Origin of the sequence: Acinetobacter sp. AOR43_HL, from assembly GCF_027854635.1 — a bacterium.
Classification (GTDB): domain Bacteria; phylum Pseudomonadota; class Gammaproteobacteria; order Pseudomonadales; family Moraxellaceae; genus Acinetobacter; species Acinetobacter pittii.
In genome coordinates this window covers 1-57,671 of sequence record NZ_JAKTHX010000033.1, presented here as the reverse complement: position 1 = coordinate 57,671, position 57,671 = coordinate 1, and the positions used below count along the sequence as shown (strand labels likewise).

The following is a 57,671-nucleotide window of genomic DNA, read 5'->3' as shown; positions in this document are numbered from 1 at the left end:
AAGGCGTTCATTTCTTGCAAATTTGGGTTGTTCCAAATGAAGTGAATACAGAGCCGGGCTATCAACAAGTTCATATTGATGAAGCAGACAAACGCGGTAAATTGCATTTGATCATCTCACCAAAAGGTGGCGAGAAAACTTTATCGATCAAACAAGACATTAATATTTACTCAGGTCTTTTTGATGGTGAAGAAACTGCTGACTTTGTGATTCCTGATGGTCGATATGTGTACCTACACGTTGCTAAAGGTCGTGTTGATGTAAATGGTAAAACTTTTAATACTGGCGACGCAGCACGTATTCGTGACGGTGGAAGCTTATCGTTTACCAATGGTGATCATGCCGAAATTTTGATTTTCGATATGCGTCCTGAAGAAGTTCCAACCATGCCATAAAATCAATTAAGCCCTCACATAAAATTTTATGTGAGGGCTTTTTATCGTTACTTGGACTTATATAAATTCTAACGCTGCTCAATGCTCTTCTGAACGTGCCATCTCTGTATTGATATAGCTCATAATCATCGTGGTTAGTCCCTGCACCATTTCATCAAAACTAATATAAGGGTTTGGCAAAATAAGATGCCGTGCGACATTAAAAATTCCACTATTGATACAAATATAGGTAATTACAGGCAAATTATTGATTTTTAGGTATTTTGGATTATGCATCATATATTTCATGATCACTTCCATTAAAGCCTGTTCAATTTTGGGAATGTATTTGTCGTACTGCAATTCTCCTGCATAACGTAAAACAGTCAAATAGCGGTCATTATTTTTCTTTAATAAATCACTAAAAGTATAAAAAATCATTTCGATGACAGGCTCTAACTCCAGCTGTAAAATTGTCGGTGTAAGCTCTGTAATCATGTCCAGAATTTCCCGAACAAAAAAGTGATTCATCGCATCATAAATTTCTTCTTTATTTTTAAAATATTCGTATAAAGACCCGACACTCACCCCTGCAATTTCTGCAATATGACGTGTAGTGGTTCCACTCGGTCCATGAAGTGCCACTGCAATAAAACCTGCTTCAATAATCGTGTCGACAGTGACTTTGGCTCGAGTTTGACGTGGTTTACGCGTAGTCATACGATCTAATCAATAATCCGAACATAAAGTCAGATTAGCATGTAATCTGAGTAGGTAGAAACAAAAAAACAAAATCCGAATAGTTGTCAAACTTAAGTGAAAAAACTGAGAAAAATAGATCTCAATTTATCAATCAATTGATGTTTTAATTTATTATTTCCAGAGATTAGAAATAGATTTAATTTATTATTTTTCAAAAAGATAAATCCAATTTATTTAAAATTATTATTACAAAGAATGTCTATAAAATACTTTTATATATTTAAAAATTTACCCGAATTGAATCCGAACATAATGTCAGATTAATATGAAAAAATTAAAGAAGACTCATTCAGCAGCTCTTGTCTGCCTCAGTTCTTCTTCCGTTATTCAGCCAAATAATCAAACAAATAACGGAGCAACAACACCGTAGTCAATGCAGAGAATCATCTGTTTTTGAAAATGGAATTTTACAGTGCTTTGTTGATCATTGAGTTTATTGATTTTCATCAAAATGCACCACTACTTTGCCTCAGGGTGTCGCCATGATCTCGACCGCAGTTAAAAAATCATTCAACAAACTTAAATTTCAGCGTGAAATTAAGCTACCAGATTTTGCTAGCAAAAGCTCAATTCCAATCAGACATTTAAATATTGGTTTTGATGGAAAAGAAATTGATGTCAGATTCTATATGGACAATCAATTTGCTACTTTGTTTTTTGCCACACTTTCGGTATTTTTAACTTACGGTGAAGATCTGGTGATTGAAACCGCTCGCCATCACCGTGAATTTATCAAAGATCCAATATTAAAGCAGCGAGTAACGTCGTTGATTGGCCAAGAAGCAATTCATTCAAAATTGCACAATGAATATAACGATGCCCTTCAAGATGCTGAATATCCTGTCGCTCTATATCGTTTTCTTGGCTCAAACTTCTTTAAATATGTTTTCTTAAAGTTTCCACAGCCACTCAAATTATCAATGATGGCGGGTATTGAGCATTTTACTGCGGTACTTGCTGAATACATGATGAAGCATGAAAAGAACTTCTATTATTCAAATGACGAAAAAAGCCGCGCACTCTGGATGTGGCATATGCTTGAAGAGTCTGAGCATAAAGATATTGCCTACGATGTCTATCAACTTTTAAATGGTAGTTATGCACTACGTGCGTCTGGTTTCTTCCTCGCGCTATTTACCATTTTAGGTTTAATCCCTGCGACTACATTATTTGTCCCTGTTTTAAGAAAGCCACAAGAGATGCTGACCTTGAAATTCTGGAAGGACGCTCGTCGTGGTGTAGGCTTAATCTTTGGTCCAAAAGACGGAGTTTTCGGCAGTACGATTGGCCAAATTCTTGACTACTTACGCCCAGACTTTCATCCAAATGATCATGATACAACTGAATATCTTGAGTATTACAAAAAGAAATTGCTGACCGAAGGCGGCGCAATTGCTCCTTACTTTGTTAAAGAATTTACCCCACCAGTACGCATGTCTTAATCGTCCTGTATTTCCAGCTATCAAAGAGGTAGCTGGTATCTCTTCAAGCTATTTATGGATGAATCATGATTTTATTTGGCAAAAAGAAAGTTAAACCAAGCCAAAAAGCTTATGCCGTAGTGACGGGTGCAGGCAGTGGGATTGGTAGAAGTTTTGCAATTGAACTTGCGAAACGTGGTGGCAGCGTAGTGTGTGCAGATATTAATCTCGAAGCTGCTGAAGAAACAGTAAAACTTCTTGAACAAGAAGGCGCAAAAGCTTTTGCTATACGTTGTGATGTGGGTAATGCTGAACAAGTTAACCATCTCGCTGAAACTGCTGAAATTTTGCTTGGGCACCCTGTAACTCTTGTCATTAATAATGCTGGTGTAGGTTTGGGTGGCAAGTTTGACGAGCTAACCCTAGAAGACTGGAACTGGGTCATGAATATTAACCTTTGGGGTGTTATTCACGGTTGCCATGCATTTGTTCCCAAGTTTAAAAAGTTAGGTTACGGCGCGATTATTAATGTGGCATCTGCGGCATCTTACACGGCTGCACCAGAAATGACTGCTTATAACGTGACTAAAGCGGGTGTGCGTGCGCTTTCAGAAACGCTTTCTGCCGAACTGCGTAAGTTTAACATTAAGGTGAACGTGCTCTGCCCGACGCTGGTACCCACCAATATCATTAAAAATGGTCGAATTCCCGGACGCTATTCAAAGCTGGCGGACCATGCACTGATGAACTATGCGCTGACCACAAGTGACGATGTCGCAAGATTAACCCTTAATCGCCTTGATCAGGATGAGATGTATACCATTCCTCAAATTGATGCGAAGTTATTCTGGCTTATGAAACGTGCATCCCCAAGCTTGTATACCAAGTTCCTTGGTACATCGTACAAATTATTTAAATAAGAAATTTATAGGTAGTACACATATGACTGCGCAAATGAAAACAAATGCATCAGCAAAAAAAGCTGTCAAATCACCAAGCCATATTTTCGATACTTTTATTGTGGGTGCGGGCATTTCAGGGATCGCTGCTGCCATTCGCCTAGATCAAGTTGGTTATACCAATTATAAAATTATTGAAAAAGCTAGCCGCGTGGGTGGAACATGGCGTGAGAACACCTATCCGGGTTGTGGGTGTGATGTACCTTCTGCTCTTTATTCTTACTCATTTGCACCAAGTGCAAAATGGAGCCATTTATTTGCGCGCCAACCAGAAATCTTAAGTTATCTGGAAGATGTGAGTAACGAGTTTAATGTTACCTCTAAAATTGAGTTTAACAACGAGTTGCTTAACGCAGCGTGGGATGACTCACGTCATGTGTGGGTACTTGACACCACTACTGGTCAATATTTATCTAAAACCGTTATTTTTGCCACAGGTCCAATTACCGAAGCTCAAATTCCACGTCTTGAAGGCTTAGAAACATTTAAAGGCGAAATGTTCCATTCAGCGAAATGGAACCATGATTATGATTTGACAGGTAAACGCATTGCCGTGATTGGTACTGGCGCATCTGCCATTCAGTTTGTGCCACAAATTCAACCAAAAGCGAAAGAACTGTTTGTGTTCCAACGTACAGCACCTTGGGTATTACCAAAACCAGATACAGACTTGGGCGAGTTTAGTAAATCAGTCATTGCTAAATATCCGGCTATTCAGGCGAGCTGGCGTAAAAGTGTAGCGTTAACACTGAATGCAATTAACTTTGGTTTACGTAACCCTCTTGCGCTCAAACCAGTAAATGTATTGGGTAAGCAATTACTTAAATTGCAAATTAATGACCCAGTGCTACGTAAAAACGTAACGCCGAACTTTGACATTGGTTGTAAACGTATTTTATTCGCTAACAACTACTACCCTGCACTACAAGCACCGAACACCAAACTCATTCCTCATGGTTTAGTGAAAGTTGAAGGCAACACAGTGGTTGCTGCCAATGGTGAACGCCACGAAGTTGATGTGATTATTTGGGGTACAGGCTTTGAAGTATCTCATCCACCAATTGGTAAACGTGTCCATAATGAAAAAGGTCAATGTTTACAAGATATATGGAAAGATAGTTCACCAGAGGCTTACTTAGGAACCAACATTGAAAATGTACCAAATGCATTTTTAATTTTAGGACCTAACGTACTGGTTTATGATTCTTTCATTGGTTTAGCAGAGGCACAGCTCGACTATATCGTAGATGGCTTATTGAAAATTAAAAACAAAGGAATTAGCAAGTTAAATGTTAAATCTGATGTGATTAAAAAGCATAATGATTTAGTACAAAAGCACTTACAAACAACGGTATTTAATAGCGGCGGATGTAAGAGTTATTACCTTGATGCCAACGGTCGTAACTTTGCTGCATGGCCTTGGTCATTGAAAAAACTTAAACAACGTTTGAAAAAAGTAGATTTGAAAGATTATGAAGTGACGTATCAAACGACAAAAACTCACTAATTTGTATTTTCGATCAAATCAGTTGTAAGAAATAGGCAGTGTATTTTAGTTTTGCATGAAATACACTGCCTTCTTCGTTGAATATCTTCAAGAAATAAAAAAACAGGATAAAAATGAAAGAAGGACAATCAAGCCGTACTGCTGAGGCCGCTGCTGCATTACGGGCCAATCATTTTCAAAATACACAGAACCCTGTATTTTCAGATCCTTATGCTTTTGAGCTGACCAGTAAAGGCTGGAAAAAACTTCTCTCTAATTCACTGATTGTTAAAGTGATGAATTCTGCGGTTTTAAACCGTACTTTAGGTCTACTTACTGGACAAGTGGTCGGTCGCTCTCGTTATGCCGAAGATTTACTTGCTCAGGCAGTTCAACAAAATACTCAACAATATGTATTAGTGGGTGCTGGCCTAGACTCTTTTGCACTACGTGAATCACACTATTATCCTACTTTGAAAATTTTTGAAGTTGATCATCCTGATACTCAAGCGGCCAAACAAGCCAAGCTAAAAAAGTTAGGAAATATTCCTACTACCGTTGAGTTTGTCGCGATTAACTTTGAAAAAGAGTCTATTTCAGAAGCTCTGACCAGAAGTATCTATGATTCATCTGCTCCTGCATTTTTTTCATGGTTAGGCACAACGCACTATTTAAACCCACAAACGACCTTGCAAACTTTAAAAAGTATTGCTGAATTTGCTGCAAACGGTAGCGAAGTGGTACTCGACTATTCGACCGATTTTCAGGAATTAAACGGTATTGAGCGACTTGGAAGTATGGGCGTTGCACAATTTACCTATTTGCTGAAAGAGCCTTTATTGGGCCAATTTAAACCAAGAGATTTACATCAGGCCGTGGAGCAGATGGGATTTGAAGTGGTCGAAGATCTTTCCGGTGAAGCCATCACTGAACGATATTTTAATGCACGTATCGATGAAATTCGCCACACCTCAGCAACACGGTTATTGCATTTGTGTTTAAATAGAAAATAATATTGAAAGCCAACTTAGACTTTAAGTTGGCTTTTTTATAATCAAGATTAATAGCACCATTACCAGCTTGAACGCGGCTCTGGCCCATCGACATGCTTATTTAAAAATTGGCGTAAATGATCTAAAAAGTGCGCGACTTTAGGTGACAGATTCAGTCTCTCTAAATACACCGCATAGACATCTGCTGGTGGTGTTTCATAGTCCGCTAGCACTTGAACTAATCTACCACTTCTTAAATATTTTGCTACGTCCCACTCTGCTCGCATCAAAATACCATAGCCTTCTAAGGCCCAATTTAATGCAACTGCCCCATCATTGGTACTTAGTTGCCCATGAACTTTAACAGTTTCAACTTGTTTGCCATGACTTAACCGCCAATTCCCATAAGCTGAATCATTTTGCCGAATCACAATACACTGATGCTGTGTTAAATCATGAGGAGTGAGTGGTTGCCCTGCCGTTTTTAAATAGCTAGGTGATGCACATAATAAACGGCGGTTGGCTGCCAATTTTTTTGCAATTAGACGTGAATCAGGTATTTCGCCAAAGCGGATTGAGACATCAATGGCTTCATCTGGCAGATTAATCGGGCGGTCTGTTAAATGCAGTTGGACATCGACATCAGGATAGATTTTGGTAAATGTAGAAATCGCTGGCGCAATATAAGAACGGCCAAAGCCTAAAGGAGCATTCACACGCAATACCCCTTTGGGTGCTGCCCGACTACTTGAAACCAAACGCTCCATTTCATCAATCTCTTTTAAAATACGAACCGCATTTTCAAAGTAGACCTCACCTTCACTGGTTAAACTAATTCGGCGTGTTGTTCTATTTAAAAGCCTTACACCTAAACGCTCTTCAAGTTGATTTAAACGTCTGGAAACCGCAGGTGGAGTCAAGTTTAACTCTCGTGCCGTCGCGACAAGACTTCCTTGTTTAACCAATAAACAAAAGAAAGCTAATTCCGTATCTGCATTCATGATTATTAAGTTTTTTGCAATAGTGATTTAACTTTATATCGATTCATCAGTTTTTTAAAGGGTTTAACATCCATTTCAATGTTTCCCGACATAAGCCATCTCTTATTTAAGAGCATAAAAATATCCGCAGAAGGAATGCTGTGGATGAACGGGAAAAGCCATCTAGCCGAATCAATAGCGGTAAAGAAAGCGAAAACTACCAATCAGGATTGGTAGTCATGAATATGGAGTCATGACATGGAAATGGATATTGAAAAGCGAACGTTGCGTCAAATTACTTGGAGAATCGTACCGTTTATTATGTTGTTATACCTTATAGCCTATATCGACCGCGTCAATATTGGTTTTGCCGCACTCACCATGAAAGAAGACTTAGGCTTTACCGCCTCAGTTCTCGGGTTTGGTGCCGGAATTTTCTTTTTGGGCTATTTCTTATTTGAAGTCCCATCCAACATTATTTTGCATAAAGTCGGCGCCCGTATCTGGATTGCTCGAGTCATGGTGACTTGGGGTCTGATTGCAGCGGGCATGGCGTTTGTAGAAAGCTCAACCAGCTTTTACGTTATGCGATTTTTACTCGGTGTTGCCGAAGCGGGTTTCTTTCCCGGCATTATTCTGTACTTAACTTACTGGTTTCCTGCACGACATCGTGCTGGGGTGATTGCTTTATTTATGGCAGCCGCCCCAATTGCCACAGCAGTTGGTTCACCAATCTCTGCCGCATTACTTGAAATGCATGGAATTTGGGGTCTCGCTGGCTGGCAATGGATGTTCATTATTGAAGCAATACCCGCACTCATCTTAGGCGTTGTGGTTTTTAAATATATGACTGACCGCCCTGAACAAGCTACTTGGTTAAAACAGGATGAACGCGAATGGCTCGTAAAAACCATGAAGGAAGAGGATGTAGGGAAAAATGCACCTGAGCATCACAGCATTCTTCGCGGTCTTGCCAACCCACGGGTACTTGCCCTTGCATTGATTTATTTCGGAACATCGGCTGGCCTTTATACCCTCGGCATCTGGGCACCACAAATTATTAAACAGCTTGGCGTAACGTCTATGACTGTGGGGCTTTTAAATGCCATTCCACCAATCGTTTCTGTCATTGCCATGGTTTTATGGTCTCGACACTCTGACCGCACCAATGAACGTACATGGCATGTTGCTCTCGCATGTTTAACCGCAGCAGTTGGTCTCGCAATTGCAGCAGGCACACATAACATAATTGGATTAATTGCAGCACTTACCATTGTGAATGTCGGTATTAGTTGTGCCAAGCCACCGCTATGGAGCATGCCAACCATGTTCTTGTCAGGATCAGCCGCAGCAGCAGGCATCGCCACGATTAACTCAATTGGGAATTTAGGCGGGTTTGCAGGACCTGCCATGATCGGCTGGATTAAAGATCAAACTGGAGATTTCACAGGTGGGCTCTATTTTGTTGCCGGACTACTCATTATCTCGACCTTACTGACACTAGTGCTGAGCTTCTCCCAAAAAGTGAAAGTAAACACTGCCAAAGCCACCCACTAACCCTATTTACATCAATTAGATCTGAACAAGTTTCTTCAAGGAGCACAACATGGACAAAGATATTGCAGTCCAGTCCCTTACGGACACCATGGCCAAATTTACGGCTTATATTGGAAAACGCTTACCCAAAGATGTGAAAAGCAAGTTAATTGAACTGCGTACTTTAGAAACCAATCCATTGGCTAAATCAGTTTATGACTCGATGGAAGAAAATCAGCAAGCTGCGGATAAACTCAACCGTCCAAGCTGCCAAGACACGGGTGTGATTCAATATTTTGTTGAAGCAGGTGCCAACTTCCCTTTGCTTGGTGAACTTCAAGATATTTTGAGCGAAGCAACTGCTGAGGCAACTCGCATAGGTCCTTTACGTCACAACGCTGTGGAAACCTTCGATGAAAAAAATACGGGCACAAATACAGGTACTCAAATTCCATGGTTAGATTGGCGTATTGTACCTGAACTCGACACTTGTACCATTGATGTCTATATGGCTGGTGGCGGTTGTACCTTACCGGGTGCGGCAAAAGTTTTAATGCCAGGTCAAGGCTACGAAGGCGTTGCTGAATTTGTGATGGATGTTATTACCGAACGCGGTGTTAATGCCTGCCCACCTTTACTGGTTGGTGTTGGCGTATCGACTTCAGTTGAAACAGCGGCTCGCCTTTCTAAGCTCGCGATTATGCGTCCGGTTGACTCAACAAGTGATAACCCACGCGCTGCCTTGATGGAGCAACTGTTAGAACAAGGTCTTAATGAAATTGGTATTGGTCCTCAGGGACTCACAGGGAATAACAGCGTAATGGGAGTCAATATTGAATCTTCTGCGCGCCACCCATCAACCATTGGGGTTGCCGTAAATACAGGTTGCTGGGCACATCGCCGTGGCAAAATTAAGATTAACCCAGATATGTCGTATGAAATCTTGTCTCATGAAGGAGTTGTACTATGAAAAAAATTCTGACAACGCCAATCAAAGATGAAGATCTTTTAGACCTTAAAGTCGGTGATGTGGTTTATTTGACTGGCCGTTTAGTGACTTGTCGCGATGTTGCCCATCGCAGACTGATCGAACAAGGTCGAGAACTACCAGTTAACCTTGAAGGCGGAGCGATTTTTCACGCTGGCCCTATTGTGCGTAAGAAAGGTGAAAACGACTTCGAAATGGTTTCGATTGGTCCAACAACCAGTATGAGAATGGAAAAATTCGAACGGGAATTTATCAAGCAAACTGGCGTAAAGCTTATTGTGGGTAAAGGTGGCATGGGACCAGAAACAGCTGCTGGATGTCAGGAAAATATTGCCGTTCATGCGATTTTCCCAGGTGGATGCGCAGTACTTGCAGCAACTTTGGTTGAAGAGATTGAAGGCGCTGAATGGCAAGACCTAGGTATGCCAGAAACCCTTTGGATTAACCGTGTGAGAGAATTTGGTCCGCTCATTATTTCTATCGATACCAAAGGCAACAACCTGATTCAACAAAACAAAGTTGAATTTCAAGCCAAGAAAACACCGATTTTAGAAAAAATCGGCAAGCAACTGAGCTTTATTAAATAAACCGCTCTTTAATGAAGGGAAAGCAAAAGCGCCCTTCATTTTTTATTTTTGTACTAAACGCATGGCATGAGGTGTTTTCCCATGCCATCTTTTATAAGCATGAATAAAACTGGCAGGTTCTGCATAACCTAACCACTCGGCAATCTGCTCAACTGAAGCTTTTGGTAATGCCAAATATTGCTCAGCTAGAACTTGCCTTACTTCTTCACGTATCTGAATAAAAGTCATTCCCTCTAATGCCAAATGACGTCGTAAAGTACGAACATTTAAATGCAAACGTTCAGCCACGATTTCCATAGAAGGCATTTCCCCTCGCACATTCATAAGTTGCTGTTGCACTAAGGTTGTAAATTTATTTTGTGATTGGCGTTTTTCTAATATTTGACGGCACTGTTCTTCAGCTGTATGTAAAACCAAATCATTTGCCATAAGTAGCTTTTGATCTACTTTTTGCGGGTCAAGAATTACAAAGCTTTTCGCAGCACCAAATTCAGGCATCACACCAAATAAGTTCTGATAAGGCTCGGCATCACCTTTGGGTTGGAAAGAAAAAGCCAAATATTGGCAAAAATTGTCCTGCACCAAATCTCGCTGTACCGTAATGAGTGCAGCGGCATCTCGTTCAATAATGAATTGACGCACTGAAGATGGGATATCTTGCTCATCAATTTCGATACGGATTCCTTGCGGTGTATCTGACACATCAAAGCGAGTAAAAGCAAAAGTTAAAGTGAAATAGGTTAAAGCCAAATCTAGTGCTTCGCGAATGCTGGCGCTACTCATCAGAGCCATACCTAATGGCCCAAATGTGGTGAAATGATAGCGCGTACCTACCTCTAAACCTAATGTTGATCTGTATCCCAGTTGCTCAACCAAGTTATGAATCAGCTGTAATTCCTGATGGCCTGTCACCACCATATTAGGGTCGAGTAATTGTTGTTGGCTAAGCCCTGTCCCTTGCAAAATCGTCTGATAAGAAATGCCCGATTCCACCGCAAAATCAGCCATTAACCGAACACTATGTACACTGCGTTCAAAAGCCCATGCATACTTCACTGTATTGCTCAGAATGTCCTCGAATCACAATATTTTGTCCTCATCCATCCTCTAAATCAAGCAAATAAACGTCTATCCTGCATACAGGAAATTGCGATTTTTTCGCTCACTGTTTTTAAGGATTTAGAGCAGCCCATGTTTAATTCGTCGTCTAATTCAAATAAAAATGTACGCATCGCCATTATTGGCACTGGTTTTGGTGGTCTAGGACTTGCCATTCGTCTCAAACAAGCAGGTTTTGGACAATTTACCCTCTTTGAAAAAGCTGCTGATGTTGGCGGTGTCTGGCGTGACAATACTTATCCGGGCGCTGCCTGTGATGTGCCTTCTCATCTGTATTCCTTTTCTTTTGAGCAAGAACTAGGCTGGAAAAATCGCTACGGAACATCTCAAGAGATTTATCAATATTTACGCCACTGTGCGGATAAATATGATATTCGTCCACATGTTCAATTTAATACTGAAATAGCCAGTGCCGAATTTGATGTCCTACAAGGTGTATGGCACATTCAAAGCACGACTGGCGAACAATTTGAAGCTGAATTTTTAGTGGGCGCGGTAGGCCAACTTAACCGCCCTGCCTATCCAAAACTTAAAGGTATTGAAAACTTTAAAGGTAAGGCATTTCACTCAGCGCGTTGGGATCATGATTATGAGTTAACTGGCAAACGTGTCGCTGTGATTGGTACAGGTGCAAGCGCAATTCAGTTCGTACCTGAAATTGCTAAACAGGTTGCTCATCTCGATGTTTATCAACGCTCGGCGCCGTATGTTATTCCAAAACCGGATCGTGTTTATCAACCTTTAGAGAAAAAAGCTTTCCGCAAACTGCCAATTTTGCAAAGTCTAGACCGCGCCTTGCAATATGGACACCATGAAATTCGCCTACTTGCTTTTACAACTTCTTTAAATGAAATGCCTTTGGTGGAATATTTATTCCAACGTCACATCCGTAAAGTCGTTAAAGACGGGAAGTTACGCCACCGCTTAATGCCGGATTACCCAATTGGTTGTAAACGTATTTTAATCTCTAACCACTGGTATGAAACACTGACCCAGCCTCATGTCGATGTGATTAATACGGGCATTCAAGAAATTACTGAAAATGGAATTTTAGATACGGACGGAAATCTAAGAGAGGTTGATACCATTATTTATGGTACAGGCTTTGCCGCAACGGAATTTATGGCGCCCATGCAGATTACAGGTCTTGATGGTCGCACCTTAAAAGACACATGGAAAGATGGTGCAGAAGCTTATCTCGGCTTAACTGTGAGCGGCTTTCCAAACTTCTTTATGCTTTATGGTCCAAACACCAATCTTGGGCACAACTCAATTGTGTATATGATTGAAAGCCAAGTTAATTATATTTTAGATGCCATTCAAACAACCCTACAAAACAAACTTCTGTTCACCAATGTTCGTGCAGAAGTTCAACATGAGTTTAATCAAAGTATTCAAGAAAAAATGAAAAAAACCGTATGGGCTCAAGGCTGTACCAGTTGGTATCAGACTGCGGATGGAAAAAATACCAATAACTGGCCAGGTTTTACCCTTGAATATCGACAACGTACTCGTCGCTTCGATGTTGAAAACTACACTCAGGTTGCGGCTATTTCTTAAACAAGCTTCACCATAGGAAATGAGAAAAATAAACGGAGAATTTTATGAAGTCTTTTAAAAATAAAGTCGCAGCTGTGACAGGCGCGGGTTCTGGTATTGGACAAGCAATTGCTATAGCACTCGCAAAACAAGGTTGCCATCTGGCACTTTCCGATATTAGTGAAGCGGGATTAGCTAAAACAGTCGAGCTGTTAACGCCTTATTCAGTCAAAGTAACCACACAAAAAGTCGATGTGGCTAAACGTGATGAAGTTGCAACTTGGGCAAAGGCAGTTGTAGACGAACATGGCCAAGTTAACCTGATTTTTAATAATGCTGGTGTCGCAATAGGTAGTACGGCTGAAGGTGTGAGCTATGAAGATCTTGAATGGCTCATTGGGATTAATTTTTGGGGCGTGGTTTATGGCACCAAAGAATTTTTGCCTTACTTAAAGCAAAGTGGTGATGGGCATATTATTAATATTTCTAGTATGTTTGGCTTAACAGCTCAACCAACTCAAAGTGCTTATAACGCCAGTAAATTTGCCGTTCGTGGCTTTACTGAATCATTGCGCCAAGAACTCGATCTACAAAATGCTGGAGTGAGTGCGACCTGTGTGCATCCGGGTGGTATTCGTACCAATATTGCCAAAGCTGCCCGCATGAATAATAGCGTCCAGTCTTTAGGAATGGATCCTCTAAAAAGTCAGGATGCTTTCGATAAATTACTTCGCACCCCTGCTGATGATGCAGCTCAACAAATTTTAGAAGCTGTTCGTAAGGACCGCCGCCGTTTACTTATTGGAGCCGATGCGAAAGCCGTTGATGTGATTCAACGTATTCTGCCACAAGGCTACCAAAAGATTTTTGCAACTGCCACTGCCTTGCAAACCCGTCTACTCAACAAATCAGCAAAATAAAAACAGTGGTCAGCATACTCTTCATTTTAAGAGATGCTGACTGATATTAAATGCTTAGTATGAGTCCTTATTATGAAGCAGCTTCTTGCATGGACTATTCGTACCACACTACGTCCAGCTTTATCCCCTAAAACACCACTAAAGCTACAACGTTTTTGTAGCGATGCAGCCAGTGCAATTGTGCTTGGGCCACGTGGTTATAAAACAAAAAAGCAAACCATTGCGCAAGTACCGACAGTCCATATTCAGCCCAAAACGACTCAATCAGGACGCGGCATTTTGTATTTACATGGCGGAGGCTATGTGGTGGGTAGCTCAAAAAGTCACACTAAGCTTGCTGCTCAAATCGGACATGCAGCTCAAGCACAAGTCTGGTTACCTGAATATCGCCTAGCCCCAGAGCACACAAGCCCTGCTGCTATTGAAGATGTAATTGCAGTTTATAAAGCTTTACTTGCTCAAGGACAAGACCCGAAAAAACTCGTGATCGCTGGCGATTCTGCTGGCGGTGGACTGAGTTTAAGTGCTGCAATTGCGATACGAAATGCAGGGTTACCGTTACCAACAGCATTAGTTTTACTTTCACCTTGGGTTGACTTAAGCCTCTCTGGAAGCACGATTAAAACTCATGCTGCTCAAGATGCGATGCTGTCAGAAGACTGGTTAGCTTGGTGTGCAAAAAACTATTGCGGCCAAAAATCGGCAACCGATGCTACCTGTTCCCCACTCTATGCCGACTTAACGGGATTACCATCTGTTTTAATTCATGTCGGTACCGAAGAAGTTTTATTAGACGATGCAAAACGTCTCGCTGGACAAACAGAAAAGTATGGTATTCCGACGAACTTAAGGGTTTATGACCGAGTCGGACATGTTTTTCAGTTCCACGCGGGTATACTAAACGAATCTAATGACTCGATTGAGTGCATTGGGCAATTCATTGATAAACATACACAGTCAATATAAAAATATCGCCAGAGAGGAGTCCTCGGCATGACAACAAACAATTATGACTATGATTACCTCATTATTGGTTCAGGCTTTGGTGGTAGTGTTTCTGCTTGCCGTCTAACCGAAAAAGGCTACTCTGTTGCTGTAATGGAAATGGGGCGACGCTGGGAAGCTAAAGATTTTGCTAAAAATAACTGGAATACCCGTCGCTGGATTTGGCGCCCGGGCATGAAACTTTTTGGTTATTTCAACATGCGTTTTTTTCGCCATGTCACCATTATTTGCGGTAATGCTGTAGGCGGCGGCTCAATCACCTATGCCAATACCTTACTGGTTCCACCTGAACATATTTGGGATGAAGGCACGTGGGCAGATGCCGCGGACTGGAAAAATGAAATGCCGCAGCACTATGCTGAAGCAGAACGCATGCTTGGTGTGACGGATAATAAAATTTTCGGCCCTGCCGATCATATGCTAAAAAAAATGGGTGAAGCAGTCGGTGTTGGTCATACATTTAAACCCACTCGTGTTGCAACGTTCTTTCCCCCCGAAGGTGAACAAGGTGGCAAGACCTATCCTGACCCGTACTTTAACGGCGATGGTCCAGACCGCGGAACCTGTACGGCATGTGGCGGTTGTATGACAGGTTGTAAACACAACGCAAAAAATACCTTAGATAAAAACTATTTGTACTTTGCCGAAAAAAATGGCGCCAAGGTTTACGAAGAAACCAAAGTCGTTGACGTTAAACCACTCAATGGTAAAGCCGATGGCAGCGATGGCTATGAAGTTACGACTGAATGTTCAAGCTCATGGTTTAACAAACAACGCCGTACATGGCGTGTTCGTAATGTGATTTTCTCAGCATCTTCTTTAGGTACGCAAGAAATGCTGTTCCGTTTAAAACAGTCTGGTTCTCTGCCAAATATTTCTGATGATTTGGGTAATCGAGTACGTACCAATGCCGAGTCGATTTTAGGCGTTCGCTTTTTTGGTAAAGATGTCGACATGAGTAAAGGGGTTGCGATTGGTTCAAGTATTTACCTTGACCATGACACTCACATTGAAGCGACTCGTTACCAAACTGGCTCAGATGCCATGGGCCTTATGTGTACTTACATGGCTAAAGGTAAACCAGGTTGGACGCGTATCTTCTTTTGGTTATGGGCACTCATTTGCCATCCATTTATTTTTCTTCGCATGAGTAACCCTGTCAGTTTTGCACGCCAGACTTTAATTTTCTTGGTGATGCAAACAGCTGATGCCTCCATTAATATGCGCTTGAAACGTAATTGGTTCTGGCCTTTTGGCAAAGTATTATCGAGCGAAGGTAAAAAGCTACCTGTGTATATTCCACAGGCCAATGCATTTACCGAAAAAGTTGCCAAAATGTTTAATGGTCATCCAATGACGACTATTACCGAAATTTTGTTTAATGTACCTTTTACAGCCCATTGTATGGGTGGTTGCGCAATTGCTTCAAGCCCAGAGCGCGGCGTGGTAGATGGACAAAACCGTGTCTTTAACTATAAAAACTTATACGTTGTAGATGGTTCAATGTTAGGTGCCAATTTGGGCGTTAACCCAAGTCTTACCATTACAGCTCTTGCGGAACGTGCAATGTCTTATATTCCCGCTAAACATACTTTGGATGAACATCAGGATGATACAGCAGAGGCAGAAACCATAGAGATCACCAAAGCTTCTGCTTAAACTAGCAAGTTGTTTTATAAAAAAAGCCTATTTAAAAATAGGCTTTTTTTATTTCGCTTTTTAAATTACATCGCTACGGCTTTAGCGCGAGCTGCATGCAATTTTTTATAGCTCTCGATCAGACGTAAATGGCGATCAAGTCCTTCTAATTTCATACTTGTTGGTGTTAAGCCATAGAAACGAACACTACCATCGACAGAACCTAATACCGCATCCATTCGTGTATCACCAAACATACGGCGGAAATTAGTCAGGTAGTCTTCAAGCTCTAGTTCTTCATCTAACATCACTTCAAGCACCACGTTCATGCACTGATAGAACAAGCCACGCTCAACGGTGTTGGTGTTATATTGCAAGTAAGTTTCGACAAGCTCTTTTGCTTCTTCAAACTGTTGTAAAGCAACATAAATCAGCAATTTCAGTTCTAAAATGGTGAGCTGTCCCCACACTGTATTGTCATCAAACTCGATGCCAATAAGCGTAGTGATTTCAGTGTAATCGTCTAGCTCGCATTCTTCTAAACGCTCAACCAATGCTTCAAGCTGTTCATCATCCAAACGATGCAGATTTAGAATATCTTCACGGAATGAAAGTGCCTTATTGGTGTTGTCCCAAATCAAATCTTCAACGAGATAAATTTCCGAATAATCTGGTACTAAAATACGGCAAGCGGTCGCACCTAAATGCTCATAGACTGCCATATATACTTCTTTGCCCATCTCTTCGAGAATGCCGAACAATGTTGCAGCTTCTTCTGCGTTCGACTCTTCGCCTTCGCCAGAAAAATCCCATTCAACAAAGTCATAGTCAGATTTAGAACTAAAGAAGCGCCAAGATACCAAACCGCTTGAGTCAATAAAGTGCTCAACAAAGTTGTTCGGCTCAGTGACCGCATTACTTTGGAAAGTCGGTTGAGGTAAATCATTTAAGCCTTCAAAACTACGACCTTGAAGTAATTCAGTCAGACTGCGTTCCAACGCAACTTCAAAACTTGGATGCGCACCGAAAGATGCAAACACTCCACCCGTACGCGGGTTCATTAAAGTTACACACATTACAGGGAACTGGCCACCTAACGATGCATCTTTAACTAATACAGGGAAACCTTGCTCTTCTAGACCTTTAATACCAGCAACAATACTTGGGTATTTTGCTAATACTTCTTCAGGAACATCTGGAAGTGCAATTTCACCTTCTAAAATTTCACGTTTAACGGCACGTTCAAAAATTTCTGACAAGCATTGAACTTGGGCTTCTGCCAAAGTATTACCCGCACTCATACCATTACTTAAGTACAAGTTTTCAATTAAATTTGATGGGAAATAGACAACTTCACCGTCAGACTGGCGCACAAAAGGTAGCGAGCAAATGCCACGCTCTACGTTGCCTGAGTTGGTGTCATATAAATGTGTGCCAAGTAACTCATCATCTGGGTTATAAATCTCAAGACAATATTCATCTAAGATTTCTTTAGGTAATTCACCATTTGGACCCGGCTTAAACCATTTTTCATCTGGATAATGCACAAATTCAGCATTGGCAATTTCTTCACCCCAGAACTGGTCGTTATAGAAGAAGTTACAGTTTAAACGCTCAATAAACTCGCCTAATGCAGACGCTAAAGCACTTTCTTTAGTTGCACCTTTACCATTGGTAAAACACATCGGAGACTGTGCATCACGAATGTGTAGCGACCATACATTTGGCACGATATTACGCCAAGATGCGATTTCAATCTTCATGCCCAAATTTGCCAAAATAGCTGACATATTGGCAATGGTTTCTTCTAATGGCAGGTCTTTACCTTGAATATAGGTATGACTTTCTGAAGTTAAGCTTGGCAATAACAGTGCTTGTGCATCTGCATCAATGCTTTCAACTTCTTCAATAATAAATTCGGGACCCGTTTGAATGACTTTTTTAACAGTACAACGGTCAATCGAACGTAAAATCCCTTGGCGATCTTTCTCGGAAATATCGGCTGGTAATTCAATTTGAATTTTAAATGTTTGCTTATAGCGGTTTTCAGGATCAACAATATTATTTTGCGATAACCGAATATTATCGGTTGGGATATCTCGAGCGGTACAATACACTTTTACAAAGTACGCTGCACACAATGCTGACGATGCTAAAAAATAGTCAAATGGGCCCGGTGCCGAACCGTCACCCTTGTAGCGAATTGGTTGATCGGCAATTACCGTAAAGTCATCGAACTTAGCTTCCTGTCGAAGATTGTCGAGATAATTAACCTTGATTTCCATGCTGGCACCTAAATATTTTTATGTGTCAGCACAGACACATAAAATTCTAAATATTGAAAAATAAGCCGAATCACAGCGAAGAAATTGACTTAAAAAAATGAGAGATTAAAGCCATGTGTTTAATGAGAGACTCAATTGGCTTTAATAAGATTGGCGGTATTATAGAGGGATTTTGTGCAGTTGATAACTAAAGTTAAAACATTGCTGCTCACAATGTTTTAACTTGTCTTTAATTTAATAAATATTGAACTTTAAAATTTAAAGGTGTAATCGACATTTAACCGCGTTTCATTTGTCGAACGAAATGTCATATTGGTAGGCATATCGTTGCGATAGTGAGAAAAACGAGCTCGCACTCCCAGACCTTTTAACTTACCTTCAGGAATTTTATAGCCTAAATCAAATTCCATCGACTCTTCTTTAAATCGCTGATCGCCATATTGCAACAAATCAATGTCTTCACCTTTTGCGTAGCGAGTCATAAAACGCAGTCCGTTTAATGAAACATCACCTAGTCGCGCATTTTTAAAGTCATATTCATAACGAATCGAATAGACTTTTTCATCTTTATTCGAGTAGTCTGAGCTCATAAAATCAAGCACGACTGGACTTTCAGTTCCCGACAAAAATGGCAGACCAGTCGAGCCAAACGACTGCATGTAGCCCAAAGAAACCGTATGATTTTGATAGTTCAAACCAAATAAGCCACTAATATGGCGGTTATCAACCTCTCCTATTTTTTTACTTCCAGTTTCTTCACTATTAAAAAAACGCACGTCGCTTAAAAAATTAAGTTGATCATTTAAAGGTTGTTTGCCGTTAAATCCTAAAAATTGTTGCTGGTAAATGTCTTTGAGTTCGGCATGATAAGCACGCAAACGGTAATCCTTTAACTGATAGCTTCCACCTAAGGTATAAAACGAGTCTGTAGTTGCCGCTTTGTCAAAACGATGGTTGATATTGTCTGTTCCAACATCGGTATAACGAATCGAATCGCGCTGACGCACTTCGTCGACATAAAACCCTTCGAGTTGAAGATTTGGAATTTCATTTGAAACAAAACGGATACCACGGTAAGTCTGAGGGAACAAACGCGCTGGCGATGAAAAAATGGTCGGTAATTGTGGAACTAAGTCCCCCACAAAAAGTTCATTTTTCCTAAATTTAGCCTTTCCTGTAATGCCTATTTTTCCATAATAATCATCACGCGAGTTATCGGTATTCACTGGTAATAAGCCACTACGCGCATAGTCATCAGCACGGCTTCCCATCAGGTTAAAACCTGCCATTGCCAGTACATCAACACCAAACCCAACCGCACCTTCAGTATAACCAGACTGTCCTTTAAAAATTAAACCCTGCGCCCAATCTCTGGCTGCTGTATAGGGATATGGGTCTTTTTTATAGTCTCGGTCAAAGTAAAAATTACGTAGTGTCAGCTCAGCTTTACTGTCTGCAATAAACTCAGCATGCACAACCTGACTAAATAATGGGCACAAGCATACCCCCACCCACAATGGCGTCTTTTTCATTTTTTATCTCAACTATTTAATTTTTAATGGATTAAGGTGCTGTTTTAAGCGAGTAGTTTTGCTCTTTCTTACTTCGGTAAAAAGCACTACCCAAACTTAAAATCAGGAAAATAGCCAAAATAAACACCACACCGTAATAGGCATAAAGCGTTGCGGGTGCTATACCTTTATCCAGGAAGATGCCTGCAACCGTTGGCGATAAAATTGCCCCAATTCGTCCAAAACCAATTGCATAGCCCACGCCGCGACTACGGATTTCAGCATCATAAATTGTTGGAGAAATAGAATATAAACCTGCCACACAGCCATTAATGAGTGTGCCAAGTAATAACCCCACCATGAGTGCAATGCTGACTTGAGATGAGACAGCGACAAATAGGAAAACACATGCCGAGGTTAGTCCTAAAAACAGGCTTAAGGCATAGAAGATTTTCATACGTGATGCCAATAAACCAATAATGGCTGCCCCGAAAATCCCACCAATACTAATTAAAATACCAGTACTTACGCCTTGCTCTGGTGACATTCCCATTGAAATTAGAATTTTTGGTGTCCAGCTCATGACAAAGTAAAAGCCAAACATCACTAAAAAGAATGCAAACCACAAACAAAGCGTTTGAAATCCAAGTTGTCCAGCAAATAATTTGCCCAGTTCACTGCCATTTTGCGTGCTGATTTTTTCATAACGCGGCATAACTGATAGTTGATTAAGACCCATACGATTTACAGTTGCATTAATTCGTTCTAGTGCCTGTTTTGGTCGTTTTGCGAGTAAGTAATCTAAAGATTCAGGTAATAACCATGCGCTGATCAGCAGCATTGCAATGGTAGTAATGCCACCTGCTAAAAAGATTGAACGCCAACCCAAATGCTCAATCAATGCCAGTGATAGTACTCCACCAAGTGTCGCACCAATTCCATAACCTGTAGACATTAAGCTCACTGCGAGACTGCGCCAACGAGCGTTGGCATACTCACTTGCCAGTACATTACTACTCGCAAGAATGCCTCCCACCCCAATTCCGGTAATAAACCGAAGTGCAGCTAACATGCCGTGGCTTTGTACAAAAGCACAGCCCAGCATGCTCAGACCTGCAATTACAAGACAAACTAAGATGAGTAAACGGCGACCGATTTTATCGGCTAAAGGCGCGAGAAAAATTGAACCGGCAGCCATTCCAAAAAGGCCAGCACTTAACAACAAGCCAATTTGTGCGCCTGAAAGTGACCACTCTGCTGACACGGATGGAGCAGTAAATGCCATTACCATCACGTCAAAGCCATCAATAATATTGAGACAAATACAGATCAAAATGACGAACCATTGGTAACGGTTCATGTTGTTTTGATTGATCTCACTTAGAACGTCTCTTTCCATTTGTGTATCTCCCTTGGATAAGACATACACACGACATTGCTGATATGAGCGATTGGGTGGTTATGCATATCCGTATCCATAATGACCTAGAGGAATATTTATTTTTTGAGCATCCTGCTCTTTTTCTATACTGAATATTTGGATCCAAAAAATCAACTAAAATTATAAATGGATTATTAAAAAGTATATAAACACATAAATTATATAAGTATAAAATTATTAAAAACATAAAATTAGAATGCTTAAATATTTTTATGGATCCATATTAAAAAATCCATTATGATCGATTCCAGAGCATTTTTTAGCCAAAAAATACTTTATTTATCTCCAAGAAATGCAAGATGCATTTATAAAACATCAAAGGATTGTTGTTATGAAACTCAAAAGAGTAAGTCAGCTTACATTAGGACTTTTTTTTGCCAGCCAATTGTTTTACACAACGCAAGCAGCACCTCCAAAAAATCAACAACCACCTAACATCATGATTATTTTGGCCGATGATCTTGGATTCTCAGACATTAGCGCTTATGGCGGCGAAATTAAAACCCCTCATATTGATAGCCTGTTAAAGCAAGGAAAAATGCTTTTTAATTTTCATGCTTCATCAATGTGCTCACCTACTCGTGCACAGCTTATGACAGGTGCCGATAACCACTTGGTAGGTTTAGGTGCGATGTATGAAACTTCAAAACGACAAGAAAAATTGGTTGGAGCCGATAACCCGCGTGCACTACTCAAAATTGACGGATATTCAGGTCACTTAACGCAAAATGCTTACACACTCGCAGAGATTTTAAAGACAAAAGATTATTACACTTTCATGGTCGGTAAATGGCACTTAGGCTATGCTCCCGAACAAAACCCTAAAGCCCGTGGTTTTGATCAATCTTTTGCTCTACTCGATGGCTTCGATTTACACTTTAAAGACCAGCCTAAAAACTATCCGCGCAATACTCAATACACAGAAAATGGTCAAAAGGTCACATTGCCAGACAACTACTATTCAACCGACTTTTTTACACAAAAAGCGTTTGAGTACTTAGACAAAAATAAAGCGCAAAAACCATTTTTTGCCTACCTAGCCTATACCGCTCCACACTGGCCACTACAAGCACCCGCTCATTATAGAGACTTATATAAAGGTAAATACGATCAAGGCTACGATGCAATTCGAAAACAACGCTTTCTTAGACAAAAGCAACTAGGATTAATTCCAGCAAACGCAGAATACCCAGTCGAGCGTGGCAACCAAGCTTTAGGCACTAAAAGCTGGAATGAACTGACATCACAAGAGCGCAAATACAAAGCGCGTAAAATGGAAGTTTATGCGGGCATGGTTACCCAGTTAGACGACCGTGTGGGTGATGTCATTCAATATCTTAAAAAGCATCATTTATATGACAATACTTTGATTGTGTTTATGTCAGATAACGGTGCTGAAGGTGGTGATCATAATTTCCCAATGGGTGATGCCGACAATCGCTATGAAAATATAGGCAACGCCAGCTCATATGTTTATATGGGACCACGTTGGGCCGAAGTCAGCAGTACGCCATTTACTTACTGGAAATCAGCCGCCTCAGAAGGTGGAGTTCGAGTTCCACTTATTGTTAAATCACCAACTCAGGTTTCCAAAGAACATGGAATTAACAATAACTTTGCGACAGTCAGAGACATATTCCCAACTGTTATGGAGCTAGCAGGCATTCAAAATAGTCAAGTTTATCCAGCAACTAGCACCAAAATTAAACCGTCGGGCTTTAGCCTAATTCCTGCTTTTAAAGATAATACTGCTCGTATTCGACCTGTTAATTATTATGACTTCAAAGAATTACATGGCAGCCGCTACGCTAAAACTGACGAATGGAAACTTGTTGAAAACTCACCTTCTAAATTTAAGAGCCATGGCTGGGAACTCTACAATTTAAAAACAGATTTTAATGAACAACATAATGTTTATGCAGCCCATCCAGAGATCGTCAAAGTCTTAAATGAAAAATATTTAAGATATGCCGATGAAAATGGTGTTGTGGATTTTGAGCAATATAACAAAAAGTAGAGAAAACCAGATGAAACAGATCATGATGCTTTCATCGTTCCTCTTACTTTGTGCATGCCAAAAAACCACACCTCAACTAGAACAGACCACCTTGCCCGACTTAGGCAGCAAAGCTAAATGTAATTCTTATTCGGGCCTTCCTTCAGGTTGGCCTAAAAATAAAGAAGCAGGCATGGTCAAGCTTCCGCAAGGAAAAATTGTTTTAGGCACCACACAAGGTTATGAAGATGAACGCCCATTAAACTTACAGGCAACTTCAGTTCCCGCTTTTTTAATTGATGCAACTGAAGTCACCAATGCTCAATTTCAAGAGTTTGTTAAACAAACGGGTTATGTCACCGATGCAGAGAAGCAAGGCGGCGCAGCTATGTTTGTACAACCAGATCATCCAGTTGAAGAATTACAATGGTGGCGATTTGAAAAAGGTGCCAATTGGAAACATCCATGGGGCTTAAATAACCCTAAACAACCCGCACCTCACGAACCTGTTCGCATGGTGACATGGAATGATGCCTACGCTTATGCAAACTGGCTGGGTCATGACTTGCCTACCGAGCTTGAGTGGGAATATGCAGCCAAAGGTTTTCAGCAAAATTCCGACATTGGCCCTACTCACGAAGGCCATATTGTAGCCAACTTCTGGCAAGGTGAATTTCCTTATAAAAACATTCAGGAAGATGGTTTTAAGGATGTTGCCCCTGTGGGTTGTTTTAGTAAAAACCCATTTGGATTATATGACTTGATTGGCAATGTATGGGAATGGACGCAAACACCCTACACAGGCCCACGAGATCACCACATGGGAGATCCATCGAAATATCGGCAAAGTCATGAACAGATTTTGCAATACACGATTAAAGGTGGGTCTTATTTATGCGCAACTAATTATTGCGCGCGTTATCGTGCTGCCGCAAGGCATCCACAGGAACTCGACCTTGCAACTAGCCATGTCGGATTTAGAACAGTAAAACGCTTTTAAACGGATTTAAAAATGAAGCATATTTTTATTTATGGGATTTTATTCTCAGGGACAATCCTTGCCTGCTGTTTAGCTCACAGTGAAGTAGACGTTAATTTTAAAAATACACTCACACTAAAAACATTCAACTTCGACAGACAATATGAAAATGGTACTAACCCCGATACTCATAGCTTGAGTCAAGGCTTGATTTATCGTGGTGACTGGACAACCAAGCTTAATGATGTACAACTACACCTCAATCCAAGCATTCAATATGCATATCGCCTAAGTAACGACCAACACACCAATGATATGGTCATACCCTTTGACGCAAATACCAAAAAACAAGCACAAGACCAAGTTAAATATGGCTTAGGTGCTGGAATTGAATATCAAAACTTTCGCATGAATGTAGGTGAAATTATTCCCGACTCACCACTTACCCCACAAGTCGATACACATCAATTACGGGTGAACTATAAAGGCTTGGAATTAAAATATAAGACATCGCAACAAAATTTCGAGCTGGGTTTGATTAACCGTTATTCGCCAAAAAATGAGGAGGATTACTACAGACTAGCCATATCAAAACATGAATCTGATGGGCTTTACTTTTTCCAGTGGGATGGGAAAACGCCTCAATATAATTGGAAATTTTATAATGGTTACTTAAAAGATCTCATCAATCAAAGTTACTTTGCTTTTGATTATCAATGGACAAAGCAGCACACTACAAAATTACGTGTGTTTCGACACGACGATGTCGGTAAATCAAATCTTGGTGAATATGACAATACATCCGTAGGGGCTATGCATTTTATCAAACATGGCAATTTTACAACTGGAATTGGCTACCAAGAAAACTTTGGCAAAGATGGTATTCCAAAACTCGACAATATGCCCATCCCGCATATGGTTAACTGGACCTTAGGCGCGTTTACCAAAGCTGATGAAAAGTCTTATCATTTCCTTGCTTCGTATGACTTTAAAGAATATATCAAAGGTCTAAAAATCACCTATAAATATATTTATGGAGATTCATTTCAGACTATGAATCAAAATGATTTTGAGCAAGAAAGTGATGTGTTGATTCAATATGACCTAAATGCTTGGATTAAAAATCTTAAATTTCTTTTCTTAAATATTAACTACGACACCAAACATGGCAAAAGTCTGGACGAACAGCGCATGATGCTTCATTACACGGTTAATTTCTAAATCTCTACACTCCCATAATGGCTTAACCACAGTCATTATGGATCCAAATAAGGATGAATAAAAATTTAGCCTCTAAAATTCAAAAGAAATACAAAAGTCTTTAATAGCAATCAAAAACATACAAAACAACCAAATCTAAAGATCAATTTTTTTAAAAAATATACTGCTTATCAATTGACCATTATTTTTATTTACTATAAATTGGATCCAATAAGTGATAAGGAGTCGTCACAATGTTTATTAAAAATGCTTGGTATGTAGCCTGCCGCCCAGAAGAAATCCAAGACAAACCGCTAGGTCGCACCATCTGTGGTGAAAAAATCGTTTTTTATCGTGGCAAAGAAAATCAAGTTGCAGCCGTTGAAGATTTTTGTCCGCATCGTGGTGCCCCACTTTCACTAGGTTATGTCGAAGATGGAAACCTCGTGTGTGGCTATCATGGTTTAGTCATGGGCTGTGATGGAAAAACCGTTTCAATGCCAGCCCAACGCGTAAATGGTTTCCCTTGCAACAAAGCATATGCAGTTGTTGAAAAATTCGGTTTTATTTGGATATGGCCAGGCGAAAAAGCTTTAGCAGATGAAGCAAAACTGCCAACTTTAGAATGGGCAGATCATCCTGAATGGAGCTATGGCGGAGGCCTGTTTCACATTCAATGTGACTATCGCCTCATGGTCGATAACCTGATGGATTTAACCCACGAAACCTATGTTCACTCAAGCAGCATCGGACAAAAAGAAATTGATGAATCATTACCAATCACTAAAGTTGATGGTGACCATGTCATTACTGAACGTTACATGGAAAATGTGATCGCACCTCCATTTTGGCAAATGGCCCTTCGTGGCAACCACTTGGCAGATGATGTCCCTGTTGACCGTTGGCAACGTTGTCACTTCTTTGCCCCAAGTAATGTGCATATTGAAGTCGGTGTGGCACATGCTGGACATGGCGGTTATGACGCACCAAAAGACAAAAAAGTTTCGTCAATTGTCGTGGACTTTATTACTCCAGAAACTGAAACCTCACATTGGTATTTCTGGGGAATGGCACGCAACTTCCAGCCAAACAATACTGAACTCACCGATCAAATTCGTGAAGGCCAAGGCAAAATCTTTACTGAAGATTTAGAAATGCTGGAGCAACAGCAGCAAAATATTTTGAACAATCCACATCGCAAGTTACTGATGCTTAACATCGACGCAGGCGGTGTACAGTCTCGTAAGGTGATTGAGCGACTACTTGCCGAAGAAAATAAAACGCCTCCTGAAACATCCGCACAAAAGTTTCCAAACATTCGGATTATTTAAAGGAGCATGAACATGGACGTTATTATTCAAAAAATTCACCAACTCACCCCGACCATTCGTGCCTTTGAACTGATTGCAGCAAACGGTACTGAGCTACCGAATTTTGAAGCAGGTGCCCATATTGATGTGCATCTTAAAAACGGCCTAACCCGTCAATATTCACTTTCAAATTGTTGCAGTGAAAAGCATCGTTATGTAATTGGTGTTTTACATGATGCTAACTCACGCGGTGGTTCACGTTGTATCCATACTGAATATCGTGAAGGCGACTATTTAAAGATTGGTGAACCACGTAATTTATTTGAAATTCATTCTCAAACAAAGCAGGCGGTTTTATTTGCTGGTGGTATTGGCATTACCCCCATTTTATCGATGGCGTATCGGCTTAAATCGGCCAATGTTCCTTTCGAATTACACTACTTTGTCCGTAGTCATGAAATGATTGCCTTCTATGGCAATTTAACCGAGCACTTTGGTGACCAAGTCCATTTTCATATTCAAGATCAGCCAGACACCGAATGTAATATGGCAGAGGTTTTAGGTCAGAGTTCACCAGATAGACACTTATATGTATGTGGGCCTACAGGGTTTATGCAGTTTGTCATGAGCTCAGCTGAACAAGCTGGCTGGCACAGCGAGCAATTACATCAAGAGCACTTTGTCGCTCAAAAAGTAGATACGTCTAACGATGAAGCTTTTACTATTGAAGTTAAAGGTACGGGCCGCCGAATTGAAGTATTGCCAGAGCAAACTGCTACTGAAGCATTAATTGCAAATGGTTTTGATATTCCTGTTTCGTGTGAACAAGGCATTTGCGGAACGTGTATTACTCGCGTTGTAGAGGGTACGCCTGATCATCGGGATCTATTTATGACCGATGAGGAACATGCTTTGAACGACCAATTTACGCCCTGCTGTTCTCGTGCAAAAACTAAAAATCTTGTGATTGAGCTTTAATAGCTAAGTTCCTTTATTAAAAAATAAAGGAACTTATTTCACCTTAAGCACTAAGAACATTTCTTAGCGTTTCACCTAAAATCACTACACTACTGTGCTCACGCATTAAGGTTTCAGCACGCCCTGCCTGACGATGTGTCAACGCATCGAAAATCGAACAATGCTGTAAATGTGCATAGTGCAAACGACGATATTCCGACAAAGCTTGCTTCTCATCATAGGTAATGGCTTGAGCAGAAGCCATCGGCAATTGATTGTTTTTTGCTAGAGCTTGTATGAGCGCAACATTTTGCGCGCCCTCAATAATCGTGTCATGAAAAATGACATTAAAATGATGATAACGTTCCAGTTCAGCATCGCCAAACTCGTCTTTTTCATTAAAGAGTTTTTCCGTTTCTTGAATGCAATGTTGGAGGGTCTTTTTCTGCTCTTCGCTTAAACCTTGTTCTGCCAAAGTTTTCGCAGCCAATCCTTCAAGCACACCCCGCACTTCAAGCGCATCATGAACCAGTTGTTCTGAAATTTCACGGACGGTGTAGCCACGGGTTGGGTTCTTAATGAGAAGACCTTCTTGTTCGAGCAACCGAAATGCAATACGAACAGGCTGTCTCGAAACACCAAGTAACTCGGCAGTGGGAATCTCAGCAATTCTGGCACCACCTTCAAGTTCCCCTGAAATAATCATTTTTCTTAATTTAAGTAAAACTTGTTGCCCTGAAGACATTTGCTGCCACACATTGTCAAAAACGTCACTTCGATGCTAACAAGTTCATTTGCAAAATGAAATAAATTTTCTGTGTGAATCAGTGCGTAGGAATTTAGCTCAACCTAAACAAGCTCATTTATTTAAAGGCTTTTAAGATTATTCACCATGATATCGAGATTATTACGAATTAAATAAGCCAGATTGATATCAATGCCTTCAAGCATTTTCTCTTCAACTTTTAATACAACTTCATTGCATTTATTGAGTTTTTCAACACCACTTTCGGTGAGTGTAATTAAAATACGGCGGCCATGCGTAGGGTCAGGTTTCTTTTCAATCCAGCCATTGACCAGCAAATCTTGCAGAATTTTATTGGCAGATTGCGGCTTAATAAAAGAACGTTCAGCAAGTTTGGCATTGGATACATTACTTTTTGAAGCTAAAACAGAAAGCGCAGTAAATTGCGGCAAGGTAATCTCAAGCTCTTTTAAATGTTCTGTTAAATGTTTACTAATAATTCGATCAACACGAGCAATCATGTAACTTAACTTAGGCTCATCTTCTACTTTTTTTTGAACTGAATTCGAACGTACCATAACCTTTCAATCATCATAAGAAAATCTGTAGTGAAAGTATGAGGCGCTAACCCCATACTTTCGTTAAAACTTAGCGAGCACCTGAGCTTTGTACTAAATGTACAGGCTGTTTAGGTTTTTTGACAAGAAGTAATGCAGAGATCGCTGCAATTAAAATCACTGGAATGCTTGAACCAATCACAATGGTTGAGCTTTGTCCAAGTGAAAGTAAAAAACCAGCCATTAACGGTCCGGCAAAAGAACCAATACGCCCAATTGCAACCGCCGCACCAACTCCAGTTCCACGCATTTCAGTCGGATAATACATTGCGGCTAAACCGTACAATGCCGATTGTCCACCCACAATAAATAAACCACAGCCCATTGCCGAAAGCGCCAGTAAAGCCACGGTTGGAGAAATTGCCAAGCAACAAAGTGAGAATAAAATGCCGAGATAAATTAGTTTAATCACAAAGCTCATGCGTAATTTATCAAGCAATACACCCATTAAGATTGAACCTAAGATTCCACCAACGTTGTAGCCCATCTGTACATAGTTTGCTTGTAGCTTCGATAAGCCTTGCGCACCCATCAGTAACGGCAACCAGTTTAACAAGAAGTACAGCACCACTAAGGTACAGAAGAAACTCACCCAAAGCTGAATGGTCGACATACGGCGTTCTTTGGCAAATAAAACTTCAAAGAATGGTGTGGTTTCTTGCGCTTGAACTTTACGTTGCAGGTAATCATTTGACTCAGGTAAAAAGCGCATGATGAGTGGAATTAACAAAATAGGCGCAATACCGCCAATATAGAAAATATGACGCCACTCTGCATCACCCGCCAACGACATGGCAACCACAGAAGTCAGTAATCCACCAAAAGGAATGCCGCTATACATGATACTTACCGCTTTGCCCTTGTGCTGGTCAGGCACAGCTTCAGAGGCAAGTGTAATCATCATCGGGAGTGCCCCGCCCATTCCCAAACCGGTACAAAAACGGATGAGTAACAGCAAACTGAAGTTAGCAGCATATGCGGTTAGCAAAGACATAATTCCAAAAAGCAGAATACTAAAAATCAGAATTTTCTTGCGCCCTACAATATCTGCAAATCTACCGCCTAATATTGCACCTGGTAGTGTTCCTAAAATTGCAGCACTAAATGCCCATGCCATCTGGCCATTATCCAACATAAACTCAGCCCGCATTCGTGGAGCGGCTACCCCCATTGATTGAAGATCAAAACCTTCAAAAATTGCGATTGCAAAACAAAGTAGTAACGTAATCTTTGCTCTTGCAGACTGTCCTAATATCTTTTCCATTGTGTTGTCCTTTATTGACTAGTCGTTCCATTTAGCCCTTTGTGTATTGTTGTTTAAACACACCAAAAATATCAGTTAAACTTACTAAAAAATCAACATATTTTTATATAAAATTATTTATTAAATTAATTTTTATTTAAAATACATACAATTATAAAATAATTATTAAATTTTAGAAAAAAGACTTGAATGTAAGTTTAACTGATATTAAATTAAATCTCAGAACATCACAAAATCATTCAAGGAGTATGAAGATGACTTATGAAAATCGCTGGGAAACCGTAGATGTTAAAGTTGAAGATGGAATTGCTTGGGTCACACTAAATCGCCCAGAAAAGAAAAATGCCATGAGTCCTACACTCAATCGTGAAATGATTGATGTGCTTGAAGCCATAGAACTTGATCAAAATGCGCGTGTTTTAGTATTAACTGGTGCGGGCGATTCTTGGACAGCCGGCATGGATTTGAAAGAATATTTCCGCGAAGTCGACACTCAGCCTGAAATTTATCAAGAACGTATTCGTCGTGACTCATGTCGTTGGCAGTGGCAACTTCTTCGCATGTATTCAAAACCAACCATTGCAATGGTTAACGGCTGGTGTTTCGGAGGCGGTTTCTCACCATTAGTAGCATGTGATCTTGCGATTGCAGCAGATGAAGCAACTTTCGGTTTATCTGAAATTAACTGGGGTATCCCACCGGGTAACCTTGTAAGTAAAGCAATGGCAGATACCGTAGGTCACCGCGCATCTTTGTACTACATCATGACGGGTAAAACCTTTAGTGGTAAAGAAGCCGAAACTATGGGACTTGTGAATAAAAGCGTACCACTTGAACAGCTAAAAGCAGAAGTCACTGAACTTGCAAATTGTTTACTTGAGAAAAACCCAGTGGTTCTTCGTACAGCTAAAAATGGCTTTAAACGTTGCCGTGAACTGACATGGGATCAAAACGAAGACTACTTATATGCCAAGCTAGATCAATGTATCCATCGTGATACTGAAAATGGTCGCCAAGAAGGTTTGAAACAATTTTTAGATGAAAAATCAATTAAACCGGGTTTACAGAGCTATAAACGTACTGGTTAACTTTTGATTCTTTAATGGCAATGTAAGGACACAACCCATGCAAAATGTACAGTTACTAATTCACGGTCAATCTGTTGATGCATCAAATCAGGCAACTTTTGAGCGTATTAGCCCTATTGATGGATCAGTGGCAAGCAAAGCTGCTGCTGCAACTTTGGACGATGTTGATCGTGCAATCGAATCGGCACAACAAGCTTTTAAAGTATGGTCGAAGCTCTCGCCTACCGAACGCCGTTTACGTTTGTTAAAAGCAGCCGATTTAATGGACCAAAAGACCGAGCAATTCATTGAAACTGGAATGCAAGAAACAGGTTCAACTGCGACATGGTATGGGTTTAACGTTCATCTTGCTGCCAACATGTTACGTGAAGCAGCAGCAATGACCACGCAAATTGACGGAAGCCTGATTCCGTCAGATGTGCCAGGTAATCTTGCCATGGGTGTACGCGTTCCTTGCGGTGTGATTGTAGGGATTGCACCTTGGAACGCCCCTGTCATTTTGGCAACACGTGCGCTTGCTATGCCTTTGGCTTGTGGTAACACGGTAGTGTTAAAAGCCTCGGAAGCCTGCCCAGCAACACATCGTCTCATTGGTGAAGTGTTACATGAAGCGGGTCTAGGTGAAGGTGTCGTGAATGTGATTACCCATGTTGCCGAAGATGCACCACAAATTGTTGAACGTTTAGTGTCTCATCCAGCCGTAAAACGCATTAATTTTACGGGTTCAACCAAAGTCGGAAAAATTATTGCAGAGACTGCTGCTAAATATTTAAAACCAGTTTTACTTGAATTGGGTGGCAAAGCCCCTGTCGTGGTTTTAAACGAGGCGGATATTAATGAAGCCGTAAATGCCGTCGCTTTTGGAGCGTTCTTTAATCAGGGGCAAATTTGTATGTCGACCGAACGTGTTTTGGTTCAAGACAAAATTGCCGACCAGTTTATTGAAAAGCTCATTGAGAAAACGCGTTCTATTCAGGCGGGCAACCCAACCTCGAAAGAAAATGCACTCGGCGTTTTAGAAAGCCGCCGTGCCGCAAACCGTATTCAGCATTTACTTGAAGATGCCCAAAACAAAGGTGCCGACTTACCTTTAGGCATTCATATTGAAGACACCACCATGCAACCAACGCTGGTGCTCAATATTAAACCTGACATGCTGCTTTACCGTGAAGAATCATTTGGGCCTGTCTGCACAGTTCAACGTTTTGCAACCGTTGAAGAAGGCGTAGCACTGGCAAATGACAGCGAGTTCGGTCTTTCTTCAGCAGTGTTTAGCCAAAATATTTCACAGGCATTGGAAGTGGCTAAACAGATTGATTCGGGTATTTGTCATATTAACGGCGCAACCGTGCATGACGAAGCTCAAATGCCATTTGGTGGTACAAAATCGAGTGGTTACGGACGATTTGGTAGTAAAGCCTCTATTGGTGAATTTACCGATTTACGCTGGATCACCATTCAGACCCAATCACGCCATTACCCGATTTAGTCGGGTTAATGTGAACAACGACATATTAAATAAAAATTGCATGATGCAAAAAAAATAAAGCGCAGTGATGCGCTTTCCATGGAGTGAAAGAAATGCAAATGAATGCCACTCAATCACAAGACCGCGAACGGTTCGTAAAATTAGGGCAACATGATATTCATTATCACCATAAAGATGACACGCTCTATATCAGCCCAAAAGAGCAATTAAAACCGTATCCACAAAAACTGACAGATCGGTTAATTCATTTTGCACAAACCAAACCAGACCATATTTTTGCAGCAAAACGCAATGCTCAAGGTGAGTGGGTCAAACTAAGTTATGCAGAAGTTTTACAACGCGCATGGCATATTGCTCAGGCATTACACGAACGTAATTTAAGCCAAGAAAGACCTCTGGTCATTTTAAGTGGTAATGATCTTGAACATTTAACACTCTCTATGGGTGCTATGCTGGCGGGTGTGCCTTTTTCAGCAATTTCCCCAGCCTACTCTCTTATTTCTCAAGACTTTGGCAAACTCAAACATGTGTTTGAAGTGCTCACACCTGGATTGGTCTATGCCAGTGATGGTCAAGCATTTGCCAAAGCCATTCAGGCATGTATTACATCCGACATTGAAGTGGTGACCAACAAAGGTATTGTGGGCGATCAGATCTGCACGTCTTTTCAATCTCTGTTAGATACGCCTGTTTCAAATGTTCAAGAGTTTTATCAAACCCTTGATGAAAACCAAATTGCCAAATTCTTGTTTACATCAGGTTCAACTAAACTCCCTAAAGCTGTGCCGACCACGCATTTAATGTTGTGCGTCAATCAACAAATGCTGTTGCAGACTTTCCCTGAGTTTGAAGAGACTCCTCCTGTCCTTCTTGACTGGCTGTCTTGGCACCACACATTTGGAGGCAGTCACAATGTCGGCATCGCGCTCTATAACGGCGGTACGATTTACATTGATGATGGCAAACCAGTTGCAGGAAAATTTGACGAAACCATTCGTAACCTCAAAGAAATTTCTCCAACAGTTTATTTAAATGTGCCAAAAGGTTGGGAAGAACTGACCGAAGCTTTAGAAAAAGATGAAGAATTAAGAGACCGCTTTTTTGCCAAAGTTAAAATTTTATTCTTTGCAGGTGCAGCACTTTCAGAAGCGGGCTGGAACAGATTAGATAAAATTGCTCAGCAACATTGTGGAGAAAAAATTCGCATTATGAGCGGATTGGGTATGACTGAAACTGCACCATCTTGTGCTTTTACAACAGGTCCACACGTGATGGCTGGCTTTATTGGTTACCCTGCTCCGGGGTGTGAAATTAAGCTGGTTCCATGTGGTGACAAACTCGAGTTTTGTGTTCGTGGCAAACATGTCATGAAAGGCTATTGGCGCTTAAAAGCAGACCAGCAAAGCACTGTGTTTGATGATGAAGGCTTTTTCCACACTGGCGATGCTGTTCGTTTAGTCGACATCAATGATCCCACCAAAGGCCTCATGTACGACGGGCGAATTGCCGAAGATTTTAAACTCAATACAGGCACTTTCGTCAATGTCGGCACACTACGCAATAAAGTGCTTATTCAAGGTAATTTACTGATTCAAGATGTTTGTATTACAGGTTCAAACCTGAATGCTGTTGGTTTTCTGATTTTTCCAAAATTAGAAGCTTGTGCTCAATATGCAGGCCTTAAGCTTGGTGAACATTCTGCAACAGAGATATTACAGCACCCTAAAGTCCAGCAATGGTTCCGCCAATTTTTAACGACCTTTAATAAAGATGCGACTGGCAGTTCAAATACAGTCTCAATGCTTTATTTAATGACTGAACCACCTCAGCTCGATGCTGGAGAAGTGACCGATAAAGGCAATCTCAATCAAAGCAATATTACGAAACGTCGTGCAGCTTTAATTGATGAGCTTTATCAAAAGCAGGGCGACAACCCACTGATTATTAGGGTTCCTACCTTAAAGCAATAAGCTATTGAAATAAAAAAGGAAGCTCAAACTTCGGTTTGGGCAATAGCCCCACTTTTGCCTAAAAAAGGTTCAACATGCCACACGATACAGAATTTGAACTATTTCGGGACAGCTACCGCAGGTTCTTAAAAGAACAGGTTGCTCCGTATTATGAACAGTGGGAACACGATGGTCTTATCCCACGTGACCTATGGCTTCGTCTTGGGGAAAATGGCTTTTTGTGCGTAGATGTGCCCGAAGAATATGGCGGCTATGGCGCCCCTGTTCATTATTCCCTCATGCTGGCTCAAGAAACTGCTCAAGCTGGCTTTGCATCTTTAGCTGTTGCCATTGGTGGGCAAAATGAGCTGGTTTCTCCTTACCTACAAAATATCGGGTCCGAAGAGCAAAAACGCTATTGGTTACCGAAAATGGTGACAGGGGAAGTAGTCACCGCAATTGCCATGACCGAAGCCAATGCAGGCTCGGACTTACAGGCCATACGCACTCAAGCCATTTTAGAAAATGACCGCTACCGTATTAATGGTTCAAAAACGTTTATCTCAAATGGTTTGCACGCCGACCTGATCGTTCTTGTGGCTAAAACCAATCCTCAAGCCAAAGCAAAAGGTATTTCGATTCTTTTAGTTGATGCTGCTTTAGACGGCGTTAAAAAAGGTCGCTCTTTACAAAAAATCGGACTACATGCCCAAGATACTGCCGAACTTTTTTTTGATGATGTGTATGTTCCTGCAACCCAGCGTTTAGGTGAAGAAGGACAAGGCTTTGCCTATTTAATGCAAGAGTTACCGCGTGAACGTTTAAGTATTTCCATGATGGCTTTGGGGTCAATTTTAGGCGCCATCGAACTGACCAAAGACTACGTGCTGGAGCGTAAAGCTTTCGGACAACTTTTAAGTCAAATGCAAAACACACGGTTTGTGCTCGCGAATGCACAAATCAAAGCGAAAGCCGCCCAAGCTTTTGTAGACCAATGTGCAGCGCTGTATCAACAACACCAGTTAAGCGTCACTCAAGTTGCTGCATTGAAGTGCTTTATTACCGATGTTCAATGTGAAGTGATTGATCAATTACTTCAGCTTTTTGGCGGCTACGGCTACATGCAGGAATATCCGATTTCACGCTTTTTCGTGGATGCACGGGTACAAAAAATTTATGGGGGAACCAATGAAATTATGAAAGAAATCGTTGCCCGAGAACTGCTCGGAAAATAATTCGATTTAAAAACCAAATAAGGCAGACACAACAACCATGCCTTGTTGAAAACAAGAAATGATATTTCAGGAAGAAATGCTATGTCGAAATTATGGATGTACTCTACCCTTATGCTCTCTGGTTCAGTCTGGGCGGGCAGTTTTATTGATAACAGTTCAGTAGAACTCACCACACGAAATTTCTATTTCGACCGCGACTACCAAGAACAATCCGCTTACCCTGCTGCCAAGGACTGGACACAAGGGTTTATTCTCAAAGCCAATTCAGGTTATACCGAAGGGACTGTCGGTTTTGGGCTGGATGTACTTGCAACGGCAGGCTTCAAACTCGATGCCGATGCCGAGCATGGCGGTACAGGAAACTTACCTAGAGACACGCGTACCAATGAGCCTGCCGACTCTTACGGAGAAATTGGTGTAACAGCAAAAGCTAAAATGAGCCAGACAGAGCTGCGCATAGGCACGCTAATGCCGATGAACCCTGTTTTAGTGGCTTCACCTGCTCGCTTGTTACCTCAAACTTATCGAGGAATTTCACTGACCAGTAAAGATATTAAAGATTTTGATTTACAGGCAGCATACCTCGATAAAGTGAATCATCGGGATTCGACCAACTATGAAAAAATTAAAATTTCAGGCGTAAATGGACGCTTTAAAAGTGCTGAAACTGATGGGCTTTATTACTTAGGTGGAAACTATCAGTTTAATCCTGCACTAAAACTCGCAGCTTTTTACATGGATGTTGATGATCTTTATAACCAAACCATGATCGGTGCCTTACATCAACACAAAATTAATGACACCACTAATTTTAGCTCGCAATTACGTTACTACCGCAGCCGAGACGACGGACAAGCAAAAGCAGGCTTAGTCGATAATGACCTTTATCATGCGCATTTCGAACTCAAACATCAAAACCATAAATTTATTTTTGGAACCTTCCAACATCACGGCGACACCGCATTTCCGTATTTGACTGGAGGTGAAACTGGCCTACTCATTGATACATGGCCGGGCGAGTTTTTAAACCCAAAAGAAAAAGCCTATAGCTTCCGCTATGAATATGACTTTAAAGATTACGTTCCAGGTTTACGTTTCATGACCCGTTACACCACAGGTCACAATATTTATGCACCCAACTTAGGTGGCACCAATCTAAAAGAACGCGAAACCGACTTTGATTTAGGCTACACCGTTCAAAGTGGCTGGTTAAAAAATCTCGGGCTACGCGCGCGCTATGCAATGTATGACAACAACATGCTCTCCACTGCAAACATCAAGCCTGTAAACGAAACCCGCATCAACATTGATTACACATGGAAATTTAAATAATTCAAAACAAGAGGTTCAGTTACACATAGAACCTCTTTTTATTTCGGGAAATTCATCATGAAGAAAGTTGTAACGCTACTCTGTGGAATGAGTCTGATTGCCCTGACTCATGCCGAAACTCAATATAGCCCACCGCCCATTCAGCTAGAGCCTTTAGCAAAATTTAGTGTGGATTTAAATGCGCCTGTTTGGGAATTAGGCACAACCAGTGATGCTGGTAAACGCCGAATTATTCCTATTACAGGTGGAACATTTGCAGGGAAATCACTTAAAGGCCGCATTTTAAATAATGGCGCAGATTGGCAAATCGTTGACAGTAAAGGACTAGCCATTATTGATACACGATATTTGTTAGAAACCGATGACGGTGCACTCATTTATCTTCAAACCAAAGGTTACCGACATGGCTCGACAGAAACACTAAAACAGCTTGCTCAAGGCAAAGATGTCGACCCGAAAAATTACTATTTCAAAATTACCATGCAGTTTGAAACCAGCTCACCTAAATATGCATGGCTTACCAGACCGTTGCAGTAGGTAGTGCAATGCGCTTGGGCAAAGCGGTTATTTATGATGCCTACACCCTGAAATAATAATTTTTATAACACTTACAAAAGGATGGACCCTTCATTATGGATCAAAAAACTTTAGAACACTTACCGCCCATCCACCACCATTTGGGTGGACACAATATCCATTGGAATGACAAAAACACTGAACTCACCATCCATTACACAGCATTAGAAAGCTTTACCAACCCACGCGGCACCGTTGAAGGCGGCATGATCTGCGCCATGCTTGACGATGTGATGGGACTTTTTGCATATCTCGCCAATGACCGTAAACCTGCCACCACCATCAACTTAACGATGGATTTTTTAAGACCCTGTGCTGTAGGCGAAGTCATTACAAAATGCCGTTTCATTAAACAAGGCAAAACCGTACTTAATCTCGAAAGTGAAGCTTGGCAAAACAACAAAATGATTGCACGAAGCACAGCTAATTTTCTGGTTTTAGATTAATTGCAAACATTCATTCAATAAGGATATGAATAAATGAATTACACCAATAATAAACGAATTTTGACCCACTCCGCTTTAGTACTTGCCATGCTTGGTTCTTTGGTAGGCTGTGGAAGTGACAGTGATGACACAACTACGCCCTCAACAACGAAACCACCTCAGTTGTCTCCTGCTGTGGGCGTAAAAATGACAGGAAGTTGTTCAGACTTACTCGGATTTCAATACAACAATACCGTCATTAGCTCAGCCACGCTTCAAGAGGCAGGCACATTGACTGTAGCCAACAAACCTATTGGAGCTCATTGTTTAGTCAAAGGTTATATGGACCAACGTGTAAGTCCTGTCGATGGACAAACCTATCAAATTGGTTTTGAAATGCGCTTACCTGTTGATTGGAACGGCCGTTTTCTCTATCAAGGCAATGGCGGAACCGATGGTAATTTAATTCCTGCCACGGGTCAGGTCGGCAGCGGTGGTCCACTTACCAATGCCCTACATGATGGTTTCGCTGTTATTTCTTCCGATGCAGGACATAATGCCTCACAAAATCCAATGTTTGGTTTAGACCCTCAAGCCAGAATAAACTACGGTTATGGTGCGATTACCAAACTCACGCCTATGGCAAAAAATCTAATTAAAACAGCATATGGTAAATTGCCAGACCGCTCCTATGCAGGCGGCACTTCAAATGGCGGACGCCACGCCATGATTGCGGCAACTCGTTTAGGCGACCAATATGATGGAATTTTAGCAAGTACACCCGGTTTTCATTTGCCTCGTGCAGCCGCAGCACAACTCTATACAGCGCAGCAGCTTCGTCGTGTCGCAACAGACGAAAATGATTTAAGTACTGCTCTTACCCTTTCAGAGCGTAAAGTATTAGCAAAAGCGATTTTAGATCGATGCGATACCTTAGACGGTGTTGCAGATGGACTGGTTCAAGATGTTGAGGCTTGCCGTACTGCATTTGATATTCACAAAGATGTACCTGTTTGCTCAAGCACAAGAGATGGTACTTGTTTAAGTACCGAACAAATTGATGTATTAGCCAACATTTACCGTGGCCCTGTAAATTCGGCTGGACAAGCCCTCTATGCAACCCAGCCTTTCGACCCCGGTTTAATCGGCAGTAACTGGGCAAGCTGGAAATTCGAATCTTCGGTTGGAACAGCACGTGACCCTGTTGCAGTCGGTATTCTTTTTCAGGTTCCGCCAGACCCAACTGTAGTTCAAAACTCTAGACAGTTTGCCTTTAACTATAATTTTGATACTGATTATCTAAAACTATCGGCAACTAATGACGTGTACACAGAAAGTTCGATGTCATTCATGATGCCACCCGATGAACTCAATCTGGATAAACTCCGCAATCACGGTGGAAAAATGATTGTGGTACAAGGTACAGCAGACGGCGTTTTCTCTGTAGATGACACCCAAAATTGGTACGATCAACTGCTACAACACTATAAAAATGATGCAAAAGGTACAGCACCTGAATTTGCACGCTTCTTTAGAGTTCCGGGCATGAACCATACCCGTGATGGCATTGCGACCGACCAATTTGACGCATTGACTGCTTTAGTCAACTGGGTGGAATATGGGCAAGCACCTGACAAAATCATTGCGACTGCACGCGGCGCAGGTAACCCAAGTGGTCAAGTGAATACTGAACTTCCACAAGACTGGGCACCAGACCGTACCCGTCCACTCTGTCCTTACCCACTGATTGCTCGTTACAATGGTCAGGGTGATAGTGAAAAAGCTGAAAACTTTAGCTGTAAATAACACCCTATAAGATAAAAAGAGAGCTTACATAAGCTCTCTTTTTTCATTTTATGAAGCGACACTATTCAATCATTATCAAATGATATTTCATCCAATGCCTGCATCGCTGCTAAGATAACACCGAAACCAAAAACTCATTTCGATATGCAAAATCAGACTGTTCCAACTCTCCCCTCAACTCAACTTGGAAAAGCATTGCTTTGTCTCATGACATCGGCATTATTATTTTCCATTATGGGGGTATGCATTCGTTTTGCTTCAGAAACGGTAGACAATGCGACCGTCGTGTTTTTTAGAAATGCAGTGGGTTTATTTATTTTTATTCCTATGCTTTTAAAGCAAGGTCTAGACTTCGTTAAAACCGATAAACTCTGGATGCACACTTGGCGAAGCTTAGTGGGCCTTGCTGCAATGTATGGTTTTTTCTATGCAATTGCGAACTTAAAACTATCAAATGCGATGGTTTTTAGCTACTCATCCCCAATCTTTATTCCACTCATTGCATGGCTTTTCTTAAAAGAAAAAATCACTAAGTCGATGATTTTTGCTGCTGTGATTGGACTCGTTGGGGTTTTATTTGTCGCTAAACCTGACCAAGGTCTATTTAACGCATTGTCTTTTATTGGCTTGGGTGCATGCTTTTTATCAGCAATGGCTTTTGTCACCGTAAGAGCTTTAACCAGTACAGAACCGCCTGAGCGTATCGTTTTTTATTTCTGTATTTTTGGTAGTTTAATTTCCTCTATTCCCATGTTCTGGCATTGGCGCATTTTTACTTGGCATGAACTAGCACTACTCATTACCGCAGGACTTTTAGCAAACATTAGTCAGCTTTTTATGTCTTATGCTTATAGCTTAGCCCCAGCAGGACAAATTGGCCCCATGAATTACATTGCTATTATTTTTGCAGGAATTTGGGGATTTGTTTTTTGGCATGAATTACCGGATCTATTCAGCATTATCGGTATATTTATTATTTTATTTGCCATCTTGCTCTGTAATCCATTTTTGCAGAAAAAGTTACTCTCTCGATTTAAATAGCCGGCATACCTGATTCTAATTTTGATACTGTAATCGATACTCATTAGGTGAAATGCCTGTCCAGTGACGATAGGCTTTTCGAAAGTTAGAAGTGTCTGAAAAGCCAATTCTTTCAGCAATTTCATCTACGGTTAAAGTTGTTTCTCGCAAATATTCATCCGCAAGACGGCGCCGAGTCTCATCTAATAACTCTTGATAAGTCAGACTAAAACTTGCCAAACGCCGATGTAAGGTACGCTTTGACATATGTAACCGTTCAGCCATTTCTTGAGCTGATGGAAAAAGCCCCGTTCCATCCAATAATATTAAACGAATCGTTTTCACCAACTCAGGCTCTTCAAGTTCAGCAGCACCTAGCATCCGTTCACAAAAGGACTTACACATATCAGCGGTAATCGGGTTGGCATTTGGGCAAGGTACATCGAGCCACTTCAAATCAAAGTGCCATTGCATCACCCCAGCATTAAACTGAACTGGGCAATGAAAAACTTTTTCGTACTCTTCTGCATAGTCAGGCGCTGGATAGGGCAACAAAAGCTTCTTGGCTTGAAATGGTCCTTCAAGCACCCGTTCAATTAAGGTTTGCATGGAGCTAAACCAAAACTCGCACACTAAAGGTAGAAGCTTACCCAGTGCAATAATGTCCTGCCCTTCAAAAACGGCAACATCATCTCGAATATAAAATGACTTCTTTAAAATAGGCCCTGCAAGCTTAATGTGTCGGATACCAAGCTCTACCGCTTGTCTAAAATTACGTGAGGAATATAACGCATAGCCATACACTCCAAAATCTGACAATCGCTGCTTTTGCCCTGCGCGCAGGCCAATGAGTGGATCATGTGATAGCTTTTGAATATTTTGAAATAGCTGAATTTTTTGGACTTGGGAAATATATAAAGAGGATTGATTCATCGCATCTGGCGAAATATTTGTGCCAGATAAAACATCGGATATTGAATGGCCTTGCAAACCCATTTCATCAAATAAACTGGTCAAACCCAGCAAATATGTATTGGCACCTAAGGATGTATTATCATAATTTCCTTCGATAATAGCATTTGTATTTTTATAAACATTATTAGGCATTTAATTCACACCATCCCTAGAGTGACGTGCATAATGGCACTAAACTACCTCTTGTTGTCTCAATTTAACATCGACCATACGACGCTTCAAGCATAAAGTATGATAAGCAAAAGTATGGAAGGAATAATAATGGAACAGTCCACCTTAAAAGAATATAGCGGCTCTGCCACTGAACATATGGAACTTATTTTTTCCAAACAACGTGCCAATTTTGAGGCAGATCCTTACCCAAGTCTTGAAGCACGCCGCACAAAACTGCATCAACTTAAAAAACAAATTATCCGTTATCAAGATGCTTTAGCTGCCGCGATTAATTCCGATTTTAGTTCTAGATCACTTGATGAATCTAAGCTATTAGATTTGCTTGGTTCTGTGTTAGAGGCTGATCATGCGATTCATCATTTACGCCGCTGGATGCGTCCAAGTAAACGCCGTACCGAGCTTTTATTTTTATCAAACCGTTTAAGTGTGCAATACCAACCTAAAGGTGTGGTGGGTGTCATTGTACCTTGGAATTTCCCAGTTTATTTAGCACTTGGCCCACTCATTGCCGCATTAGCTGCAGGCAACCGAGTCATGATTAAACTGCCTGAAATTACACCGAATACCAATGCAATGCTTCGACGCATGGTTGCCGAAGTCTTTAATGAAGATGAAGTGGCTGTGTTTGGTGAAGAAATTACAGACCCAGCAAGATTTACCTCGTTGCCATTTAATCATATTGTCTTTACTGGCTCCCCAGCTATTGGCAAAGTCGTCATGCGAGCAGCAGCTGAAAACTTAACACCTGTTACACTCGAATTAGGTGGTAAATCACCTGCAATTGTAAGCCGCAACTACCCGCTTGCCGATGCGGCAAAACGTATTACGCATGGTAAAGCAACAAACAGTGGTCAAATCTGTGTAGCACCTGACTATGCGTTGGTTCCTAAAGAAAGTATTGATGAGTTTGTGGATGCAGCAAAATCCAGCTTTATAAAAATGTTTGGTCAAAACATCACAAACAATGAGAATTACACATCGATTGTAAATGACCGTCATTTAAAACGTATTCAAGATATTTTGACCGATGCACAAGAAAAAGGTGCCCGTATTATTCCTTGCGACACGTATAGCTTCAATCAACAAGGCCGTAGAATGCCTGTACAGATTGTGCTGAATTGCACACCAGATATGCGGATTATGAAAGAAGAACTCTTTGGCCCTATTTTACCTGTGGTGGCTTATGATTCTTTAGATGATGCGATCACTTATGTGAAATCGGATGAACGACCTTTAGCACTTTATTGCTTTACGCATAGTTCAGTAGAACGTGATCGTATTTTGCGTGAAACTCATTCGGGTGGTGTGACTATTAATGACTGGGGATGGCATGTAGTTAACCATGATGCTCCTTTCGGGGGTATCGGCAACTCAGGTATGGGGTCATATCATGGTGAGGAAGGTTTCCGCGAACTTTCACATGCAAAAACTGTATTTATTCGTCATCGGTTTTTCCCGACTCAGCTTTTCCACCCTCCTTATGGAACATTTTTACAAAAGTTAGCGATTCGCTTCTTCTTGAAAAAAGGCGATCCAAATATTAAAGAAGGATGATAAAAAAGCCTCGTAATGAGGCTTTTTGGTTAATTATAGAATTGATTAATGCAATAGAGTTATATCCCAATTACTTATAGACCAATTCAGAATTTTTAGTACCAAAACCTAGTATGAGTAATAGCTATACTGTTCCTATTACAGTAGTCAATAAAATGGTACATAATTAAAAAAAGCTTGGATTACCAAGCTTTTTTAATACTAATAAAATATCTATATTTAAATAAATAATTGTCTACAACTAATCATCAAAGTTTATTTACTATCATTTTTAAAAACAATATAAATCCAATTACCATTCACTTTACCTCGATATGCTCCATCAGCTTTTGCCAAATGTGCTGCTAAAGCAGTAAAGTTCCATGCTTCTTCTTCACTACAATAAACTAATTTTTGTTGTAACTCAGCAATTTCATATTGTTCTCCGTAATTTTTAACAATTAAAGCCACTTCTTGCAGATCCTGTGGAATAGAAGGATGTTCCCATGCCCACATAAATGTTTGGTTTCTCTCATCATAAGTTCCTATCACATTAATTTCAAAAAACTCTTGTCGATCACCAATATTAAATGTTATGCCCCCTATAACAAGATCAATATCCCACTCATCTACAATATTCATACCCCAATCATTTGATGCTTTTAAAGTCTTTAGCTCTAACTCTTTACGACATGCTAGATAAATAGATTGAATATTTAAGCTCTTGACACCATCTTGATATGTATTCGACTGAGTATTACTATCTGTTAAGGTTTCTTTTTTAATTTCTTCTTCAAGGTCAATCGTAGGATTACCCTCATACCATTCAGGTATTCTTGGATTATACTCAACTTTTATTTCTCCATCAAAATGCAAAGTAAAAGTAATACCCCAAATTATTTCTTTTGTTCTTATATAATTCTCTTTCTGAATTTCAATAGCCCTATCACACAAACTACTAGAAATACTATTAAAGGGATCTTCTCCATCTGCATATATATCCCCTGTTTCATCTATATTTCCATCAAAAACAATAAATTGCTCAAACTTAGAAGAGTGAATAAACATGCCAATTTTTGTAACAATTGAATCCCATGGCCTATTTTTAACAAAAATTAAAGATTGCTTTTTAAATAATTCTATATCGGAACTTAATAATTTGTACATTCATTTAATCCCTATTACTGTGAAAATTGATAATTAGTGGATTTTCCATTAATAGTAGCAGTTACTATAAATTTATTAGGTCTACTACTGCCAGTGGGATAACCTACTGCAACTTTCATATTTACATCCTTGCCTAGTTTAACCGCATTTGCTAACTCACTTTCCATAGCTTTCCAACTACCGTTATTTAATGTTTTGGCCATAGGAACTAAATTAATACGATCCCCTGAACCACCAAGAGATGCAGCTATTAAATGCCCTCCTTGATCTCCAGAAATACCACTTTTACCAGCAATACTTTGTTGATAATTATTTCGATCCATTAAAATATTTCTTAAATTGGCAGTAACCTCTTTAACATTCCCGCTATTATCGGTAACGTATGCAGCACCATTAGGTAACAAATAAGCTGAATTTGCTTCAAGCTTCCCATTGGCTTGCTTAGCCCAGCCACCTTTTGCTCCCACATCTATTTGATGAATTTTTTTAACATCCCCCCGATTTGCAAGTTCCTCTATTTTTTTATCATCAAAAAATTGACCGTTTTTAATATTTGGTAAACGCTTCGCAATAGTATTCCTATCTTTAAGGAGATCCTGAACAATCTTGACATCTTTTTTATCAATTCCAGTTGCAAGATCAATTAATGCCCAAGTTCTTTCAAGAGGAGTTGAACCAGCACTAAATGCTGTTTTAAAAGAATTCAACATATCTTGATATTCACCTGTAGCAGTATCTTTTAAAATATCCTTCCAAACATTGGTATCATTTAAGTTCTTGCCAGCTTTTTGTAATTCAGTAGCTTTTTTAAAAATCTTATAGGCAGCTTTACCAGTAGATGAAAGTACTTTACCCCAATTGTTTTCTATAGCAGTTGATGCGGATTGCGAAGCAACAGTTACATCATATCCTGCTGAAGCAGCAACTACACCCGAAATCAATTGGCCAACATTTTTAACTTTATTTAGCTGAGCTTGACTATAATCTCCGTCATTTTCAGGTTCCATATCAAACGATCCAGCAACCATTTCCCCAACTACCGCCCCAATCGCTCCAGCTTCGCATTTTTCTTGTAATGAACTAGCAATACAACCAGCTGCAGCATGAGCTAGTTTATGCAAAATTTGGTCAGAAAGTTCTTTACTACCAAGATCAAGATTTTCACCAATTTCTCCAGCTAAAGAACCTTGTAATGCTACACTCAATCCTGCCACAAGACTTGCACTTAATTTTTCACTTAGACTACCTCCATTAACTGCCGTATCAACACTAGCACTAACAGTAGAATTAACTAAAGCTTGTCCCACTCTACCTGATAAATTTGTAAAGAATTCTCCAGACTTAGTAGTTTCCTGCAAAGCTTTCATCTGATCAATTGATGCAATTTTACTTAAAACTCCTGCTGTAACAACAGATGTTGCTAAACTCTTAATTGAATCTTTACTTCCTAAATCTTTAAGCGTCTTACCAATATCTCCACCATTATTAATTAAACTAACGCCTGCTTGAGTTGCTAAACTTGTAATAGCAGCATTTGCCATAGCACCAAGTGTAGAAACACCTGTAATTGTGGTTACACCTCCAACTGTTGCTGTTGTAACGCCTGCTGAACCAATCATACTTGCGCCCAAACCAACAGTAGTTCCACTTGCTGCTGTTCCGCCAGCAGCACCTGCAGCTGCAGCCGTTCCTGTGCCCATAGTTACAATCGTTATAATAATCACAATAATTGCAGCACCTGCAGCTGTAAGACCTTGCTGTTTATAGTCCCAATCTTTTTGAGTTAATAAAACTTTTTGCCAATCTACATCTTTTCGATTAACAAACTCTTTTAAATATTCATTTCCCGGTTGCTTAGCTAAATCAAGAATCGCATCACGTAGCTCTACCTTATTAGCATCTTTTTCACTAATTGGAACTTGCACACTCAAACCACCAGCAGCTTTAAAGGTAGGTAAAACTGGACCGTTAAAACTTGGTAATTGAGCGGTTTCAGTAATAGAACCTTTATCTTGCATTGACTGCCAAGCTAATGAGCTTTTTTCTTTTTTTAAGAGCTCTGTAATAGATGTCTTTGCTGCTATTAACTCAAGTGTTCCTCCAGTTTCAATCGTTGCATTTTTTAAATAATCAAACTCTGTTCCCACAAGTTTCGTCTTATCAACCGCTTGCGTATTAATATAATCTGCTTTTAAATTTGCAGGTAATTCACTAATCTGAGTTCGTGTTGTATTAGTAGTAGTTTTTGATGAACCTAAAAGTGAGATAAGTTTAGAATATGAGGTTTTCTTTGTAACATCTACTGTACTGCTAGAAGATTCTTCCACAGTGTAAAAGTTAAGATTTCCTCCAGATTTAATCGAAATTATTCCACCCTCAGCAGTAAAACGCCCAGAATAAATATCAATATTATTATCTGGAGTTTTAGCATTCACTGACGTATCTAGTTTCTTCGTTTCAATAGAAATATTCTTTCCAGAAATATCGACTGAAGCTGCATTTGTGTCATTATTTTCAGAAACAGTCGTAATATACTTTTTCTTTAAACCACACCATGATTTTTTCTTTTCAGTCGTAGTGGTCAGGTCATAGCTTTGCTCAATAGCTGCATCAAATAAAATACTTTTATTTGATTCTATTTTTACGTCACCATTTTTTGAGGTAATACCAGTAGCTTGTAAAACCAAATTATCATCTTTGGTTTTACCTACAGTTCTTATATTAACGCCTTTATCACCATTAATAATGGTAGGGCTGACTAATGTTCTGAAACTATAATTCCCTTCACCTTCTGTACCATTCTCATAAAAATCAGTATGGCCATCAATAATAACACTTGCATTTAAGGATTTTGGAGGCTGATTAGCTCCACTGTTAATTGTCGATTTATACTGTTCAGCTAAAGCACCACTCGCCTCAATAGACACTGAACCTTTTTGAGCATCAATTATAGAGCCACTAATACTTCCTCCTTTAGATGAAATAATATTAATATTTCCTGTTTTACTCGTAAAGCTTGATCCTCGGTGCTCATTTCCCGTAAATTTTTTGTTATAAAAATTAATCGACTGGTCCAGTTCACTGATTTTATCAGTGTACTTTTCATATGCATCAATGAAGAAAACCTTTTTACCTCTTCGACCTGCACCGGCCTCAATATCTATTTTTACTAAATATCTTTTCTCTAAGGCATCACGTAAAGCATACATCTTCTCTACATCAACTTTATCCTCATATTTCAATCCTCTACCTTTATCCAATTCATTAATTAAAAATAAATAATCTGGATCTTTTCGCATTTTTTCATGTTGAATTTCCAGATCAATTTTTTCTGACGTTACTGCTGCCAACCTTTCAAATGAAGTAATTTTCGTAGAGTCTAAAATAGTATTTTTTACCCCATCAACTAGCACATCATCTTTACTTGAAACGATCTTAATATCTTTTTGTGCTGTTAACTGTGAACCTTGAATATCAACTTTAGCACCTTCTAAATTGATACCGCCATTTGCTGTATCCAACTTAACAACTTGTTCTGATCCATTACCGGTTGTTCCACCATAGCCTTTTAAAGTCAAAGTGCCGGTTTTAGAGACGAGTTCAATATCACCTACTGCTTTTAAACTATAAATTTTTGGATCAATCGTTAAGTTAGAATTGGTTTGAATTGTTAGGTCACCATTTAAACTATTTAACTTTGTATCATTCTTGAGTAAATCACTTCCGACCGCATTCAAGTTCAATCCAGTCTGGCCTAAAATAAAACCACCCGCCTCTAATAAAACAGCCCCACCGGTTAAATTTGTATTTTGTAATACTTGGTTTCCTGTAGCCGTTACAGAGGTCACGCCCTTAGACGTTAAGTTTGTTACTTTATCCGCAATCCATTTGGTCGCTGGCGTATACTCAGCATTGCTATAAACCGTACGGCCAGAGCTTACCGCCAGATGCTGGTCTGATGTAGCATTCACGCCCTGTAAAGTCAGTAAATCTTTTGCATAGAGTTCGGTATTACCTTTTGACGTTAATACGCTGTCAATAATCGTACTCATGCCTGCTCTACTATTGATCGCAAGTTTACCAACCGTAGAGCTTAGATCCGTATTTTGGATTTTAATATCGGATTTGCTATTTTCTATCGAAACGGTTTGTCCCTTTAGAACATTATTTACCGTTTTAAATCGGCCCGTATCCCCAGTAACAACTACATCATTATTAGCTTTTAAATTTATTCCATTATTACTTGAAACTAATATATCGCCCTGACCCGCATTAACTTGTACTGATTGCAAGTTAACGGTGCCATCACCAATCGAGCCAAGCGTTACGCCTTTTAAACCACTAATAACGGACTGATCAGTTGTTAGCTCATCTTTATCAGCTGAAGGCATCGCCTTGCTTGTCTGGGTCGAGTTTAAATTTATATTTTTATTCGCGAGTATAGAAATCTTTCCAGCCGAAGATGTGGCCTTTAAGCTATTTGCAGTAACTCCACCAGCAAGTGCGGTTAGATTAATATCGCCTTGAGCCTTGAGTGCCTGACTTAAAACAAGATCAGCAATTTCAGAACTCACATCAATATTCTTTTGTGAGGTCAGTGCACTATTGAGTGCTATTTGATTGGCATGGAGTTGAATGCTGTCTTTATTCGAGATTTCTTTTGCCGTAACGGTTAAATTATTGGCTGCATCCAGCTGAACCATACCTGTAATAAGTGGAAGTGCCTTGTCAGCATTGTTCCAGACCAGATTACGTCCACTGTAGGCTTTAATGTTTTTGACGCGTGTTGCAGCATTTTCAAGTGAAAATCCAAGATTCTTTAGGTTTAGATCTCCTGAACTATACAGGTTGAGATCTTTACCCGCATAAATCGTTCCACCTTGGAGATCAATGATATTTTGGGTATTAGCCGAATTTGCTTGTAAGTTGATTGAACCTAATGATGCCTGTATATGGTTCTCCGTAAGTGATAACTTACCATTACTTAAAACATTTAAATCTTTGGCTGCAATCAGTTTTGCGCCTTTTGCTGCAACCAAGTCTTTTTGTACTTGTATGGTTGCTGTACCACGGTTACTTTTGAGTTCTGATCCAGCGGCAAGATTGATATTAGCAGCATCAATATAGACATCCCCACCTTGTGAGTCATCCATAATGCGGGTATCTGCCGCTAGATTGATATTACCTTTGGCATTAACGATTAAAGGTGAGGAAGCCACGCTACCAACATTAATAAGAATTTCTTTAGCATTCACATTCAGGTTATTACCTGAATCGATATTTAGCATGCTATTACTGTTAATACTGCCTGATGAGTTGATATCGGCAGCTGCACCCGTACCCGTTGTCTGTACACTGACTAGACCTTGGGTTTTACTGGTTGAACTGATTGTGCCGCTGTGTTCAATTTTTCCGGCACTGGTAATCACCAGATTGTTTACTGCCTGAATAGTCCCCGCGTTAGTCACGCCCAAACCTTTTTCAGTTCCCATTAAGTAGATATTATTGGCGTACATCCCACCCAGCGCTTTAACATCTACCGCCAATGTCGGTGCGGTTCCAGTACCAGTTTTAGCAGTAACATCCTGCAAATCTGCACTGACATTATTTGCCCCGGCAATCACCTGAATATCATTTTTGGCACGAAGTTCCGCACTGAGTTCTAATGCACGCGCATAGAGGTCCACATAATTTGCATCGTTATTATTTCCACCCAAGCCAAATTTAGAATTAGGGTTTGCTGAAACCGTAATTTTTCCCTGGTCAACCGTAAACTGCTTGATACTGCCATCAGCATTTAACTGAGGTTTACCCGTAGTAAAAATTGCCTTGTGGGCATTAATAAAGCCACCACCTTTAATACTAATACCAGACGGGTTGGCAATAATCACATCAGCCATTTGTCCTGCAACTTCCAAGTTCCCTTCAAAGCGTGAAGCGGCTGATGAATTTACTTCATTTAAAATAACTCGCGCTTCGCCTGTGGCTAAAAATGGATTGGCTGCAACGTTTCCTACTGTTTTTGTCGTAGCCCCTTGGCGACTGTTATTTAGGACGGCACCTTCAGCTAGTACATCAAACTGTTTATAAATATTATGGGATATCCCATTTTTGGGAGTTTGAATATTAACGACAGGAACAACTGTACCAGCCGAATTCTTACCAGCACCGATGACTGCTCTATTCGCAGCATTTGCAGCACTGTCCGCTACAATACCCGCATAGACAGGTGCTAAAGGCATCCACAGGCTAATACTGGCAACCAATGCTTTCACTTGCCAGAGTTGATGAAATGCCTGAGATTCAGTGTTATCAATATTGTTCTGGGTACTTGCTTCACTTTGACCAGAAGTCTTGGTTTGGCTTCGTACATTTTCAGCCACGGCCACAAACATTTGACGTGCTTTGCTATAAATAATGCGATAACTATTCTTGTTCATGAATAAAGTCTTTTCTAAAGTAAATTAATAAGAAAGATTGATACTAAAACCGGTAACCCAGTCTTTTTTTATGCTGTCAGGTGCAATCAGCCCCCGACCTGTAAAGGCATCCAGATAAAAACTATTTTGATAAGTGCGTAGCCCTAAAACACTTCCGAGTAAATAACGCTGACCCGGTATGCTATTGCGCCCATTTACCCAGCCCTGATCAACTGCCATATAAAACTGAGTATTAGGGAGTGATGCATTCAAGCTGATTTCTTGCTGTAGATACTGGCCGTTATCTCCGGAAAGCATGAGCTCACCATCAAAACCACGCACGCTATAGCGACCACCAATATAAAAGCGGTCATTCGGTACTAAAATTTTCGGTGCATATTGTCCACGCCAGTTAAGGCGATATTGAGCTGGTTTTTCAAGCAAAAGAAATGGTGTGGTATAACGCAGATCTGCACTTAAAAGTGGAGCACGGGAGTAACCTTCAACAGGAAGATGGTTTCCATAAACATCGGTAATGTTTTCTTCTGGTGCAGTTCGGGCACCTACTCCCATCCCACGACGGTAATCGATGCTGCCGTCTAATACTGCATTTCCTAAATATTGACGGTGCTGAAACCCTAAATTCCAGCCTGAGGTTCTTCGGTGTAAGACATTAATTTCAATATCATCAATAAAACTTTGGCTTTCCTTATGATAAATCTTTCCATAGACACTGGTTTTATGTTGTCCACTACGGCTAATGACACGAGATAAATTTAGGTTGGCTTGCTGACTGTTGCCATGGTAAAGCAGTGGACCATTCCCACCTAAGACTGTTTGCTTATATTGATAGTCATTATAACTAAGACCTAAATCATAATAACCAACGGGTAACTGATAACTAATAAAATAACTTCGGTTTAAGTCTTCATTAAAGTCATCTAAAGAGTGACTCATGTTTAACGATAAAATATCATTTAAATGAAATGGATTATTGACGCCTATCCCGATATTTCCCATATAGGTACCAGTGTCCTGATTACCCGAGTCATCTACACTTAAATTGAAATTAAATTTTTGTAGTGGTTGAAGTTTGAGTATTAAATCGCTATAGCCCGTTAATTCTTTATCTTGAGCAGTTGCGGGAGTAATTTGCATATCTACCGCATAGACACGTTTTAGGTTTTCCAGCCCCTGATCGAGCCTTTTTAGGTTCACAATGTCGCCTGCTTTAAATGGCAACCCTGTCTTAAGCTGTAATGATGAAATTTTCCCTTCTTGTATAATAATCTTATTCAAGCGTCCGATTTGTATACTCAGGTTTAGATTCCCCTGATTTAAGTCTTGCGGACTCACGACAATTTGACTGGTAATAAACCCCTTTTTTAGAAGTTCATTTTGGGCATAATTCACAATGTTATGTAAGCTTTGGGTGCCAATACATTTGCCCAAAATATTCTGTGGGTGTTTTTTTATAGCTTTAACCACAAAGTTAAATTGCTGTAGTTCAGACTCAGACTGACCATTTAAAGGAATAAGACTAATTTTTTTAACCACTACGCATGGGCTTTCTTCAACAACCAGATGCTTAAAATCCTGTAATGGCTTGGTGTTTTGGTAAGGAGTTTGCTGAGAAATCTGGTCTTGTAATTGCTGGTTAAGCTCTTTTAAACGCTGATCTTGAAGCACCTGACTCGGTAAAGAAACATCTTCAATGGCATAAACATATTGGTGAAAACCCGCAAAAAGAATAATGGAAGAGGTTATAAAATTTCTAGTTAACATTTTATAGACAGAATTGTACGTATAGTCACACTATTTTACACAACAACAATATATATCTCAATATTTTATAAAAACAAAAAAGCTAGACACACGCCTAGCTTTAAAAACATTTCATCTTCTAGCTTAAATATAATCAACCTTTTGAGCTTTCAAAATATCAAGTTGCATCATTTTTTTCTTTTTATATTTATAAGCAATAAATAAACCAATAAACCAGATTGGTGAACACTCAAGTGCAATTAAAGTATCATGGTCTAAAGCCAAAATTACGATAGTAAACACTAAAAATAACATGGTCAGCCATGCCATAAATAAACCACCTGGCATTTTATATTGAGATTGAATGTGTAGTTCAGGGCTTTTCTTACGATAATAAATATATGAAAGCACAATCAACATGAATGTAAAAATACATAAAATTGAAGTAAGCGCTGAGATAATCGTAAATGCTGTCATGACATTTGGAACAATAAATAAAATAGATGTTCCAACCGTTACGCACGCCATTGAAAATACAAGTCCGCGAATTGGAACTTTTCTTTTTGACAGCTTACTAAAGCTTTTAGGTGCATCGTTGTCTAAAGCCAAACCGTATAACATACGGCTGGTCGCAAAGATTCCACTGTTTGCAGAAGATAAAGCTGAAGTCGCAACAACAAAGTTGATTAAACCTGCCGCAATTGGTAACCCGACCAAAGTAAACATTTCCACAAATGGGCTCTTTTCTGGTGAAACTTTTGCCCAAGATGTGACTGCAATAATACAAACCAACGCGCCCACATAGAATAATAAAATACGTAAAGGAATAGAGTTAATCGCTTTTGGAAGTGATTTATGCGGATCTTTAGTTTCAGCAGCAGTCGTACCAACCAGCTCAATACCCACAAATGCAAATATGGCAATTTGAAAACCTGCCAAGAAACCTGTTACACCATAAGGAAACATTGATTCTGTTTCAAACAAATGGCTCATTGAAGCCTTAACCCCATTTGGAGAAGTAAACCCGGTCCCAATTAAATAAATACCAGCCAGAATAAATAGAATAATTGCAGTAATTTTGATAAGTGAGAACCAGAACTCAAGCTCACCGAACAATCGAACGGCCACAAAGTTGAGTATGGTTAAGATGGCCAATGATGTAAATGCCGGAATCCAGACAGGTAAATCGGGATACCAAAACTGCATGTACCCTCCGATCACGATTACATCGGCAATAGCTGTAATAATCCAGTTACACCAGTAGGACCAACCAAGGAAAAACCCCGCCCACGGACCTAGAAAAGCCGTTGCAAAATCGGCGAATGTTTTAAAATTAGTGTTCGCAAGCAACAATTCACCCATTGCCCGCATCACGAAGAAAAAGAAGAAACCAATAATTAAATAGGTTAAAACAATTGAAGTACCCGAAACACTTAATGTTTTCCCAGAACCCATAAATAATCCAGTACCAATTGCACCACCGATTGCGATCATTTGAATATGACGATTTGTCAATGAGCGCTGCAATTTCTCTTCTTCTTGATCAGTCATATGTTGACTACCAAGAAGATCTCCTTCCAGGAACTGCTTTCCTTTATTCTTACTCATGTAATATTTACTCCAATTTATAGCAACCGTCGTAAATGCTTTAATAATAAACAAATTATATGATTATTAATTTAGTCCATTAAACCATTCTAAAATATTATTAAATCACTTAAGACCTTATAAATTCCTTTTTAAAAGTCATCACCTATAACAATAAAAATTATTCATCATTCCTTTCCTTCATTATTATATTAGCCTGATTTCCAAAATATAATTTCGATAAACATCTAAAATATATAAACTAATTAAATATTTTATTGATTTAACTTTTATAAAGAAAAACAGACTAATTAATCTCAGCTCAGCGAGCAAGATTGTATTTATCCATATACCCATCTTGCGCTAGCGATAATATAGTATTCCTTCTTAAATTTGGTGAAATGTATAGTAATTTCCGCTTAATTAACAGCCATTCGCAAATGTTTAACCTCTTTGAGTTTATTGACCACTTCTGGACTCGAAACCTGTTTAACATGGACACTTAGCACACGAACTAAAGAGCCATTTTCAACATTCAATTGTTTTGCTTGTTCTTTCGTTAACTGCAATATGTTTTGGTGCGGTTTGCTATACACAAGAATGGCGCGATAATTTTCATAGTCATCATTAGCCACAATGTAAGCTTCATCCCCTACAGCGATATTTTCAGGTTGTTCAATTTGGACCGTTACAGACTGACTTTCTTTAATTGCCCGTAAATTTTCGATATCTGCTTGCAGCGTTGCGCCACCATCAAAAATATCGACATAGCCTTTATAGCGTAGCCCCTCTTCAAGCAAGAGATTATAGGCTGGACGAGTATTCGGGTGCACAATGCCAATCGCGGCTTTAGCATCATCAGGTAGCATATCGACATAGAGTGGATGTCTTGGCATCAGCTCAGCAATAAAAGCCTTTTGCCCGACTCCACTTAAATAATCGGCCTTGGTAAATTCGATATTAAAAAACTTATGACCTACGGCATTCCAAAATGGTGACTGCCCATTGGCGTCAGAATATCCACGCATTTCGGCAACAATCGTTTCTTCAAAATATTGACGAAATGCTGAAAGAAATAAGAAACGGACTTTAGATAAAAATTTGCCATTTTTATTTAAGCGATAGTCAGGGTCTAAAAATAAAGTACAAAGCTCACTACAGTTGGTATGGTCGTTACTCAAATACAAAGTAGGTAAAGCGTTATAAACACTTAACGGTTCAGATGCATGCACTTGTGTCCCAACATGGAAGTTATACCAAGGCTCTTTTAAACCAAGGGCGACTTCAATACCACACACTCCGACAACTTTGTTGAGTTCAGTATCTTCTAAAACAAATAAGTAAACCTGATCTGCCTTTGGGAGTTCACCTGCTACTGTTTTACAGGCCCGTTCAATACGTGCAGCCAACTTTTCCATATTTGGCTGCAAAGATGTCAAACCAAAACCCGCTTTTTGAGCCAAAAGGTAAAGATCATTAACATCCCTAGGTTCAATGTAGCGAATAATCATCATGCTGCTTGTACATCCTTTTGAATTTCCACAAAGCGAGCAAGCGCACGTTCAAAGCGTTTTAGGCCTTCATCAATATCAGCAAATGGAATGATTAAAGACGGTGTAAAACGTACAACATTTGGACCTGCAATAAGACTCAGCAAACCTTCTTCGCCCGCAAGGTTATTGATGTCTTTTGCTTTACCAGCGAATTCATCTTTTAAGGCACAACCAATCAATAAGCCTTCACCGCGAATCGTTTTAAAGACTTCATATTTTTCATTTAATTTATTTAAAGCGTTTTTATAGTAGTCATGACGCTCTTTAACGCCATTCAGTACTTCAGGCGTATTAATAAACTCAAAGACTGCACCAGCAACCGCACTTGCTAACGGGTTCCCACCATAAGTCGTACCATGTGTACCGACAGAAAAATGTGGAGCAAACTTATCGGTTGTTAACATTGCGCCGACTGGGAAACCACCACCTAGTGCTTTTGCAGTGGTTAATACATCTGGAATAACGCCAGAGTTCATGTAGGCATATAGTGCACCTGTACGGCCAACACCAGTTTGCACTTCATCAAAAATAAGTAAGGCACCGAACTCATCACACAGTGCTCTTAAGCCTTTTAAAAATTCGATGTCAGCAGGAATAACACCGCCTTCACCTTGGATCGGCTCAACAATAACTGCACAAGTTTGCTCATTAATGACCGCTTTTGCAGCTTCTAAATCATTAAAGGCAACATGATTAATACCGTTCGGAAGTGGTGCAAAGTCTTGTGAATATTTAGGTTGACCACCCGCCGAAACGGTAAATAAGGTACGGCCATGGAAAGCATTGTTAAATGCCACAATGCCACTTTTACCAGCAACACCGCTGTCTAGTCCAACTTTACGAGCTAGTTTTAATGCTGCTTCGTTCGCTTCTGCACCTGAGTTACAGAAGAAAACCTTGTCTGCAAATGTATTTTCAGTGAGTTGTTTTGCAAGGCGTAGAACGGGTTCATTTGTATAACCGTTACC

Annotated in this window: 42 protein-coding genes and 1 pseudogene (1 of these 43 running past the window's edge); 27 read left to right on the top strand and 16 right to left on the bottom strand. The window is 40.1% G+C overall.

What is annotated here, in order from left to right; translation table 11 throughout:
* Positions 1-395: the 3' portion of a pirin family protein gene (locus MKL33_RS17185; RefSeq protein ID WP_086394500.1), read on the top strand. The gene continues 328 nt to the left of window position 1, outside the view; 395 of the gene's 723 nt are visible here — the last part of the coding sequence; the start codon falls outside the window, past its left edge; the stop codon is at positions 393-395.
* Positions 396-473: 78 nt separating this feature from the next.
* Here MKL33_RS17185 and MKL33_RS17180 read toward each other — a convergent pair whose 3' ends face one another.
* Positions 474-1,094, bottom strand: coding sequence for a TetR/AcrR family transcriptional regulator (locus tag MKL33_RS17180; protein WP_002163161.1), 621 nt, complete (start codon positions 1,092-1,094; stop codon positions 474-476).
* Positions 1,095-1,618: 524 nt separating this feature from the next.
* On the opposite strand from MKL33_RS17180, the gene MKL33_RS17175 reads away from it, so the two are divergent.
* The 4 genes from MKL33_RS17175 (at position 1,619) to MKL33_RS17160 (ending at position 6,015) form a co-directional block, all read left to right on the top strand.
* On the top strand, positions 1,619-2,578 hold the full coding sequence (locus MKL33_RS17175) for a metal-dependent hydrolase (RefSeq protein WP_270907419.1): 960 nt from the start codon (positions 1,619-1,621) through the stop codon (positions 2,576-2,578).
* A 65-nt stretch (positions 2,579-2,643) separates the two neighbouring features.
* Positions 2,644-3,477, top strand: coding sequence for an SDR family NAD(P)-dependent oxidoreductase (locus MKL33_RS17170; protein WP_151283330.1), 834 nt, complete (start codon positions 2,644-2,646; stop codon positions 3,475-3,477).
* Positions 3,478-3,499: 22 nt separating this feature from the next.
* Positions 3,500-5,023, top strand: coding sequence for a flavin-containing monooxygenase (locus MKL33_RS17165; protein ID WP_270907418.1), 1,524 nt, complete (start codon positions 3,500-3,502; stop codon positions 5,021-5,023).
* Positions 5,024-5,136: 113 nt separating this feature from the next.
* Entirely contained in the window at positions 5,137-6,015 is an 879-nt protein-coding gene (locus MKL33_RS17160) for a class I SAM-dependent methyltransferase (protein ID WP_270907417.1), read from the top strand.
* A gap of 59 nt (positions 6,016-6,074) precedes the next feature.
* Here MKL33_RS17160 and MKL33_RS17155 read toward each other — a convergent pair whose 3' ends face one another.
* A complete protein-coding gene (locus tag MKL33_RS17155; protein ID WP_270907416.1) occupies positions 6,075-6,995 on the bottom strand; it encodes a LysR family transcriptional regulator in 921 nt (306 codons plus the stop codon).
* A 237-nt stretch (positions 6,996-7,232) separates the two neighbouring features.
* Between MKL33_RS17155 and MKL33_RS17150 the strand changes: the two genes are divergently transcribed.
* The 3 genes from MKL33_RS17150 to ttdB are packed head-to-tail and all read left to right on the top strand — an operon-like array spanning position 7,233 to position 10,085.
* Positions 7,233-8,531 (top strand): MFS transporter, encoded by a 1,299-nt coding sequence (locus tag MKL33_RS17150; protein ID WP_270907415.1) that lies wholly within the window; start codon positions 7,233-7,235, stop codon positions 8,529-8,531.
* A gap of 49 nt (positions 8,532-8,580) precedes the next feature.
* A complete protein-coding gene (gene ttdA / locus MKL33_RS17145; protein WP_002163154.1) occupies positions 8,581-9,480 on the top strand; it encodes a L(+)-tartrate dehydratase subunit alpha in 900 nt (299 codons plus the stop codon).
* On the top strand, positions 9,477-10,085 hold the full coding sequence (gene ttdB / locus MKL33_RS17140; protein WP_270907414.1) for a L(+)-tartrate dehydratase subunit beta: 609 nt from the start codon (positions 9,477-9,479) through the stop codon (positions 10,083-10,085). Before ttdA ends, ttdB begins: the two co-directional genes overlap by 4 nt.
* Positions 10,086-10,127: 42 nt before the next feature.
* Here the strand turns inward: ttdB and MKL33_RS17135 are convergent, their stop codons facing one another.
* The gene (locus MKL33_RS17135; RefSeq protein WP_270907413.1) at positions 10,128-11,141 is read right to left on the bottom strand and encodes an AraC family transcriptional regulator; all 1,014 of its coding nucleotides are present in this window, start codon (positions 11,139-11,141) and stop codon (positions 10,128-10,130) included.
* A gap of 135 nt (positions 11,142-11,276) precedes the next feature.
* Between MKL33_RS17135 and MKL33_RS17130 the strand changes: the two genes are divergently transcribed.
* The 4 genes from MKL33_RS17130 (at position 11,277) to MKL33_RS17115 (ending at position 16,327) form a co-directional block, all read left to right on the top strand.
* Positions 11,277-12,764 (top strand): flavin-containing monooxygenase, encoded by a 1,488-nt coding sequence (locus tag MKL33_RS17130; RefSeq protein WP_270907412.1) that lies wholly within the window; start codon positions 11,277-11,279, stop codon positions 12,762-12,764.
* A 44-nt stretch (positions 12,765-12,808) separates the two neighbouring features.
* Entirely contained in the window at positions 12,809-13,663 is an 855-nt protein-coding gene (locus tag MKL33_RS17125) for an SDR family NAD(P)-dependent oxidoreductase (protein ID WP_057074190.1), read from the top strand.
* 72 nt (positions 13,664-13,735) lie between these two features.
* Positions 13,736-14,629 carry an alpha/beta hydrolase gene (locus MKL33_RS17120; protein WP_270907411.1) on the top strand — a complete coding sequence of 298 codons (894 nt, stop codon included), beginning with the start codon at positions 13,736-13,738 and terminating at the stop codon, positions 14,627-14,629.
* 27 nt (positions 14,630-14,656) lie between these two features.
* A complete protein-coding gene (locus MKL33_RS17115) occupies positions 14,657-16,327 on the top strand; it encodes a GMC family oxidoreductase (protein ID WP_270907410.1) in 1,671 nt (556 codons plus the stop codon).
* A gap of 65 nt (positions 16,328-16,392) precedes the next feature.
* Here MKL33_RS17115 and MKL33_RS17110 read toward each other — a convergent pair whose 3' ends face one another.
* From MKL33_RS17110 to MKL33_RS17100, 3 genes are all read right to left on the bottom strand, one after another.
* Positions 16,393-18,591: an OsmC domain/YcaO domain-containing protein gene (locus tag MKL33_RS17110; protein WP_270907409.1), complete on the bottom strand. Its 2,199-nt coding sequence runs from the start codon at positions 18,589-18,591 to the stop codon at positions 16,393-16,395.
* Positions 18,592-18,842: 251 nt separating this feature from the next.
* Positions 18,843-20,123 (bottom strand): OprD family outer membrane porin, encoded by a 1,281-nt coding sequence (locus MKL33_RS17105; RefSeq protein WP_270907408.1) that lies wholly within the window; start codon positions 20,121-20,123, stop codon positions 18,843-18,845.
* A 31-nt stretch (positions 20,124-20,154) separates the two neighbouring features.
* On the bottom strand, positions 20,155-21,501 hold the full coding sequence (locus tag MKL33_RS17100; protein ID WP_270907407.1) for an MFS transporter: 1,347 nt from the start codon (positions 21,499-21,501) through the stop codon (positions 20,155-20,157).
* A 373-nt stretch (positions 21,502-21,874) separates the two neighbouring features.
* Between MKL33_RS17100 and MKL33_RS17095 the strand changes: the two genes are divergently transcribed.
* The 5 genes from MKL33_RS17095 to MKL33_RS17075 all read left to right on the top strand — a co-directional run bounded on the left by MKL33_RS17095 (position 21,875) and on the right by MKL33_RS17075 (position 28,006).
* Positions 21,875-23,560, top strand: coding sequence for an arylsulfatase (locus tag MKL33_RS17095; protein WP_270907406.1), 1,686 nt, complete (start codon positions 21,875-21,877; stop codon positions 23,558-23,560).
* Between the two features lie 25 nt (positions 23,561-23,585).
* Positions 23,586-24,539 (top strand): formylglycine-generating enzyme family protein, encoded by a 954-nt coding sequence (locus MKL33_RS17090; RefSeq protein ID WP_270907427.1) that lies wholly within the window; start codon positions 23,586-23,588, stop codon positions 24,537-24,539.
* Positions 24,540-24,551: 12 nt separating this feature from the next.
* Positions 24,552-25,739 carry an OprD family outer membrane porin gene (locus MKL33_RS17085; protein ID WP_270907405.1) on the top strand — a complete coding sequence of 396 codons (1,188 nt, stop codon included), beginning with the start codon at positions 24,552-24,554 and terminating at the stop codon, positions 25,737-25,739.
* Positions 25,740-25,972: 233 nt separating this feature from the next.
* Positions 25,973-27,049: an aromatic ring-hydroxylating dioxygenase subunit alpha gene (locus MKL33_RS17080; protein WP_270907404.1), complete on the top strand. Its 1,077-nt coding sequence runs from the start codon at positions 25,973-25,975 to the stop codon at positions 27,047-27,049.
* 12 nt (positions 27,050-27,061) lie between these two features.
* Positions 27,062-28,006, top strand: coding sequence for a PDR/VanB family oxidoreductase (locus MKL33_RS17075; RefSeq protein ID WP_270907403.1), 945 nt, complete (start codon positions 27,062-27,064; stop codon positions 28,004-28,006).
* A gap of 43 nt (positions 28,007-28,049) precedes the next feature.
* Here the strand turns inward: MKL33_RS17075 and MKL33_RS17070 are convergent, their stop codons facing one another.
* From MKL33_RS17070 to mhpT, 3 genes are all read right to left on the bottom strand, one after another.
* Positions 28,050-28,742, bottom strand: a complete 693-nt coding sequence (locus MKL33_RS17070; RefSeq protein WP_080593028.1) for a GntR family transcriptional regulator — start codon at positions 28,740-28,742, stop codon at positions 28,050-28,052.
* Positions 28,743-28,852: 110 nt separating this feature from the next.
* The gene (locus tag MKL33_RS17065) at positions 28,853-29,308 is read right to left on the bottom strand and encodes a MarR family winged helix-turn-helix transcriptional regulator (protein WP_151745196.1); all 456 of its coding nucleotides are present in this window, start codon (positions 29,306-29,308) and stop codon (positions 28,853-28,855) included.
* A gap of 70 nt (positions 29,309-29,378) precedes the next feature.
* Complete coding sequence (gene mhpT / locus MKL33_RS17060; RefSeq protein WP_270907402.1) at positions 29,379-30,611, bottom strand: 3-(3-hydroxy-phenyl)propionate transporter MhpT; 1,233 nt, start codon at positions 30,609-30,611, stop codon at positions 29,379-29,381.
* A gap of 248 nt (positions 30,612-30,859) precedes the next feature.
* On the opposite strand from mhpT, the gene MKL33_RS17055 reads away from it, so the two are divergent.
* The 9 genes and pseudogenes from MKL33_RS17055 to MKL33_RS17015 all read left to right on the top strand — a co-directional run bounded on the left by MKL33_RS17055 (position 30,860) and on the right by MKL33_RS17015 (position 41,552).
* Entirely contained in the window at positions 30,860-31,699 is an 840-nt protein-coding gene (locus MKL33_RS17055; RefSeq protein ID WP_171058526.1) for a p-hydroxycinnamoyl CoA hydratase/lyase, read from the top strand.
* 37 nt (positions 31,700-31,736) lie between these two features.
* The gene (locus tag MKL33_RS17050; protein ID WP_270907401.1) at positions 31,737-33,188 is read left to right on the top strand and encodes an aldehyde dehydrogenase; all 1,452 of its coding nucleotides are present in this window, start codon (positions 31,737-31,739) and stop codon (positions 33,186-33,188) included.
* Positions 33,189-33,271: 83 nt separating this feature from the next.
* Positions 33,272-35,158: a feruloyl-CoA synthase gene (locus tag MKL33_RS17045; RefSeq protein ID WP_270907400.1), complete on the top strand. Its 1,887-nt coding sequence runs from the start codon at positions 33,272-33,274 to the stop codon at positions 35,156-35,158.
* 74 nt (positions 35,159-35,232) lie between these two features.
* Positions 35,233-36,372 carry an acyl-CoA dehydrogenase family protein gene (locus MKL33_RS17040; RefSeq protein WP_270907399.1) on the top strand — a complete coding sequence of 380 codons (1,140 nt, stop codon included), beginning with the start codon at positions 35,233-35,235 and terminating at the stop codon, positions 36,370-36,372.
* Positions 36,373-36,453: 81 nt separating this feature from the next.
* Positions 36,454-37,704: an OprD family porin gene (locus tag MKL33_RS17035; protein ID WP_270907398.1), complete on the top strand. Its 1,251-nt coding sequence runs from the start codon at positions 36,454-36,456 to the stop codon at positions 37,702-37,704.
* 57 nt (positions 37,705-37,761) lie between these two features.
* Positions 37,762-38,297, top strand: a pseudogene (locus MKL33_RS17030) (DUF3237 domain-containing protein).
* A 39-nt stretch (positions 38,298-38,336) separates the two neighbouring features.
* Positions 38,337-38,726 (top strand): PaaI family thioesterase, encoded by a 390-nt coding sequence (locus tag MKL33_RS17025; protein ID WP_000372406.1) that lies wholly within the window; start codon positions 38,337-38,339, stop codon positions 38,724-38,726.
* Positions 38,727-38,759: 33 nt separating this feature from the next.
* Positions 38,760-40,511: a tannase/feruloyl esterase family alpha/beta hydrolase gene (locus MKL33_RS17020; RefSeq protein WP_270907397.1), complete on the top strand. Its 1,752-nt coding sequence runs from the start codon at positions 38,760-38,762 to the stop codon at positions 40,509-40,511.
* A gap of 144 nt (positions 40,512-40,655) precedes the next feature.
* Positions 40,656-41,552: a DMT family transporter gene (locus tag MKL33_RS17015; protein ID WP_270907396.1), complete on the top strand. Its 897-nt coding sequence runs from the start codon at positions 40,656-40,658 to the stop codon at positions 41,550-41,552.
* A gap of 15 nt (positions 41,553-41,567) precedes the next feature.
* Here MKL33_RS17015 and MKL33_RS17010 read toward each other — a convergent pair whose 3' ends face one another.
* Positions 41,568-42,638 (bottom strand): AraC family transcriptional regulator, encoded by a 1,071-nt coding sequence (locus tag MKL33_RS17010; protein ID WP_270907395.1) that lies wholly within the window; start codon positions 42,636-42,638, stop codon positions 41,568-41,570.
* Between the two features lie 129 nt (positions 42,639-42,767).
* Here MKL33_RS17010 and MKL33_RS17005 point away from each other — a divergent pair, with 129 nt between their 5' ends.
* Entirely contained in the window at positions 42,768-44,234 is a 1,467-nt protein-coding gene (locus tag MKL33_RS17005; protein WP_270907394.1) for a coniferyl aldehyde dehydrogenase, read from the top strand.
* Between the two features lie 255 nt (positions 44,235-44,489).
* Here MKL33_RS17005 and MKL33_RS17000 read toward each other — a convergent pair whose 3' ends face one another.
* The 6 genes from MKL33_RS17000 to MKL33_RS16975 all read right to left on the bottom strand — a co-directional run.
* Positions 44,490-45,380 (bottom strand): DUF6882 domain-containing protein, encoded by an 891-nt coding sequence (locus MKL33_RS17000; RefSeq protein WP_086260801.1) that lies wholly within the window; start codon positions 45,378-45,380, stop codon positions 44,490-44,492.
* Positions 45,381-45,394: 14 nt separating this feature from the next.
* A complete protein-coding gene (locus MKL33_RS16995; RefSeq protein WP_270907393.1) occupies positions 45,395-51,820 on the bottom strand; it encodes a two-partner secretion domain-containing protein in 6,426 nt (2,141 codons plus the stop codon).
* A gap of 24 nt (positions 51,821-51,844) precedes the next feature.
* On the bottom strand, positions 51,845-53,584 hold the full coding sequence (locus tag MKL33_RS16990) for a ShlB/FhaC/HecB family hemolysin secretion/activation protein (protein ID WP_069036830.1): 1,740 nt from the start codon (positions 53,582-53,584) through the stop codon (positions 51,845-51,847).
* A 123-nt stretch (positions 53,585-53,707) separates the two neighbouring features.
* Positions 53,708-55,171 carry an amino acid permease gene (locus tag MKL33_RS16985; protein ID WP_270907392.1) on the bottom strand — a complete coding sequence of 488 codons (1,464 nt, stop codon included), beginning with the start codon at positions 55,169-55,171 and terminating at the stop codon, positions 53,708-53,710.
* A gap of 398 nt (positions 55,172-55,569) precedes the next feature.
* Positions 55,570-56,664, bottom strand: coding sequence for an arginine N-succinyltransferase (astA, locus tag MKL33_RS16980; RefSeq protein WP_270907391.1), 1,095 nt, complete (start codon positions 56,662-56,664; stop codon positions 55,570-55,572).
* The coding region (locus MKL33_RS16975; RefSeq protein ID WP_270907390.1) for an acetylornithine/succinyldiaminopimelate transaminase at positions 56,661-57,671 on the bottom strand (1,011 nt) is incomplete at its 5' end. The genes MKL33_RS16975 and astA, both read right to left, overlap by 4 nt.

Bases quoted from the DNA above. Each gene is read 5' to 3' on its own strand.
- MKL33_RS17005 (WP_270907394.1), top strand. From the start codon at position 42,768: ATGGAACAGTCCACCTTAAAAGAATATAGCGGCTCTGCCACTGAACAT.
- MKL33_RS17000 (WP_086260801.1), bottom strand. From the start codon at position 45,380: ATGTACAAATTATTAAGTTCCGATATAGAATTATTTAAAAAGCAATCT.
- MKL33_RS17105 (WP_270907408.1), bottom strand. From the start codon at position 20,123: ATGAAAAAGACGCCATTGTGGGTGGGGGTATGCTTGTGCCCATTATTT.
- astA (WP_270907391.1), bottom strand. From the start codon at position 56,664: ATGATGATTATTCGCTACATTGAACCTAGGGATGTTAATGATCTTTAC.
- MKL33_RS16985 (WP_270907392.1), bottom strand. From the start codon at position 55,171: ATGAGTAAGAATAAAGGAAAGCAGTTCCTGGAAGGAGATCTTCTTGGT.
- MKL33_RS17015 (WP_270907396.1), top strand. From the start codon at position 40,656: ATGCAAAATCAGACTGTTCCAACTCTCCCCTCAACTCAACTTGGAAAA.
- ttdA (WP_002163154.1), top strand. From the start codon at position 8,581: ATGGACAAAGATATTGCAGTCCAGTCCCTTACGGACACCATGGCCAAA.
- ttdB (WP_270907414.1), top strand. From the start codon at position 9,477: ATGAAAAAAATTCTGACAACGCCAATCAAAGATGAAGATCTTTTAGAC.
- MKL33_RS17075 (WP_270907403.1), top strand. From the start codon at position 27,062: ATGGACGTTATTATTCAAAAAATTCACCAACTCACCCCGACCATTCGT.
- MKL33_RS17160 (WP_270907417.1), top strand. From the start codon at position 5,137: ATGAAAGAAGGACAATCAAGCCGTACTGCTGAGGCCGCTGCTGCATTA.
- MKL33_RS17180 (WP_002163161.1), bottom strand. From the start codon at position 1,094: ATGACTACGCGTAAACCACGTCAAACTCGAGCCAAAGTCACTGTCGAC.
- MKL33_RS17035 (WP_270907398.1), top strand. From the start codon at position 36,454: ATGTCGAAATTATGGATGTACTCTACCCTTATGCTCTCTGGTTCAGTC.
- MKL33_RS17150 (WP_270907415.1), top strand. From the start codon at position 7,233: ATGGAAATGGATATTGAAAAGCGAACGTTGCGTCAAATTACTTGGAGA.
- MKL33_RS17010 (WP_270907395.1), bottom strand. From the start codon at position 42,638: ATGCCTAATAATGTTTATAAAAATACAAATGCTATTATCGAAGGAAAT.
- MKL33_RS17130 (WP_270907412.1), top strand. From the start codon at position 11,277: ATGTTTAATTCGTCGTCTAATTCAAATAAAAATGTACGCATCGCCATT.
- MKL33_RS17090 (WP_270907427.1), top strand. From the start codon at position 23,586: ATGCTTTCATCGTTCCTCTTACTTTGTGCATGCCAAAAAACCACACCT.
- MKL33_RS17155 (WP_270907416.1), bottom strand. From the start codon at position 6,995: ATGAATGCAGATACGGAATTAGCTTTCTTTTGTTTATTGGTTAAACAA.
- MKL33_RS17065 (WP_151745196.1), bottom strand. From the start codon at position 29,308: ATGGTACGTTCGAATTCAGTTCAAAAAAAAGTAGAAGATGAGCCTAAG.
- MKL33_RS17115 (WP_270907410.1), top strand. From the start codon at position 14,657: ATGACAACAAACAATTATGACTATGATTACCTCATTATTGGTTCAGGC.
- MKL33_RS17085 (WP_270907405.1), top strand. From the start codon at position 24,552: ATGAAGCATATTTTTATTTATGGGATTTTATTCTCAGGGACAATCCTT.
- MKL33_RS17110 (WP_270907409.1), bottom strand. From the start codon at position 18,591: ATGGAAATCAAGGTTAATTATCTCGACAATCTTCGACAGGAAGCTAAG.
- MKL33_RS17050 (WP_270907401.1), top strand. From the start codon at position 31,737: ATGCAAAATGTACAGTTACTAATTCACGGTCAATCTGTTGATGCATCA.
- MKL33_RS17095 (WP_270907406.1), top strand. From the start codon at position 21,875: ATGAAACTCAAAAGAGTAAGTCAGCTTACATTAGGACTTTTTTTTGCC.
- mhpT (WP_270907402.1), bottom strand. From the start codon at position 30,611: ATGGAAAAGATATTAGGACAGTCTGCAAGAGCAAAGATTACGTTACTA.
- MKL33_RS16990 (WP_069036830.1), bottom strand. From the start codon at position 53,584: ATGTTAACTAGAAATTTTATAACCTCTTCCATTATTCTTTTTGCGGGT.
- MKL33_RS17165 (WP_270907418.1), top strand. From the start codon at position 3,500: ATGACTGCGCAAATGAAAACAAATGCATCAGCAAAAAAAGCTGTCAAA.
- MKL33_RS17175 (WP_270907419.1), top strand. From the start codon at position 1,619: ATGATCTCGACCGCAGTTAAAAAATCATTCAACAAACTTAAATTTCAG.
- MKL33_RS17080 (WP_270907404.1), top strand. From the start codon at position 25,973: ATGTTTATTAAAAATGCTTGGTATGTAGCCTGCCGCCCAGAAGAAATC.
- MKL33_RS17020 (WP_270907397.1), top strand. From the start codon at position 38,760: ATGAATTACACCAATAATAAACGAATTTTGACCCACTCCGCTTTAGTA.
- MKL33_RS16995 (WP_270907393.1), bottom strand. From the start codon at position 51,820: ATGAACAAGAATAGTTATCGCATTATTTATAGCAAAGCACGTCAAATG.
- MKL33_RS17120 (WP_270907411.1), top strand. From the start codon at position 13,736: ATGAAGCAGCTTCTTGCATGGACTATTCGTACCACACTACGTCCAGCT.
- MKL33_RS17125 (WP_057074190.1), top strand. From the start codon at position 12,809: ATGAAGTCTTTTAAAAATAAAGTCGCAGCTGTGACAGGCGCGGGTTCT.
- MKL33_RS17100 (WP_270907407.1), bottom strand. From the start codon at position 21,501: ATGGAAAGAGACGTTCTAAGTGAGATCAATCAAAACAACATGAACCGT.
- MKL33_RS17040 (WP_270907399.1), top strand. From the start codon at position 35,233: ATGCCACACGATACAGAATTTGAACTATTTCGGGACAGCTACCGCAGG.
- MKL33_RS17055 (WP_171058526.1), top strand. From the start codon at position 30,860: ATGAAGATGACTTATGAAAATCGCTGGGAAACCGTAGATGTTAAAGTT.
- MKL33_RS17170 (WP_151283330.1), top strand. From the start codon at position 2,644: ATGATTTTATTTGGCAAAAAGAAAGTTAAACCAAGCCAAAAAGCTTAT.
- MKL33_RS17025 (WP_000372406.1), top strand. From the start codon at position 38,337: ATGGATCAAAAAACTTTAGAACACTTACCGCCCATCCACCACCATTTG.